At 34.1% G+C, this 55,210-nt stretch carries 72 protein-coding genes, 2 tRNA genes and 1 other annotated feature (2 of these 75 only partly in view); of the genes, 5 read left to right on the top strand and 69 right to left on the bottom strand.

The features are described from left to right. A protein-coding gene (gene dnaX, locus PLR68_03415) for a DNA polymerase III subunit gamma/tau (GenBank protein ID HOW60768.1) crosses the window boundary here: on the top strand, positions 1–1,282 show its 3' portion. 335 nt of this gene lie to the left of the window's left edge; the window shows 1,282 of its 1,617 coding nt (coding positions 336–1,617); the start codon falls outside the window, past its left edge; its stop codon occupies positions 1,280–1,282. Positions 1,283–1,361: 79 nt separating this feature from the next. After that, a tRNA-Gln gene (locus PLR68_03410) sits at positions 1,362–1,433 on the top strand. Between the two features lie 85 nt (positions 1,434–1,518). Here PLR68_03410 and PLR68_03405 read toward each other — a convergent pair. The 18 genes from PLR68_03405 to ruvX all read right to left on the bottom strand — a co-directional run bounded on the left by PLR68_03405 (position 1,519) and on the right by ruvX (position 19,556). Beyond that, complete coding sequence (locus PLR68_03405; protein HOW60767.1) at positions 1,519–2,805, bottom strand: trypsin-like peptidase domain-containing protein; 1,287 nt, start codon at positions 2,803–2,805, stop codon at positions 1,519–1,521. Positions 2,806–3,027: 222 nt separating this feature from the next. Next, positions 3,028–3,435, bottom strand: coding sequence for an Hsp20/alpha crystallin family protein (locus tag PLR68_03400; GenBank protein HOW60766.1), 408 nt, complete (start codon positions 3,433–3,435; stop codon positions 3,028–3,030). A 296-nt stretch (positions 3,436–3,731) separates the two neighbouring features. After that, positions 3,732–4,139: a 50S ribosomal protein L7/L12 gene (gene rplL, locus PLR68_03395; protein HOW60765.1), complete on the bottom strand. Its 408-nt coding sequence runs from the start codon at positions 4,137–4,139 to the stop codon at positions 3,732–3,734. Between the two features lie 36 nt (positions 4,140–4,175). Continuing rightward, a complete protein-coding gene (rplJ, locus tag PLR68_03390) occupies positions 4,176–4,697 on the bottom strand; it encodes a 50S ribosomal protein L10 (GenBank protein HOW60764.1) in 522 nt (173 codons plus the stop codon). 7 nt (positions 4,698–4,704) lie between these two features. Beyond that, positions 4,705–4,839, bottom strand: a sequence feature (ribosomal protein L10 leader region). A 10-nt stretch (positions 4,840–4,849) separates the two neighbouring features. After that, on the bottom strand, positions 4,850–5,329 hold the full coding sequence (gene rpsP / locus PLR68_03385) for a 30S ribosomal protein S16 (GenBank protein HOW60763.1): 480 nt from the start codon (positions 5,327–5,329) through the stop codon (positions 4,850–4,852). A 185-nt stretch (positions 5,330–5,514) separates the two neighbouring features. After that, positions 5,515–6,069 (bottom strand): hypothetical protein, encoded by a 555-nt coding sequence (locus tag PLR68_03380; protein HOW60762.1) that lies wholly within the window; start codon positions 6,067–6,069, stop codon positions 5,515–5,517. A gap of 72 nt (positions 6,070–6,141) precedes the next feature. Next, positions 6,142–8,520, bottom strand: a complete 2,379-nt coding sequence (locus PLR68_03375) for a hypothetical protein (protein HOW60761.1) — start codon at positions 8,518–8,520, stop codon at positions 6,142–6,144. Between the two features lie 150 nt (positions 8,521–8,670). After that, a complete protein-coding gene (locus tag PLR68_03370) occupies positions 8,671–8,952 on the bottom strand; it encodes an HU family DNA-binding protein (protein ID HOW60760.1) in 282 nt (93 codons plus the stop codon). A gap of 150 nt (positions 8,953–9,102) precedes the next feature. Further along, positions 9,103–11,418: an AAA family ATPase gene (locus PLR68_03365; GenBank protein HOW60759.1), complete on the bottom strand. Its 2,316-nt coding sequence runs from the start codon at positions 11,416–11,418 to the stop codon at positions 9,103–9,105. A gap of 431 nt (positions 11,419–11,849) precedes the next feature. Next, positions 11,850–12,842 carry a type I glyceraldehyde-3-phosphate dehydrogenase gene (gene gap, locus PLR68_03360; protein ID HOW60758.1) on the bottom strand — a complete coding sequence of 331 codons (993 nt, stop codon included), beginning with the start codon at positions 12,840–12,842 and terminating at the stop codon, positions 11,850–11,852. Between the two features lie 56 nt (positions 12,843–12,898). Further along, positions 12,899–14,161 carry a nickel-dependent hydrogenase large subunit gene (locus tag PLR68_03355; protein ID HOW60757.1) on the bottom strand — a complete coding sequence of 421 codons (1,263 nt, stop codon included), beginning with the start codon at positions 14,159–14,161 and terminating at the stop codon, positions 12,899–12,901. Between the two features lie 4 nt (positions 14,162–14,165). Next, positions 14,166–14,933 (bottom strand): hypothetical protein, encoded by a 768-nt coding sequence (locus PLR68_03350; GenBank protein HOW60756.1) that lies wholly within the window; start codon positions 14,931–14,933, stop codon positions 14,166–14,168. A 44-nt stretch (positions 14,934–14,977) separates the two neighbouring features. After that, a complete protein-coding gene (locus tag PLR68_03345; GenBank protein HOW60755.1) occupies positions 14,978–15,883 on the bottom strand; it encodes a class II fructose-bisphosphate aldolase in 906 nt (301 codons plus the stop codon). Positions 15,884–15,898: 15 nt separating this feature from the next. Continuing rightward, a complete protein-coding gene (gene tpiA, locus PLR68_03340; protein HOW60754.1) occupies positions 15,899–16,672 on the bottom strand; it encodes a triose-phosphate isomerase in 774 nt (257 codons plus the stop codon). 15 nt (positions 16,673–16,687) lie between these two features. Then, positions 16,688–17,167, bottom strand: coding sequence for a small multi-drug export protein (locus PLR68_03335; GenBank protein ID HOW60753.1), 480 nt, complete (start codon positions 17,165–17,167; stop codon positions 16,688–16,690). Positions 17,168–17,177: 10 nt separating this feature from the next. Then, positions 17,178–18,200: a DUF4921 family protein gene (locus PLR68_03330; GenBank protein ID HOW60752.1), complete on the bottom strand. Its 1,023-nt coding sequence runs from the start codon at positions 18,198–18,200 to the stop codon at positions 17,178–17,180. Positions 18,201–18,249: 49 nt separating this feature from the next. Further along, the gene (locus PLR68_03325) at positions 18,250–19,020 is read right to left on the bottom strand and encodes a glycosyltransferase family 2 protein (GenBank protein HOW60751.1); all 771 of its coding nucleotides are present in this window, start codon (positions 19,018–19,020) and stop codon (positions 18,250–18,252) included. 104 nt (positions 19,021–19,124) lie between these two features. Next, positions 19,125–19,556 carry a Holliday junction resolvase RuvX gene (ruvX, locus tag PLR68_03320; protein ID HOW60750.1) on the bottom strand — a complete coding sequence of 144 codons (432 nt, stop codon included), beginning with the start codon at positions 19,554–19,556 and terminating at the stop codon, positions 19,125–19,127. 66 nt (positions 19,557–19,622) lie between these two features. Between ruvX and PLR68_03315 the strand changes: the two genes are divergently transcribed. Further along, the gene (locus tag PLR68_03315) at positions 19,623–19,880 is read left to right on the top strand and encodes a hypothetical protein (protein ID HOW60749.1); all 258 of its coding nucleotides are present in this window, start codon (positions 19,623–19,625) and stop codon (positions 19,878–19,880) included. Positions 19,881–19,977: 97 nt separating this feature from the next. Here PLR68_03315 and map read toward each other — a convergent pair whose 3' ends face one another. From map to tuf, 24 genes are all read right to left on the bottom strand, one after another. Beyond that, positions 19,978–20,742 carry a type I methionyl aminopeptidase gene (gene map, locus PLR68_03310; GenBank protein HOW60748.1) on the bottom strand — a complete coding sequence of 255 codons (765 nt, stop codon included), beginning with the start codon at positions 20,740–20,742 and terminating at the stop codon, positions 19,978–19,980. A 2-nt stretch (positions 20,743–20,744) separates the two neighbouring features. After that, complete coding sequence (locus PLR68_03305) at positions 20,745–21,383, bottom strand: nucleoside monophosphate kinase (GenBank protein HOW60747.1); 639 nt, start codon at positions 21,381–21,383, stop codon at positions 20,745–20,747. A 21-nt stretch (positions 21,384–21,404) separates the two neighbouring features. After that, positions 21,405–22,676, bottom strand: coding sequence for a preprotein translocase subunit SecY (gene secY, locus PLR68_03300; GenBank protein HOW60746.1), 1,272 nt, complete (start codon positions 22,674–22,676; stop codon positions 21,405–21,407). Between the two features lie 66 nt (positions 22,677–22,742). After that, the gene (gene rplO / locus PLR68_03295; protein ID HOW60745.1) at positions 22,743–23,189 is read right to left on the bottom strand and encodes a 50S ribosomal protein L15; all 447 of its coding nucleotides are present in this window, start codon (positions 23,187–23,189) and stop codon (positions 22,743–22,745) included. Between the two features lie 21 nt (positions 23,190–23,210). Continuing rightward, entirely contained in the window at positions 23,211–23,711 is a 501-nt protein-coding gene (gene rpsE, locus PLR68_03290; GenBank protein ID HOW60744.1) for a 30S ribosomal protein S5, read from the bottom strand. Positions 23,712–23,743: 32 nt separating this feature from the next. Further along, on the bottom strand, positions 23,744–24,094 hold the full coding sequence (rplR, locus tag PLR68_03285; GenBank protein ID HOW60743.1) for a 50S ribosomal protein L18: 351 nt from the start codon (positions 24,092–24,094) through the stop codon (positions 23,744–23,746). 22 nt (positions 24,095–24,116) lie between these two features. After that, positions 24,117–24,653 (bottom strand): 50S ribosomal protein L6, encoded by a 537-nt coding sequence (rplF, locus tag PLR68_03280; GenBank protein ID HOW60742.1) that lies wholly within the window; start codon positions 24,651–24,653, stop codon positions 24,117–24,119. Positions 24,654–24,675: 22 nt separating this feature from the next. Beyond that, a complete protein-coding gene (gene rpsH / locus PLR68_03275) occupies positions 24,676–25,080 on the bottom strand; it encodes a 30S ribosomal protein S8 (GenBank protein ID HOW60741.1) in 405 nt (134 codons plus the stop codon). 67 nt (positions 25,081–25,147) lie between these two features. Beyond that, positions 25,148–25,333, bottom strand: a complete 186-nt coding sequence (locus tag PLR68_03270) for a type Z 30S ribosomal protein S14 (GenBank protein ID HOW60740.1) — start codon at positions 25,331–25,333, stop codon at positions 25,148–25,150. A 14-nt stretch (positions 25,334–25,347) separates the two neighbouring features. Continuing rightward, the gene (gene rplE, locus PLR68_03265; protein ID HOW60739.1) at positions 25,348–25,899 is read right to left on the bottom strand and encodes a 50S ribosomal protein L5; all 552 of its coding nucleotides are present in this window, start codon (positions 25,897–25,899) and stop codon (positions 25,348–25,350) included. Positions 25,900–25,914: 15 nt separating this feature from the next. Then, a complete protein-coding gene (gene rplX / locus PLR68_03260) occupies positions 25,915–26,220 on the bottom strand; it encodes a 50S ribosomal protein L24 (GenBank protein ID HOW60738.1) in 306 nt (101 codons plus the stop codon). 28 nt (positions 26,221–26,248) lie between these two features. Continuing rightward, positions 26,249–26,614 (bottom strand): 50S ribosomal protein L14, encoded by a 366-nt coding sequence (rplN, locus tag PLR68_03255; protein HOW60737.1) that lies wholly within the window; start codon positions 26,612–26,614, stop codon positions 26,249–26,251. A 42-nt stretch (positions 26,615–26,656) separates the two neighbouring features. After that, complete coding sequence (gene rpsQ, locus PLR68_03250) at positions 26,657–26,887, bottom strand: 30S ribosomal protein S17 (GenBank protein ID HOW60736.1); 231 nt, start codon at positions 26,885–26,887, stop codon at positions 26,657–26,659. 16 nt (positions 26,888–26,903) lie between these two features. Then, on the bottom strand, positions 26,904–27,092 hold the full coding sequence (gene rpmC / locus PLR68_03245; protein HOW60735.1) for a 50S ribosomal protein L29: 189 nt from the start codon (positions 27,090–27,092) through the stop codon (positions 26,904–26,906). 1 nt (position 27,093) lies between these two features. Continuing rightward, positions 27,094–27,507 (bottom strand): 50S ribosomal protein L16, encoded by a 414-nt coding sequence (gene rplP / locus PLR68_03240; protein ID HOW60734.1) that lies wholly within the window; start codon positions 27,505–27,507, stop codon positions 27,094–27,096. A gap of 64 nt (positions 27,508–27,571) precedes the next feature. After that, positions 27,572–28,219, bottom strand: coding sequence for a 30S ribosomal protein S3 (rpsC, locus tag PLR68_03235; GenBank protein HOW60733.1), 648 nt, complete (start codon positions 28,217–28,219; stop codon positions 27,572–27,574). A gap of 101 nt (positions 28,220–28,320) precedes the next feature. Then, positions 28,321–28,899, bottom strand: coding sequence for a 50S ribosomal protein L22 (gene rplV, locus PLR68_03230; GenBank protein ID HOW60732.1), 579 nt, complete (start codon positions 28,897–28,899; stop codon positions 28,321–28,323). A 27-nt stretch (positions 28,900–28,926) separates the two neighbouring features. Continuing rightward, positions 28,927–29,277, bottom strand: coding sequence for a 30S ribosomal protein S19 (gene rpsS, locus PLR68_03225; protein ID HOW60731.1), 351 nt, complete (start codon positions 29,275–29,277; stop codon positions 28,927–28,929). 21 nt (positions 29,278–29,298) lie between these two features. Next, positions 29,299–30,129: a 50S ribosomal protein L2 gene (gene rplB, locus PLR68_03220; protein HOW60730.1), complete on the bottom strand. Its 831-nt coding sequence runs from the start codon at positions 30,127–30,129 to the stop codon at positions 29,299–29,301. Between the two features lie 7 nt (positions 30,130–30,136). Further along, positions 30,137–30,499, bottom strand: coding sequence for a 50S ribosomal protein L23 (gene rplW, locus PLR68_03215; protein ID HOW60729.1), 363 nt, complete (start codon positions 30,497–30,499; stop codon positions 30,137–30,139). Between the two features lie 12 nt (positions 30,500–30,511). Further along, the gene (gene rplD, locus PLR68_03210; protein ID HOW60728.1) at positions 30,512–31,141 is read right to left on the bottom strand and encodes a 50S ribosomal protein L4; all 630 of its coding nucleotides are present in this window, start codon (positions 31,139–31,141) and stop codon (positions 30,512–30,514) included. Positions 31,142–31,161: 20 nt separating this feature from the next. Beyond that, positions 31,162–31,725, bottom strand: a complete 564-nt coding sequence (gene rplC / locus PLR68_03205; protein HOW60727.1) for a 50S ribosomal protein L3 — start codon at positions 31,723–31,725, stop codon at positions 31,162–31,164. A gap of 172 nt (positions 31,726–31,897) precedes the next feature. Beyond that, complete coding sequence (rpsJ, locus tag PLR68_03200; GenBank protein ID HOW60726.1) at positions 31,898–32,233, bottom strand: 30S ribosomal protein S10; 336 nt, start codon at positions 32,231–32,233, stop codon at positions 31,898–31,900. 149 nt (positions 32,234–32,382) lie between these two features. Continuing rightward, the gene (gene tuf, locus PLR68_03195) at positions 32,383–33,576 is read right to left on the bottom strand and encodes an elongation factor Tu (GenBank protein ID HOW60725.1); all 1,194 of its coding nucleotides are present in this window, start codon (positions 33,574–33,576) and stop codon (positions 32,383–32,385) included. Between the two features lie 379 nt (positions 33,577–33,955). Between tuf and PLR68_03190 the strand changes: the two genes are divergently transcribed. Then, entirely contained in the window at positions 33,956–34,423 is a 468-nt protein-coding gene (locus PLR68_03190) for a histidine phosphatase family protein (protein HOW60724.1), read from the top strand. Between the two features lie 149 nt (positions 34,424–34,572). Here PLR68_03190 and fusA read toward each other — a convergent pair whose 3' ends face one another. The 5 genes from fusA to PLR68_03165 form a co-directional block, all read right to left on the bottom strand. After that, positions 34,573–36,648 (bottom strand): elongation factor G, encoded by a 2,076-nt coding sequence (fusA, locus tag PLR68_03185; GenBank protein ID HOW60723.1) that lies wholly within the window; start codon positions 36,646–36,648, stop codon positions 34,573–34,575. A gap of 47 nt (positions 36,649–36,695) precedes the next feature. Beyond that, entirely contained in the window at positions 36,696–37,163 is a 468-nt protein-coding gene (rpsG, locus tag PLR68_03180) for a 30S ribosomal protein S7 (protein ID HOW60722.1), read from the bottom strand. 20 nt (positions 37,164–37,183) lie between these two features. After that, entirely contained in the window at positions 37,184–37,606 is a 423-nt protein-coding gene (gene rpsL, locus PLR68_03175) for a 30S ribosomal protein S12 (protein ID HOW60721.1), read from the bottom strand. Between the two features lie 183 nt (positions 37,607–37,789). Next, positions 37,790–38,284 (bottom strand): hypothetical protein, encoded by a 495-nt coding sequence (locus PLR68_03170; GenBank protein HOW60720.1) that lies wholly within the window; start codon positions 38,282–38,284, stop codon positions 37,790–37,792. Between the two features lie 37 nt (positions 38,285–38,321). Beyond that, a complete protein-coding gene (locus PLR68_03165) occupies positions 38,322–39,020 on the bottom strand; it encodes a site-2 protease family protein (GenBank protein HOW60719.1) in 699 nt (232 codons plus the stop codon). A gap of 96 nt (positions 39,021–39,116) precedes the next feature. Between PLR68_03165 and rpmB the strand changes: the two genes are divergently transcribed. Beyond that, positions 39,117–39,290 (top strand): 50S ribosomal protein L28, encoded by a 174-nt coding sequence (rpmB, locus tag PLR68_03160; protein HOW60718.1) that lies wholly within the window; start codon positions 39,117–39,119, stop codon positions 39,288–39,290. 75 nt (positions 39,291–39,365) lie between these two features. Here the strand turns inward: rpmB and PLR68_03155 are convergent, their stop codons facing one another. The 22 genes from PLR68_03155 to PLR68_03050 all read right to left on the bottom strand — a co-directional run. Further along, a complete protein-coding gene (locus PLR68_03155; GenBank protein ID HOW60717.1) occupies positions 39,366–39,578 on the bottom strand; it encodes a DUF378 domain-containing protein in 213 nt (70 codons plus the stop codon). Positions 39,579–39,651: 73 nt separating this feature from the next. Continuing rightward, a complete protein-coding gene (locus PLR68_03150; GenBank protein HOW60716.1) occupies positions 39,652–40,314 on the bottom strand; it encodes a ribonuclease H-like domain-containing protein in 663 nt (220 codons plus the stop codon). Between the two features lie 58 nt (positions 40,315–40,372). Then, a complete protein-coding gene (locus PLR68_03145; protein ID HOW60715.1) occupies positions 40,373–40,978 on the bottom strand; it encodes a M48 family metallopeptidase in 606 nt (201 codons plus the stop codon). Beyond that, a complete protein-coding gene (locus PLR68_03140) occupies positions 40,975–41,367 on the bottom strand; it encodes an NUDIX domain-containing protein (GenBank protein ID HOW60714.1) in 393 nt (130 codons plus the stop codon). Before PLR68_03140 ends, PLR68_03145 begins: the two co-directional genes overlap by 4 nt. Before the next feature lie 16 nt (positions 41,368–41,383). Continuing rightward, a tRNA-Pro gene (locus PLR68_03135) sits at positions 41,384–41,454 on the bottom strand. A gap of 142 nt (positions 41,455–41,596) precedes the next feature. Continuing rightward, positions 41,597–42,202, bottom strand: coding sequence for a nucleoside-diphosphate kinase (locus PLR68_03130; GenBank protein HOW60713.1), 606 nt, complete (start codon positions 42,200–42,202; stop codon positions 41,597–41,599). 48 nt (positions 42,203–42,250) lie between these two features. Continuing rightward, on the bottom strand, positions 42,251–43,120 hold the full coding sequence (locus tag PLR68_03125) for a ComEC/Rec2 family competence protein (GenBank protein HOW60712.1): 870 nt from the start codon (positions 43,118–43,120) through the stop codon (positions 42,251–42,253). Continuing rightward, a complete protein-coding gene (locus PLR68_03120; GenBank protein ID HOW60711.1) occupies positions 43,099–44,562 on the bottom strand; it encodes a ComEC/Rec2 family competence protein in 1,464 nt (487 codons plus the stop codon). Before PLR68_03120 ends, PLR68_03125 begins: the two co-directional genes overlap by 22 nt. Next, positions 44,559–44,783: a DUF167 domain-containing protein gene (locus PLR68_03115; GenBank protein ID HOW60710.1), complete on the bottom strand. Its 225-nt coding sequence runs from the start codon at positions 44,781–44,783 to the stop codon at positions 44,559–44,561. The genes PLR68_03120 and PLR68_03115 overlap by 4 nt, the downstream gene beginning before the upstream one ends. 48 nt (positions 44,784–44,831) lie before the next feature. Continuing rightward, entirely contained in the window at positions 44,832–45,536 is a 705-nt protein-coding gene (locus tag PLR68_03110; GenBank protein ID HOW60709.1) for an anaerobic ribonucleoside-triphosphate reductase activating protein, read from the bottom strand. Between the two features lie 72 nt (positions 45,537–45,608). Further along, a complete protein-coding gene (gene nrdD / locus PLR68_03105) occupies positions 45,609–45,869 on the bottom strand; it encodes an anaerobic ribonucleoside-triphosphate reductase (protein HOW60708.1) in 261 nt (86 codons plus the stop codon). A 34-nt stretch (positions 45,870–45,903) separates the two neighbouring features. Continuing rightward, on the bottom strand, positions 45,904–48,093 hold the full coding sequence (locus PLR68_03100) for a ribonucleoside triphosphate reductase (protein HOW60707.1): 2,190 nt from the start codon (positions 48,091–48,093) through the stop codon (positions 45,904–45,906). A 73-nt stretch (positions 48,094–48,166) separates the two neighbouring features. Beyond that, positions 48,167–48,616, bottom strand: coding sequence for a transcriptional regulator NrdR (gene nrdR / locus PLR68_03095; GenBank protein HOW60706.1), 450 nt, complete (start codon positions 48,614–48,616; stop codon positions 48,167–48,169). A 230-nt stretch (positions 48,617–48,846) separates the two neighbouring features. Beyond that, positions 48,847–50,058, bottom strand: a complete 1,212-nt coding sequence (gene ftsZ / locus PLR68_03090) for a cell division protein FtsZ (GenBank protein ID HOW60705.1) — start codon at positions 50,056–50,058, stop codon at positions 48,847–48,849. Positions 50,059–50,284: 226 nt separating this feature from the next. Beyond that, entirely contained in the window at positions 50,285–51,553 is a 1,269-nt protein-coding gene (gene ftsA, locus PLR68_03085; GenBank protein HOW60704.1) for a cell division protein FtsA, read from the bottom strand. 129 nt (positions 51,554–51,682) lie between these two features. Beyond that, positions 51,683–52,054: a diacylglycerol kinase gene (locus PLR68_03080; protein ID HOW60703.1), complete on the bottom strand. Its 372-nt coding sequence runs from the start codon at positions 52,052–52,054 to the stop codon at positions 51,683–51,685. A gap of 18 nt (positions 52,055–52,072) precedes the next feature. Continuing rightward, positions 52,073–52,531, bottom strand: a complete 459-nt coding sequence (gene ybeY, locus PLR68_03075) for an rRNA maturation RNase YbeY (GenBank protein ID HOW60702.1) — start codon at positions 52,529–52,531, stop codon at positions 52,073–52,075. Between the two features lie 20 nt (positions 52,532–52,551). Next, entirely contained in the window at positions 52,552–53,016 is a 465-nt protein-coding gene (locus PLR68_03070; GenBank protein HOW60701.1) for a flavodoxin, read from the bottom strand. Positions 53,017–53,032: 16 nt separating this feature from the next. Next, positions 53,033–53,611 carry a hypothetical protein gene (locus PLR68_03065; protein HOW60700.1) on the bottom strand — a complete coding sequence of 193 codons (579 nt, stop codon included), beginning with the start codon at positions 53,609–53,611 and terminating at the stop codon, positions 53,033–53,035. Positions 53,612–53,732: 121 nt separating this feature from the next. Further along, the gene (locus PLR68_03060; protein HOW60699.1) at positions 53,733–54,020 is read right to left on the bottom strand and encodes a hypothetical protein; all 288 of its coding nucleotides are present in this window, start codon (positions 54,018–54,020) and stop codon (positions 53,733–53,735) included. 228 nt (positions 54,021–54,248) lie between these two features. Then, entirely contained in the window at positions 54,249–54,623 is a 375-nt protein-coding gene (locus PLR68_03055) for a hypothetical protein (protein ID HOW60698.1), read from the bottom strand. A gap of 165 nt (positions 54,624–54,788) precedes the next feature. Further along, positions 54,789–55,210, bottom strand: the 3' portion of a protein-coding gene (locus tag PLR68_03050; GenBank protein HOW60697.1) for a GatB/YqeY domain-containing protein. Its footprint extends 31 nt past the window's final position; 422 of the gene's 453 nt are visible here — the last part of the coding sequence; its start codon lies beyond the right edge, outside the window; its stop codon occupies positions 54,789–54,791.

Raw genomic sequence — 55,210 nt, 5'->3', positions numbered from 1 at the left:
ATTTCCTCCTTCCCAAGCAAAATATAAAGTTTACATAATTGATGAAGTCCATATGCTTTCAACTGGGGCTTTTAATGCCCTGCTCAAAACACTGGAAGAGCCGCCTGCTCATGTAATTTTTATTTTAGCCACCACCGAAATTCATAAAGTGCCTGAAACAATAATTTCCCGTTGCCAGCGTTATGATTTTGCGCGTTTGCCGGTTGATAATATCATAAAAAAACTTTCACTCATTGCAAAAAGTGAAAAAATTGAAATAGAAAAAGAAGCCTTAGAAATGATTGCTATTTCTGCTGAAGGCGGAATGCGTGATGCAGAATCACTCTTGTCGCAAGTTATGTCACTGGAAAATAAAAAAATAACCGCCAAGGAAGTTGAGGAAATTTTAGGAACTTCTCAACGCCAATCGTTAGAAAAGTTGGTCGGATATATTTTGGACAAGAATTCAACTGAATCTATTGGACTGATAAATAGTCTTTCACAGGAAGGTTATGATCTTGATGTATTTAATAAATCACTTCTAAATTATTTGCGTCAACTGATGCTGGTTATTGTCGATGAAAAACTTTCTAAACTTTTTTCATTCGAGCTTACAAAAGAACAAGTTGCTCATTTAATAAAACAGAGTGAAGATCAAGATCCTGAAAAATTGCTTTTTATAATACAGTGTTTTATGGAAATACAGGGAAAAATAAAATCTTCCTTTATTCCACAACTTCCTTTAGAAATGGCTATTGTTAAAGCTATTGGATTTGGATATAAAAATGAAAATGTTCACGATAAAGATCAAATAAAAAATATTCCGTCAATAAGAAAAATTGCTTCGAGGGATTCAGAATCTGATAATGCCCAAAGTGATATTAACACATCAGCCTCGTCATTAAAAAATGATAAAAATTATATCATATCAAAAAATTCTGATTTAACTATCGAAGATATAAACAAATATTGGAAACAGTTTGTAGAAGAAATAAAACCAATTAATCACAGCCTTTCGGCCATTTTGCAAAGCTGCCATCCCTTTAAAGCTGAGAAAGGAACTGTAAGTATTGCAGCTAGATTTCCCTTTCATAAAGACAAACTAAATGATAATGACAATAGATTGACAATGGAATCTGTTTTTGCTAAAATCTTAGGGTTCCATTTATGCATCAAGGCTTTTACAACTCAAGAAGCAGGGATAAAAAATAAGGAAGTTGCAAAAGAAGAAAAAAAACCAAGAAAAACCAGTTCTCTTTTAACTCAAGCTTTGGATATGATGGGTGGTACGGTAATTGAATAGCTTTGTTATTTTAATTATCTTTTTAGCTTTTTGTTAATGGGGTGAATTATTTTCATTAGCTAGCTAAAAGCTTATTTATTGGGGAGTAGCCAAGCGGTAAGGCACCAGGTTTTGGTCCTGGCATGCGGGGGTCCGAATCCCTCCTCCCCAACTTTGTATACAATAAAAAAAATCGCCCAGATTTTAAGGGCGATTTTTAAATTTTAACCATGCCTTCATTGATCGACGAAATTTTTTTAATTTTTTCCTAAGACTATTTTCAAATCCTCTTCTTCGCCTTTATGATAAATTTTCAAATTTATCTCTTCGTTGGGTTTTTTTGTGGCAATTAAATCAGAAAGTTGATTTCTTTTTGTTATTTTTTGACCATTAACCTCCAAAATAATGTCATTTTCCATTATGCCTGCTTTATCAGCTGGCGAACCCGGAATAACGGCTAAATCAGTTCTGGCTTCTCCGCGTGCCACTAATGCGCCATATTCGTATGGCAGATTATTATCAGCTTTTAACTTTTCATCAATTAACACATACCTGACACCCAAAAATGCAGTTTCTTTTTTACTTATTGAGCCCGTGTTTTTTACTTCTTCAAAAACGGCTTTAGCTTCATTTCCAGAAATAGCAAAGCCAATATTCTCGGCATTAGCCATAGCCACATTAATGCCAATCACATTTCCTTCAATATCTAGCATGGGACCTCCTGAGTTTCCAGGATTAATAGCTGCATCACTTTGAATCAAATTTTTTAGTTCTTCGGTTTTTGTGAATCCGCCTCCAGCCGTTATAGACCTTGATAAGCCAGAAATGACTCCTTTACTGACAGTGTTGTCGAATTCTCCTAAGGCATAACCGATAGTAATTACTGTTTGTCCAACTTGCAAATGGCTAGAATCACTAAAGGTTAAAAATGGCAAATCTCTTTTGTCAATTTTTAAAACTGCCAAATCATTTTTTGGATCGCGTGCCACTACTTTAGCTTTTATTTTCTCGCCACGATTTTTTTCATCATTAAGATAAACGGTATAATCAGCATCTTCTTCATTAACCACATGCTTATTGGTTATGATATATCCATCGGAAGAAACTACAAATCCGGTTCCAGCGCCGATCTTTTTTTCTTCAGTGCCATTTTGACGTTGCTGTGGAATGCGAAAATTAAAAAAAGATGAAAAATCATCACCGAAAAAAGGATCCTCAAAATAAGTTTCAAATTTTGGCACTTGCGCTGAAGCTACTATACTCACAACTGCCGGAGAGGCCTTTTTGACAACTTCGATTACTTGTGACTGTTCATCAATTATTTTAACAGACTGCATGTTTTTTGGTTCTTTTGTTTTAAAATTATCTCTTAATTTTTCAAAAAATCCGACTTGTTTTTCATTTTTCCATTCTTGATATTTTTTAGTTCCCTTTGAAATATTGTCAAAAGTTAAATAAATAATTCCTCCACCAATTAAGGCTGAAATAATTAATAAGGCAAACATTTTTTTCGCAGAAAGATTGAAATTATTTTTTATTTGCATATTTTTTATATTAAAATTTATTATATAAAAGAACCAGTATTTTGAATATGCGATTCTTCAACTACTATTTTATAAAAAATTTTTTAACTGTCAATACAAAGTTAAAATTATTTTTTTGTTATTATCATTAATCAATTTTTGGACAAATTTTTCTCAATTAAATGCTAAAAAATATACTTTTTTCATGTGGTTGCTTGATGAATCAAGCAACCTGTGAAAAAACTATTTGGCTTTAATGGAAATCTTTTTCGGCTTGGCTTCATCAGCTTTAGGCAAAGAAACCATAAGGATACCTTTTTCATAGCTCGCTTCCGCCTGATCAGCTTTAACTCCCATTGGCAGAATTATGGAGCGAGAAAAAGATCCTTCTCTTATTTCTTTGCGGTAATAGTTTTCTCTCTTAGTCTCCTTTTTTTCTTCAGTATGTCCTGAAATAGTGAGAACATCATTCTCTACTGAGATATCAACTTTATCAGGATCGATACCAGGAAGAGATGTTTCTATAATAACATTATCCTTGTCTTGGCTAACATCAATAGCTGGAGAAAAATCATTCCCTTCCCATAAACCATCATCGAAAATTTTTTCCATGTCCCACATAGGAGACCATCGCATTAATCCTCTTGTCATAATGATTCTCACCTCCTTTCTAAATTTTTATTCCTTATATCAATTATTACAATAAATTATCTTGATTATTTTTAATTCTATATTTTTATACTTATTTTAAACTAAAAATATTCAGAAGAAATTGTAAATTTAATAATTAGCACTCACAGTCATAGACTGCTAATTATTATTTTATAAGAAATTTTTTTATTGTCAAGACAGACTTTGCATATTTGCAAATTATCCGCCTATTAATTTTATAATAATATCAAAAACCCCGATTAATCGGGGTTTAATTTTTGAATTGAAATGCAGAATTATTTTAATGTTACTGTGGCACCAGCTTCTTCCAATTTTTTCTTAATTTCTTCAGCTTGTGCTTTAGCAACTTTTTCTTTCACCATCTTTGGAGCTGCATCAACCAAGTCTTTTGCTTCCTTAAGGCCTTGCCCAGTAATTTCACGAACAGCCTTAATCACGTTGATTTTCTGAGCTCCGGCTGAAGTTAATTCGACATCGAATTCAGACTTTTCTTCAGCTGTTTCAGCAGCACCTCCGGCTGCTGGCATGGCTCCCATCATCATTGGAGCAGCCGCACTTACACCAAACTTATCTTCCAGAATATTCACTAATTCCGAAAGATCAAGCACGCTCATTTTTTCAATTTCTGCAACAATTTTTTCAAATTTTGCAGGAACTTTTACTTCTTTTTTTTCTTCAGTCATATTGTTTAGTATTTTAAATTATTTTAATTAATCAACTTACGCTTTTTGTTCTTTTATCGCATTAAGAACCTGAACCAAACCTCGCAAATTTCCTGCCAAAACATTCACGAACCCACTAACAGGTGCATTGAGTGTTCCAACAAGTTTTGCTAAAAGCTCTTCTCTAGATGGAATTTTTGCCAAAGCTTTGACTTCAGCGGCATCCATAATCTGTTCGCCAAGAAATCCTCCCAACATTTTAATATTTTCATTTGTCTTGGCAAATTTATCGATTATTTTAGCTCCAGCCACTTCATCAATATTAGAAAGAGACAAAGCTACCTGTCCTTCCATTGTTTTTGTGCTTATTCCTTTAATTCCAGCGTTTTTAAGCGCTATATCAAGAAGCGTTTTGCGAACTACCACATAATCTACTCCTTCAGCTCTTAAAGCTTTTTTAAGATCAGTTGAATCTTTTACTTTAAGTCCTTTAAAATCGACAAAAACAGCTGTTTTTGCAACTTTAATCTTTTCGGTCAAATTTTTTACGAGTTCAATTTTTTGTTGTTTTGTTAACATGATATTATTTGCAATTAAAAAATCTGCGTTTCCACAGATCGACCTTTGTTACCAAAAACATTAAAATGTTTCTGATATTCCTCGATGGGTATTACGCTTTTTTACAGCCTCCCATTGTCTGCGGACTTACTATATTAAATTTTCCAAATATCTTATTTAACAGCTTCCTCAATCTTAGGTTCTTCAGGTTTTACTTCTTCTTTAATTTCAGCAATTATTTCTTTAACAGTTTCAACTTTAGGCTCTTCAGTCTTTATTTCTTCTTTAATTTCAGCAACAGGATTCTCGGATTTGGTTTCCTCAACTTTAGGCTCTTCTGTCTTTGCTTCTTCTTCAACTGGCTCAGCTGGGATTTCCTTAGTTTTTGGTTTTTCCATTTTTATTGACCGCTTCTTTCCTTCAATAACACCTTCTCTAATAAAAAGATTATAAACACTATCAGAAACCTGGGCTCCTTTTGCTATCCATTCCTTTATTTTTTCTGCCTTAAAAACAGCTTTTTTCTGATGTGGATCATAATTTCCAAGCACAGCAACATGACGCCCTCCCGGAGCGACAGTGTGTTCCTGTAGCACAATTCTGAATTGAGCTTTATTTTTTCTTCCAACTCTTTCAAATCTAATTGCTAACATATTTTATATTTTTGCTGTAAACAAATTATTGAGTATCATCAATACTCCCTTCTTTGCCCTTATTTAGGCCGATTTTTAGTACTTATCCAGTATATCCGAATTATAAATTTTGTCAAGAATTTAATGCAAAAACCCCTATTTTAGGGGTTTTTATTTTATTAAGAATAAGCTTCTTATTTTCAATATTATTGAACGATTATATTTTTAAGCATTTCCCAGATGTTATCCGTGTTGAAATGATGCTCTGGTTCCCAACTCCCTTTTAGATTTTCAGGAGCAGGTTGATCGGTTTCCACTGCCCAAACAAGGTAGTAAATATTACCATCAGAAATAATTCCATTACAAGCAATTCCAGAACAAGCATTTTTGAATATTTCATTTTTTTCATCTTTCATGTTATCGAATCCGATATTTTTTCCATTTTTGTAATCATCGAGCATAGCCGGAGGATTCTTTTCAAATTTAACAGTAAGGAGCGTGTTATATTCTGTTTCCAATTTATTATCTTTTATATAAATTTTATCTGATTCTTTTTTCTCTATTTTCCAATCAGGAGGCAGCTTTATTTTTATTTCATCAACAACCAGATAGCCTTCTGCTTCAGATGCCTGATTAACTTTTGATTTTTCAGAAATTATTTTTGTTGCCTGATTATTTTGGCTTGTTTGATACTGAGAACAGCCTGATAAAACAACCATTCCTCCCGTTAATAAAAAAATTGAGATAATAATTTTTTTCATTTTTTTATTTTTAATAATTATTTTTAACTAGATAATAAAATATTGACTTTCTAAATTAAAAACTGCTAGTAATTAATATATCTCCGTCCAAATGCCTGGGCCTACTGGGCCGGAACATTTCTTGGTTCCATAGGCGTTAGAAATACATCCATTATCGCAAGTTTTGCCTTTGCAGGTGTTTTTTTCACAACCATTTGAGACACAGCAGGCACCGTCAGTTTTGACGCCATCCATAAGCTTGCAGCCATTATTGCATTGCTTGCCTTGGCAGGTTCTTTGCTCGCAGTTATCTGCCTGACAGCAGCTCTGGTTGGTATAGGAACCATTTAAGCTTCCATCCGTGCATTGTCTAGTTTCTTTGACACACTCTGATCCATAAGGTGCATAGCTGTCTTTATAGGCGTCGACTGAACTGCCGCTAGCTACAGTTGTGCCCCAAGGCGTGGTGCAGGGACAAGGTGCTACGCTGCAGTTTTGGTTGGTGGCTGTTCCGCTCAAGACTCCATTGGTGCAGGTTCTATTTTGTTTGACACTATCACAGGATGATCCGCAGGCTACTGAACTTGAGGAGTAGGCAGTGATAGAACTGCCATGAGCCACGGTTGTACCCCAAGGTGAAGTACAAGGACAAGGTGCTACGCTGCAAGTTCTGTTGGAATATGAACCAGTTAGTGTTCCATTAGTGCAGGTTCTGGTCTGGCTGGTGCAGGATGATCCACAAGGAACTGAATTTGATTGATAGGCAGTAAAAGAAGAACCGCTAGCTACTGTTCCGCCCCAAGGTATAGCGCATGAGCGTAAACAGCTTTGATACGTATATGAACCGCTAAGTGTTCCATTATTGCATGTTCTTGTTTGACTGGTGCAGGTTACAGCTGAACTGGACAAATAAGCAGTTACTGAGCTTCCGTGAGCTAGGGTTCCTCCCCAAGGCAAGGTGCAAGGGCAGGGTGTTACACTACAACTTGAATTAGTATATGAACCACTAAGTGTTCCATTGCTGCAGGTTCTAGTCTGGCTGGTGCAGGATGATCCACAAGGAACTGAACCTGAAGCGTAGGCAGTCACTGAACCGCCATGAGCCACGGTTCCGCCCCAAGGGAGACTGCATGAAGCTGGGGCTGCTACATTGCAAGTTTGATTAGAGTATGAACCACTTAATGTTCCATCAGTACAGGTTCTGGTCTGGCTGACACAGGATGACCCATAAGGCACTGAACTTGATTGATAGGCAGTAAAAGAAGAACCGCTAGCCACTGTTCCGCCCCAGGGCAAAGTACAAGAACGTGTACAAGTTTGGTATATATATGAACCACTTAATGTTCCATTGTTGCATGTCCTTGTCTGACTAGTACATGTTGCAGCTGAATTGGAAAGATAAGCAGTAATAGAACTGCCATGAACTACAGTTGTGCCCCAGGGTGAAGTACAGGAAGCACAGGCTGCTACACTACAACTTGAATTAGTATATGAACCACTAAGTGTTCCATTGCTGCAGGTTCTAGTCTGGCTGGTGCAGGATGATCCACAAGGAACTGAACCTGAAGCGTAGGCAGTCACTGAACCGCCATGAGTTAATGTGCCTCCCCAGGGTAGATTGCAGGCACAAGCTGCTACACTACAACTTGAATTAGTATATGAACCACTAAGTGTTCCATTGCTGCAGGTTCTAGTCTGGCTGGTGCAGGATGATCCACAAGGAACTGAACCTGAAGCGTAGGCAGTCACTGAACCGCCATGAGCCACGGTTCCGCCCCAAGGGAGACTGCATGAAGCACAAGCCTGTGTATAGCAACTTTGATAAGTATTTGAATTACTCAAAACTCCATTATTGCAAGTTCGTGTCTGACGGTAATTAGCACAATCTAAGCCACAGGCAACTGAAGGATAATAATAAGCATAAACTGAGGCGCCGTTTGATATTGTTCCTCCCCAAGGCAAAGTGCAGTAGGCAGGAGCAGTAACTGTAAAAGTACCAGCACTGCAGGAAGAACAGGAACATAAATTTCTTCCATCCCAGCTACTTGTTAATTGTAATGTATAAGTTCCCGGAGTAGAGGGAGCAGGAAAAGTTTGAGTACTTTCAAAATAAGGAAGATAGCCACTGCCAGGTACTGCTTGGTTTGATCCAGTAAAAGATCTCTGAACTCCACCTATAGTGCCATATACTGGTTTATGCCATTCCTGCGAGCCTGTACCCGTATAGGATATATCTTTCAAATAAACTGTTACGGTTCCTCCTGGACTAACAGAACTGGTTATTGTTCCTGTAATTTTATTATTCCAAAGCGTTATATAGCCGAAGCCAGAACCAGTAGGAGCAGTTTGATAATCAGAACAAGAAAAAGAACCAACCGCGGCATTTACTGTTTTTATGGGAAGAAAAATTCCACAAACAAGAACAAGTGATAAGACTGAAAATAAAGTTACAAAACTGATTTTTGTATTCATTTTTTTAATACAATGCAAAATTATTAAAACAAATTTACATTGAAATTATTAAAAAATAATATTTTCTAGCTTAAATTATATCATAAAAACAATAAAAAACAAAAGCCCTTATGAAAATAAGGGCTTTGTATATATCAAAAAGCTCAAGACCTAAAGAACTGCTTCTTTTGCAGCTTTTGCCAAGCGGAACTTAACCACAGTTTTTGCGGCAATTTGGATCTTTTCTCCAGTTGCAGGATTAACTCCTACTCTAGCTTTGCGTTTTGCTTTTACCATTTTTCCAAAACCTGGGAGAACAAATTCTCCATTCTTTTTTACTTCTCCGTAAGCAAGTGCTGAGAGATTGTCAAGAAATCCAGCAACCTCTTTTTTTGCCAAGCCTGTTTTTTCAGACAAAGCTGTCACAACCTGTGACTTCGTCATTTTTGCCATAACTTTTTATTATTTAATTAATTATTATTAATTTTGCATGTGACTCATGCATACTTTGATTATACAGCTTTTTTTAAATATTTGGAATAGCTTATTTGCCTTTTTGTCAATAGTCAGGAAATTTTAACCCATACAGGATAAAAGGATTATCTATTTTTTTGGAATAATTTCTCCACTCTGATCAACCTGGTCAATCTTTACTGAAAGCAGTTTTGAAATTCCATCCTCTCCCATTGTCACACCATATAATAGAGCTGACTGACGCATAGTTTCGCGGTTATGAGTAATAGCTATAAACTGGGTCGAATCAGAAAGATCCTGCAAAATTTTTCCAAACCTTCTGGAGTTAGCTTCATCAAGTGCAGCTTCAACTTCATCCAGGATGGCGAATGGCGGTGGATTATATGAGATAACGGCAAATAATAATGCTAGAGCCGTCAAAGACCTTTCTCCACCAGAAAGCATGGGCAGATTGGCAATTTTCTTGCCCGGAGGGCAGGCATAAATGTCAATGCCAATTTCATATCTTTTTTCTTCTTTTTTTTCTTCCTCATTTTCAACTTCTTCAATATTTTCTTGATTTTCGTTATTTTTTTCTTCATAAACGCCACGCGGAGGAATTTTAATTTTAGTCAGATAAGCATTGCCACCTCCAAAAATAGTCCGGAAATATTTTGTGAATTCCTTGTTGATCTGTTCAAAAGCTTTTTCAAACTCGGAATTTATACGCTGATCCATCTCTTTTATAACAGCTTCTAATGATATTAAAGCATCAGCCAAATCTTTGAGCTCCTGGGTAAGAAAATCGAAACGGGCACTTGTTTCGTTATATTCCTGAACAATCATCGGATCAATTCCTCCGATTTGTTCCATTTGCATCTTCAAGCGCTCTATTTCATGTTCCAATATTTCTTTTTCTACAGATTGGCCGTCATATTTGAGTTCGCCTGGATCCTGTTTGAGAGAATTCTTTATTTCATTGGTTAAATCCTCCTCACGAACCTCTATCTTAGCTAATTTTATTTTTGCTTCATTAAATTGGTCTTTTAGGCCAGAAAGTTGCTCCTGTTTGTTTCTGGATTCACGTTCTAATTGGAAAAATCTTTCTCTCAACTCCTTTGCTTTCTGCATTTCTTGGTTTATTTCCTTTTCTGTTTTTTCAAGTTCGGTTTTTAATTTATTTTCTGAGCTAAGTAGATCTTTTTTCTTATTTTCCAACTCGTTGATTTTATTTTGAATTTCCTGCGTTTCTTTTGAATTATCCTTTTTTACTGAAACTTCTCCTTTTCCTGATTCTTCATATAAATCATGCAACTGCTGTTGGATAGCCCGTGCATGCTCTTTAATATCTTGCAATTCTTCTAGGCTTTCTGCTCCTTCAACTTCTTTTATCAATCTTTCCTGTGCTTCACGGATATGTTTAATTTTTTCCTGAACATATTTGAGATCAACCGGAATAATTTCTATTATTTTTTGGCTGGCCATTTTTTCTTTTTCAACTACAATGCGCCCCTCTGAAATAATAAGCTCTCGTTCGATTTCATTTATTTTTTGCCTTATTTCCGACTGTTTTTTCTCTAACTCATTTTGTTTTTTTGATTCCTGTGCATCAGCCGATTCCTTACTTAGTTCATCATTTATCTTATCTACTTCCCTCTGCGTATTCATCATTAAAGCTCCAAGGCTATCTTTTTCCCGTGAAAATTGTTCCTGTTCTAACTGAAATTGGTGCCACAAAAAAGAAAATAGTTTATTTTGTCTTTCTTTGAGTTTCTCTGCAATTTCTTTTCCTTGCTGGGCTTTTTGCGCCTGGCGCTTAAGCATCTTTAGATGAGGTTCTATTTCGCGTATAAGCCCACTTACCCTTTCCATGTTTTCTCTGGTCCAATCAATTTTCTTAGCTGCTCGCTGTTTTTTAATCTGATATTGCTTCACTCCGGCTGCATCTTCCAGAACACTGCGCCTATCTATGGAAGATGCATTTAGAAAAGCATCTGACATGCCTTGATTGATAACACAGTAACTTTCTTTTCCTATGCCGGCTTTGGCTAATAAATCGACAACATCAATAAGTCGAGTCTTACTGCCATTAATAAGATATTCTGATTCTCCACTACGGTAAATCTTCCTAGATATTTCGACTTCAGAAAATTCCAAAGGAATACGCTTATCTTTATTGTCAAAATAAAGAGAAACATGCGCACTAGACAGTCTGGCTTTTGTTCCCGAACCAGCAAAAATAACATCTTCTGATTTTTTGCCACGAAGCGTTTTCATGGACTGTTCCCCCATGGCCCATTTTATTGCATCTGCCACATTAGACTTTCCTGATCCATTAGGTCCGACAATAGAAGTTATGCCTTTGTTTTTGGAGTCACTATTAAAATTTCCCGCTGGCAAAAATTCCAGTGTGACTTTGTTGGCAAAAGATTTAAATCCTGATATTTCAACTTTTTTTAAATACATAAAAAAATTAAAGCACAAAACCAAAGAGCCATTTTTATAGCATCTTTCTAAAACAGTTAATTATAATTTATTATATTGTACCATGTTTTTTAATTTACAAAAAGGAGGTCAAAATATAAAAAGCGCCTACATTGAAGCACTTGATTATTGGAGTAAATCGGGAGGGAAATATAATCATATTAATGATTAACTTATCCCTCCTTAAAATTTTTAAAAAGCGGGCTGGAAACACTTCTTAGCTTCTCCGTTACTGAATCGCAGCTCTTCCTGTCAAAAGAGCTTTTAATTGATTTAGAACATTTTTTGCTGCTTTTGTTTTTTCAATTATTCCCACCCCGCTTATTTTTAAGTACTTTATTCTAACTAAAAAATAGCAAAAACAAATAGATTGTCAAATCATTATTCTATAAAAAGGCTTATATAGGGAAAAATTATTTAGAAATATATTCAGCCGTTTCTACTAGCCTATTGGAATATCCCCATTCATTATCATACCACCCGACTATTTTAACCATTTTTCCCTGAGACATAGTCAGCGGCAAATCTACAATAGCGCTATGTGGATTCATTTTATAATCTATAGAAACTAATTCTTCTTTTGTGACATCCAAAATACCTTTTAACTCTCCCTTGGAAGCATTAGCAAAAGCTTCATTAATTTCTTCTATATTTTTCGGATTTTTGACTGTACAAATAAAATCAACAATCGAAACAACAGGAGTTGGGACTCTTAAAGCAATGCCGTCCAGCTTTCCTTTGAGGTGAGTCAGAACCTTGCCGACCGTTTTAGCAGCTCCAGTGGTTGTCGGGATAATACTCATAGCTGCAGCTCTGGCGCGTCTCAAATCTCTATGGGGCAGATCCAATAAGTTCTGGTCATTAGTATAGGAATGGGTAGTTGTCATAAAACCTTGTTCAACTTCGCATAAATCATCAAGAACTTTTATCATTGGCGCCAAGCAATTGGTAGTACAAGATCCGTTAGAAATAATTGATTCATTTTTATACTCCTTCTCGTTTACACCCAATAGGTACACTGGCGTTTCGTCTTTTGGCGGAGCTGACATAACAACTTTTTTAGCACCAGCATCAATGTGCTTTTGCGCTGAGATTTGATCAAGAAAAACTCCCGTGCATTCAAGCACCACATCAACTTCCAATTTATCCCACGGGAGATTGGTTGGATCCTTTTCAGAAAAATACTTAATGGGTTTGCCATCTATTATTATTTCATTATTTTCTCTGTCTGCAGAAACTCTCCTAACATATATTCCGTAAGAAGAATCATACTTAAGCAGATGAGCACTTGTTTCTATATCAGTAAGATCATTAATTGCGACTACTTCCATATCTTCTTTTTCAAAGGCAATCTTGAATGAAGGACGGCCTATTCGTCCAAAACCATTTATTGCTATTTTTAACATATTTTTCAGTTATTTTTTAAAATATTAAATTTTAAGCTTATTTTAATCTTATATATCTAACGCGTTATGCAACCCATGCAAGGATCATATGCCCGAATAAATGCGCGAATCTTTTTTTCTTTTTCTTTTTCACTAACATTTTTTATCCCAGGAATAAAAACCGAAATATCATCTTCAAGATTAGACAAGAACTGCGCCGTTGGCGTAATAATATTAATATTTTTTATATAACCCTTAGCATCTATATCAACCCAATAATACAATGTTCCTCGCGGATCTTCAATAGCTGCCGCTGCTCTACCTTCTTGGACAGTGTATTCTTTAGTTAGTGCACCTGTAAAGTCTACATTAGCAATTTCTCTTAATAATTTTGTTGATTCCTCAATGCAATGTATGATTTCAGCTGCTTTGTATAAAATATTATGAAATGGATTATAGTCCATTTTGTTAAAATTCAATGATTCTAAATATCTTTTTGCATTATTTGAAAGCTTATCATAATTATTATTGACCCTGGCAATAGCCCCGACCATATAACTCGTTTTGCTGTCCGGATTGATTCTTTTAATAATTTCCTTTGGACGGTGAAAAGCATAAAAATTGTTTTCAATATCATTTTTGCTTACATATAATCCCTTATTAGAAACAACGTCTCCATCATACATAGCGTATTCTCCATTACTTTTAAGACAAATGTATTCTGTTGGCCGACTAAAATTAGGCAATTTTATATTTTTAAAAAAATCAGCTATTTCTATCATTGCCGGCAGTATTTCTTCTCCTTTTGATATAAGATTTTTTATTTCATTTTTTGTTGGAACTTTTTTAAACCCCCCAACTTCATTTGTCAGTGGGTGTATTGTTCTTCCACCTATTAAATTTATGATCTCAATTCCATATTCTCTTATTTTTTGAATTTTTTTTGTTTCTTCACTGTATTCATCAGCTGATTGTAATTCATTTTCAATATTCATAGAATGAACTACCGACAGAATAAAAAGATTGAAAGAATGAGAATAAATAAATTGGGCACATTCTATAATTTTTCTAAACTTTATTGTTTCTTCACTAACCTCAATTTTCATGGCTTTTTCAATAGCCTTAATGGATGCCATATTATGAGAAACTGAGCAATTTCCGCAAATTCTTTGGACAATAGTAGGCATTTCTTTGTAGTACCGGCCTATTATGACATTTTCGATAATACGAGAATCCCTCAATAATCGCAATTTATGGCTCCTCAGATTACCTTTAATAATTTCCGATATAATATCGGTTTGACTTTCGATATTCGCGATGTAATTTATGTTTAGAGACATATTTTTATTTTTTTTCCTTTGCTTCTATATCATCCCTTAAACCATATATCTCAGATATATTTTCGAATTCTTCATCATTTATTATGTTTCTTAAAGATTCACGCACCTCTTTTATGTTAGTTGAAGGACGCAATCCCCGACAACCTTGGCATGGCATATTATAGCTAGGACACACAGCATCACAACCGCCCAAAATCATTGAACCAAAACACGGTTTTTTATCTAAAAGCAAACACCTGTTTCCTTTTGCTCTGCATTGTATGCAAACCGATTTATCCGGAATTTTTGGAAAATCTTTGCTAGAAATTGCACTTTCTAAAATAATTGGAAAATATTCTAGAAATTCTTCTCCGCTAATCGGACAACCAGGGAAAGTAAAATCAACTTTTACAAAATTATCAATTTCTTTAATTGGCTCATCTTTTATGCCGTGTATATATCTATAAAAGTGTTTGGCTGATTGTTTTTGTTCACGATAATTTTTTATTTCTGGAATTCCTCCCATTGCTCCGCAATTTCCTAAAACAACTAATTTTTTGCTTTTTTCCCTGAGAGATATTAGTGTTTTTTTATCTTCTTCCGTTATTGGGTTACCTTCAACAAAACCTATATCCAATATTAATTCTGAGTTACTATTAATTTTAAACAAATCAAAATCAACAATTTCAACATTCTTCATGATATCAATAAATTTTTTTCCCAAATTAAGCAAAGCAAATTGACATCCCTTACAAGATGACAGGCTCACAATGGCTACTTTTTGTTTTTTCATATTTTTCAGGTATTGCTGTATGCATTATTTTTCCGGACTTATTTTTATGAATGATCAACACATTCAATTTTTTCTTTTCCCGGAGCTTTTCCTTCACTGCCATAATAGCGGATCCTTTCTTTGACTGCATTTTTTACAGCTTCTTGAGCATCACCCAAAACTTTCCTTATATCAAAAGATATATCATTCTGCTGGCGCGCCATTTTAACAATACTATTTATAAAAGACAACCTTATGGCTGTATCTACGTTGAAACAACATACACCGCGTGCAATTACTTCCTTTACTTTACCGTTTTCCCAATCGGACGCCCCATGTAAAATAAGCGGTATGGGAATTTTTTTATGAATAGCTTCAAGTCGTTCATAATCCGGTTCCTTGCGTTCTTTAAAGAATCCGTGCGCATTACCGATAGCCACAGCTAAAGCGTCTATGCCTGTACGGCAATAATAGTCTGCAGCCTGATCGGGATCAGTCATATATTTATCCCAATCAATTTCACCAGCCATTGAAGTTTCACCAATATAAGGAACACTCCCTAATTCTCCTTGAACACATACATTTTTTTTATGATACAATTCAACAACTTTTCTTGTTGCAAGCACATTATCTTCATAGGCTTTCCTCGAACCATCATACATTACCGAATTAAAGCCTATCACATCAACACAACGTTCAATTATTTCTAAATTTCTACCATGATCGAGATGGATACCAATTGGAATATCAGGGGCATAAAATTCTGCACAATTTTTTATTAACTGAAATATGGCACGACCACCTGCATATTCCAATGTTTTCTCAGTCACTTGAATAATAACCGGACTATTCATTTCTTTGGCAGCATCAATAATAGCTCTTGTAGTTTCCAGGTTTGTCGTATTAAATGCTCCGACTGCATATCCGCCTTTTTGAGCTTTGTTTAAAATTTCTTTAACAGATGTAATCATATGTTTTTGTATTATTTATTTATCAATTGTTTCAGCCATTTTAATGAAATTCAAAGGATTAAGGCTTTCTTTTCCGACTAAAACTCCGTCCATGCCCGGCTCTATGCATGTTTCTTTTATATTTTCAGGAAAAACCGAACCGCCATAAATAATTTTTACTTTTTCGGCAACTTTTAATTTATATTTTCTAATTAAAAATTTTTTTATCAATATTTTTGCACTCATTATTTCATCAATTACTGGCAAACGATTGGGATTATTTGAACTTATGGCCCAGACCGGTTCATAGCAAATTATGACATCAGCTATTTTTTTAGTATTTATGTTGTTTAAGCAATTTTTTAATTGTTCAAAAATTACCGCCTCTCCACTTCCATTTTTCTTTTCCTCGGCATTTTCACCAACACAAAGAATAACTTTCAATCCATTCTTCAGAACAGCATGAATTTTTAAATTTATCTTATCATCATTTTCAAAAAAATATTTTCTCCGATCACTATGCCCAAGAATTACATATTCCCCTCCCATATTCTTTATCATCGGCACAGAAATTTCTCCCGTATATGGACCTTTCTCTTCCCAAAAAATATTTTGAGATCCGATTGAAATATTTTTTGCTTTCAACTCTTTAACAAAAGATTCGACATGGACATATGGGGGGCATAAAACAAACTCGGCATTTGTTATTTTCCTTTTTTTTAATTCTTTTTTAAACAATTCAAAATATTTTTTGCGTTCAGCAGAGCTCAGTAGGTTCATTTTCAGGTTTCCAACTATTATCTTTTTCATAAATTTTTATTTTTATTAAAAATACACAGTCAAGCCTAGAACTATTATCCCCGAAACCATTGTTCCGAAAAGCATAAGAGGCAGTGATTTTTTAAGCACAATGCCAAACACAAAAGAAGCCAGGGCTGCTGTCATTCCGCCCAGAAACGGAATCGGTGTCGCTGCCAAAATAAAAATTGCCCATTCTCCGTATTTTTCCATTTTGCTGCCCGTTCTTTTGCGCGTGTGTTCAAAAAGCCATTTGAAAAATTTGGCAAAAAAGGATATATATCTGGAAAGCAACTTAGATATTGGATCCAACAATAAAACTATGATCACCATGGCAAAATATGTTCCAGCTACGGAATAGAACCAGGCAGCTGCCGGCGTTAGGTTATAAATTTTCACTGCCAATGGGATTGAGGCACGCAGTTCAGTTATAGGAATAAGGGCAATTATAAAAGTTGCGAGTTCTTTGGGAAAATTGGAAAAAAAATTTATTATAAAATCATGCATGAAATATATTTTAAAGTTGTTTTCTGAGAAATTCCGCCGCTATTTCCGGTTGAATCGTAGAAACTTCAATGCCGGTTTCCAATTCAAATCCCGCCCAAGTTGCGGTATGCGGCAAAATTTCAATATGCCAGTGAAAATGAGCATAGTCTCTTCCGTCGCATGGCGAAGTATGGATATAAAAATTATATGGTGGATCATTAAGAGCTTTATAAATTGATCCCAATCCTTTTTGAAAAACCTCCGCTAATTTTATTTTCTGATCATCGGTAATCCTTTCAAAATATGGGCTGTGTTTTTTCGGCATAACCCAAACTTCAAATGCGGCTCTTGAGGCAAAAGGACAAAATGCAATGAATTCTTCGTTTTCAAAAACTACCCGTTTTTTTTCAATACTTTCATATTCCGCCATTATGCAATATACGCAATGTTTATTGCTCCTGTAGTATTGCTCGGCTCCATCTAATTCCAACTTTATATAAGGTGCCACTACCGGAATGGCCATAAGCTGTGAGTGCGGATGAGATATTGATGCGCCAGCCTCTTTTCCATGATTATGGAAAATTGCAATATAATTTACATTCCTTTTATTCATCAGATCTATAAATCTTTCTTGATAAGCATCGAATACTTCTGCAACTTCAATGGTATTCATAAGAGCCAGCTGTCTGTAATGGTCTCTAGTAACTATTATTTCGTGATAGCCAGCTCCCGGCATAGCAAAATATGGACCTTCTGCCAATGATTTTACTAAACTAACACTGCAAAAAGATGGATATTTGTTGGGAAAAACTCTGAGTGTCCATTCGTCATCAGACTTTTTATATATAAGCACATCTTTTTCTTGCCCAGAGGCTACTGGATCTTCAAAGAGACATTTTTCTATACCTTTATCATCTTGAATCCTTTGAAAAATAGCAAAATCGTCCGGACGTTTAGCCCGTCCTGTCGCAATAACAACCCAATCGCCAGAAACCAGATCCTGTCTGAGTTCAGATGCCGCAATATTTTTCTTTTTTATCTTTGTTTTAGGCACTTTTTGTTTTTTATCCTTATTAAATCAGATCAATATTAAAAAATCTGAATTATTTATTTGATGGTTTAATTTTCTTAATTTTATAGTTTCCAGCAATTAATCTTCCTTTTGTCTTAAATAAATCAATTAATACTTGTATAAAACCATTTGGTCCGGTTAGGCTTACTGTTGAACCTTCTTCATTCAGCCAACGTACCGGCATTTGCTTTATTTTAAATCCAAGTTTTTTGGCTAATATTATTAATTCAAAATCAAATCCAAACCTATCAACAACCATACGCTTAGAAACTTCATGTGCTGCCTTATTGGTTAACATTTTAAACCCACACTGTGTGTCTGGAAAACTCCAAAGTCCAAGGACTATGCGTATAAGCCAATTACCTCCTTCTCCCATAATTTCCCTATACTTGGGCTGGTGAACCTGTATAAAGGAACCTTTTATTTTCCGGGATCCAATAACAACATCTGCTCCTTTTTCTAGTTCGGGCAAAAATTTTTCTACATGAGTTATTGATGTCGATCCATCTGCATCGAGAAAAACCACATATTTACCTTTCGATTCAAGAAGACCCTGCCTAACCACATAGCCTTTGCCATGATTTTCTTTATTATTGATCAGCCGGATGTTTTTTATCTGATTAGAATAATTTCTGACTATTTCAGCGGTATTATCAGGAGATCCATCCACAACTACAATAATTTCATAACTGTAGTTGTTGACTGATAGAAACTTTTCTATTTCCAGAAGATTTTGACCGATGCGCTCCCCCTCTTTGTAGGCCGGTATAACTATTGATAAATAGGGTTGGTTTTCGTTCATTATTTTTTTAGTTATTTTGTTATTTAATACACTAAACTTATCTTTATTATAGCATAAAATCCCAAAACTTTAAACTTTCAATGAAAGTTTTAAATTTTGAGATTCTAGAGATTCTGGTCCAGCCATTCCTGTAAAATAATTCTAGCCGCTTCTTTATCGTCTGACTGGCTTATATTCTTTTTTCCGTGTTTTTTTATGTTATCCTGAGCTATTTTAGTTGTAAACATTTCCTCCTGAAACATTACCGGCAGCCCAGTTTTTTCTTTAATCATTTCAGCAAAATCAGATTTTTCTTCTGCACTCTTAATGTCTTTATTATGAGTTGTTATGCCTATGATTATAGTTTTTACATTTTCTTTTTTTACAATTTCATCCAGTTTTTCGAAAAAATTTTTGTTATTTAGAAATGTGTCCAAAGCAAAAGCCATCCGCGTTTCTTCATCGGCTATAGCCAATCCTATTTTTGATTTACCGAAATCTATGCCCAAAATGTGCCCTATCAGAGCCTCATTTTGACCAGCTATTGACATTTTCATAAATTTATGCTAGTATTGAAGGCTAGTAAAAAATAAAATAATTGTTATTTAAAAATGGAGGAAATTATGAATAAAAAAGACTTTAGAGATTTTAAATGGGCATTCTCAGTAGCCTTTGGATTATTTTCTTTGTATCTTATGTACTTTGGATTTAAAGCCATATGCTACACTTACATGGAAGAAAAGTGGCAGGGTTACCTATTAAGCAGCCCTCCATATGTGGCCTGGCTAATGTTCTTTATTTTTGCTCTCTTGGCTATATTACTGTGGCCAAGACAGGGAAATTATAAGCTAAAAAAATCTAAGGAAGTGGCAAAAAAATAAACCCTCTGTGCCCTTCCGCCCATGCCCCCTTGGTAGTCATAGACTATTGAGGGGGTTTTTATTTAAAAAAACTTTATCGCCTTTTATTTCTTGTGCTCTATTTTGTTAACACTTCCACTCCATTTTCCGTAATCAAAATCGTGTTTTCATAATGCGCGCTAAGTTTTCCATCAGCTGTAGAAAAAACCCAGTCATCTTTTCCTAAAACCGTTTTATAATCGCCTTGATTAACCATTGGTTCCAATGCCAATGTCATTCCCTTTTTTAAAACAACATCTCTGTATCCATTTTCAAAATAATTCAAAACCTGGGGTTCTTCATGAAGTTTTTTTCCGATTCCGTGCCCGACCAAGTTCTTGACCACTGAAAAACCTGCCGCTTCAACAATTTTCTGCACAGTCTTAGAATATTCGCTGAGATTGGCACCGTCTTTTAATTTAGCTACGCCTTTCCAAAAAGATTTTTCCGTAATTTCCATAAGCATTTTAGCTTCGTCACTGATTTTACCAACTGCAAAAGTGCGCGCCATATCAGAAAAATATCCATCTATTTCAATACCGATATCAATTTTAAGAAGATCACCTTCATTTAATGTCCTACTTGGATTTGGAATGCCGTGCACAACCTCATCATTCAGAGAAGCACATATCGTAGCTGGGAATAAATTTATGCCCTCTCCATAGCCTTTAAAAGCCGGCTTGGCACCACGCGCAAAAACAAGCTCTTCAGAGAGCTTGTCCAGTTGCAAAGTGTCTATGCCAGGCTTGATTTCTTTTTCCAACTCTTTCATGATTTCCGCCAGCATATGACCAGCTTTTCGCATAATTGCAATTTCTTGTTCGGTTTTAACTGAAATGCCCATATTTATAAATTTTCTATAATATCCTTAAAAACTTTTTCTACGCTTTGCCTGCCATCCACCTCAACAAGCATATCTTTTTTCCGGTAATATTCAATGACAGGAACAGTGACTTTTTGAAATGTATCAAGACGTTTTTTAACACCTTCCGGAGTATCATCAAAACGCTGCCTGATCTGATCGCCACACTTTGGACAAGGCATGTTTTTATTTTCTATATCTTCACCTAAAATAAATTGCTTATTACACGAAGGACAGATGTAACGTTTGCTTATTCTTTTTATAGATTCCTCACGCGACAGAGTTATGGATATAGCCCTATCTATAGACCTGTTAATATTTTTCAGCATATTTTCTATGAGCGTAATCTGACTTGTAAGTCTTGGCGCGCTGTCCAATATTATACCTTTTTCGGCTGGAACTTTTTTAAGCTCGTTGCCAAGAACTTCAACCATTATTTCATCAGGAATCATTTCCTTTTTTTCATTTAAAATGCTGATTTTTTTGCCTAAGGATGTATTCTCTCTACCAATTTTACGAAAAATGTTTCCCGTTTCAATATGCACAAGGTTATATTTTTCGGAAATTTTTTCTGCTTGTGTCCCCTTACCACATCCCTGCGGACCAAATATTATAAGATTCATTTTCGTCTCAAATTTTATTTTTTAAAATCCTTCGTAATCTCTCATTACTAACTGACTTTCTATTTGCTTTATTGTCTCTATAACAACTGCTACTACTATAAGTATGCTTGTACCTCCTATCCTGATAAATTGTATATTTGTCAGACCTTGAATAACAAAAGGAAGGACTGCAATTGCTCCTAAAAAAATTGAACCCGTCAGAGTAATACGGTTCATGATTTTATAAAGAAAATCTGCCGTTGTTTTTCCAGGACGTATACCAGGAACGTATCCGCCTTGTTTTTGAAGATTCTCAGAAATCTTAACCGGATCAAACACTACGGCTGTATAAAAATATGTAAACATGACAACTAGCAAAAAATAAAGTCCACCATAAAACCATTGGTTCTGAAAAAGATTATATATGAATTCGGCACTATTAGCGACGAATTGATTATTAACCTTCATCAAAAAAGAGGCTATCATTCCGGGAAAGAGCATTATGGACATAGCGAATATTATTGGAATTACGCCTGCTTGATTTACACGAAGTGGAAGATGCGATTGCACACCTCCATAGGTCTTATCTCCCCTAATTCGTTTTGCATAGGAAACTGGAATATTGCGTTGCCCTTCCGTAACCATAACTATCCCAGCTATAGTTATAAGAGTTGCTATTAAAAGAGCAGCATATATAAAAATTTGAGTTGAATCAAAAGTCAGTAATACTTGTGAAAAACCAGATGGTAATGAGCTTACGATTCCGGCAAATATTATGAGCGACACTCCATTGCCTATTCCTTTTTCGGTTATAAGTTCACCGAGCCACATAAGTAAAATTGTACCAGCTGTAGCTACTATAACAATAGTTGCAACATCATAAACAGATGTCACCTGAAGGACATTTTGTGAACGCAGAAGCGTAATCATGCTGAATGTCTGCAATGCTGCCAATGGAACAGTAAACCATCTCGTCCACATATTAAACTTTTGCCTTCCTGCCTCGCCTTCTTCTTTATACATTTGTTCAATGCGAGGAACTACCATAGTTAAAAGCTGCATAATGATTGAAGCTGTAATATATGGACCAACTCCAAGCATAACAATAGATATATTCGAAAGACCTCCTCCTGAAAATATATTCAGCATTCCGAGAAGCTGATTGCTTTCGAAAAGACTGCGCAATTGATCAACATTAACTCCTGGTAGAGGAATGTTTGCTGCAATTCTAAAAATAACAAGAATAACCAATATAAAAAATATCTTATTTCTAAGTTCTCGTACTTTGAAAATTTGCGTTATTTTTTCTAACATAAGAAAGATTTTAAATCCCCTTTATGAATTAGTTTTTTCTCTTAAAGTTGTCAATTAGCTAAAAAATTATTTTTCTGAATTTTGTATTTTCCCGCCTGCTTTAATAATAGCATCTTTAGCGGTTTGTGAAAGAAAAATTCCACTTGAAATTGTAAGTTTCTTTTTAATTATTCCTGTAGCCAGAATTTTGACACTATTTTTTTTATCAGATTTTTTTATAAGTTTTGATGATATCAGGCTTTCCATAGAAACTATATCCCCATCCTTAAATGATTTCTCAAGAGCATCGAGTTTCACTACATTTTTTTTAAGACTAACAGATTTAAATCCTCTAACTTTTTTCAAACGCATGATTAAAGAAGATCTTCCTCCTTCAAAAAGTGGATCAATTGGTGCTCCTGACCTTGCTTTTTGACCTTTATTTCCACGACCTGAATATGTTCCTCTTTTACCGCCACGGCCGACCGTTTTTTTAGTCTTGCGTTTTTTAATTTTAAGTTGGTGAATTTGCATAATATTATCCTGAAAAATATTTTATTTATTTTCTTCTTTACTTTCTTTGATTTTTGGTTTTTTTAAACTTTTTAAAGCTGCAACCGTAGCTCTAGCTACATTAAGCTTATTTGAGGTACCAAGAGATTTTGAAACAATGTCTCTTACTCCGGCTAAATCAACTACTGCGCGTACAGCTCCTCCTGCTATTACACCACGTCCCTCTGATACTGGCTTAAGCATAACTTTAGCGCTTCCTAATTTCATTTTAACATCATGAGAAATAGTGTTTCCTGAGAGCTTTACTGTAATAAGTGATTTTTTTGCGTCATTATAAGCTTTTTGAATAGCATCAGAAACATCAGCTCCTTTTGCAACACCAACGCCAACCTTCCCCTTTCTATCACCTATAACTAAGGTTGCACGAAAACGGAATCTGCGTCCTCCTTTTACCACGCGGGTAACGCGAGCCAAATCAAGAAGTTTCTGTTCGAATTCTGGCTTTTCTCGGCGTATATTTTTTTTATTATTTTTCTTATTCATAATATGAACAATTCAATCTTGTTATTTATTGATTAAAATTTTAACCCACCCTCTCTTGCACCTTCTGCTAAAAATCTTATCTTACCATGATATTTATAGCCTGCACGATCATATACCACTGATGTTATCTTAATCTCTATGCATTTTTTTGCTATAAGTTTTCCAACTTCCTTTGCACCATCCATAGTATTTTTAATTTTCTTTATTTCCGAAAGACTTGCACTAGCAAGGGTTTTACCTTTAGCATCATCAATAACTTGCGCATATATCCCGTGCAGACTTTTAAACACAGCTAAACGGGGACGTTCAGCGGTTCCAAAGACTTTTGCCCGAACTCTTTTTTTCCTCTGCAAACGGCTTGATTTTTTTTCTGTCTTTATCATAACTTTCTATACTTTATATTTTTTATTTGGCTGACTTTTTACCTTCTTTTCTGCGTACATATTCTCCAACATATTTAAAACCTTTTCCTTTATAAGGTTCTACTGGTTTAAATGCCCTGATATTTGCCGAGAATTGGCCAACTTTATGCTTGTCTATACCTGATATAGTCATAGTGTTGCCTTCTATCGAAACATCTATGCCTTCAGGCACATCAACTACAACTGGGTGTGAAAATCCTAAGGCTAGATTAATTTTTTTGCCAGCAACTGACATGCGAAAACCAACACCATTTAATTCAAGTTGTTTCTTGAATCCCTTCGACACTCCTTCAATCATATTTTCAATAATTCTAGCTGTTGTTCCCCAAATTGCAGGAGTATCTTTGCTTTTCCCTTCTTTCTCGATAATAACATTATTTTCTACAACTTTAACTGAAACATTGAAATTATGTTCGAATTCAAGAGCACCTTTAGAACCTTTAACAGTAACTAGATTTTTATCTATCGTTACTATTACATCCTGGGGAATAATTAATGGTTTTTTTCCTATTCTACTCATAATTATTATAAATTATATAATCTTACCAAACTTCACAAATTATCTCTCCTCCCAATCCTATTTTTTTGGCATTTTCTCCGGTCATAATCCCTTTTGATGTTGATATCACTGAAATACCATATCCATTTTTAACTCTTTTTATGCCATCTTTTTTAACATAAATCCTTTGGCCCTGGCGGCTAATTCTTTTTATCTCCCTAATGGCAGGGTTTTTTTCAGTGTTAGAAAGCACGTCATATTTTAGAATAATTTTCAACATTGAAAAATTACCTTCAGTCTTTTTTTCAACTGATTCTATAAAATTGCGTTGCTTTAAAATTTCAGCAATAGACATTTTCAACGCTGAAAAAGGAACTAAAACTTCATTATGTTTCGCTCTTTGTGCGTTTCTAATTCTTGTAAGCATGTCTGCTATTGGATCTAACATATTCTTTATTTAATTCAAAATTTAAAACTCAAAAATCTATTATTTATAATATTAATTGCACTTTTTTTTACCAGCTGCTTTTTTTAACTCCCGGCAGTTCTCCTTTACTGGCTAATTCTCTAAAACAAATTCTGCATATATCATAAGCACGAATATATCCATGCTTCCGCCCGCACCGCCAACAACGGCGCACTATGCGTGTTGAAAACTTTGGTTTTTTTTCTGCTCGAGCGTATGTGGATGTCTTAGCCATTTTATTATCCTTTATTAATTATCATTTTTTATGGGAAAACCCAATAATTTAAACAATTCCAGCCCCTCTTTTTGTGAATTTGCATCTGTTGAAATAGTTGTCTGTAATCCAAAAGTATATTTTACTTTTTCAGGAGAAATTTCTGGAAAAATCATATGCTCTTTTATGCCTATATTGAGATTACCACCATTATCAACTGATTTTATATTAATTCCCTGAAAATCTCTTGTTCTCGGAAGAGTTGCACTAACTAATCGATCAATAAATTGCCACATTCTTTTTCCACGTAAAGTCACTTTTACTCCGACTTCCATGCCTTCTCTTACTTTAAAACCAGAAATAGCTTTTTTTGCTTTTACTTTAACAGGCTTCTGTCCTGTAATCGCAGTAATTGAATTTACGACTTCTTCAATTTTATCGTTTTCTTTGGCTATTTTTCCAATTCCAACATTAACAATAACCTTTTTAATCCTAGGCACTGCCATAACATTCTTATATCCGAAATTTTTCTTCATTTCAGATATAGCTTTATTAAAATATTTATCTCTTATTGGAATTATGTTCATATTTTAGAAATAGTATTAAAATTCTTTACTACATTTTTTACAGATACGCAATTTTTTATCATTAACAAACTTATATGAAACTCTGGTTGTTTTCCCACATGCAGGACAAACAAGAATTGCATTCGAAACATCAAAAGGCGCCGGTATTTCCACGCGTTGACCTTTTTCTCCCTGCCTGCGAGGTTTTTGATGCTTTTTTATTATATTCATCTTTTCAACGACAATTTTATTTTCAACAGGAATGGTACGGATAACTTTTCCTTCTTTTCCTTTATCTTTACCTGTTATTTTCTTTACTATATCGCCTTTTTTAATTCTCATATAATTTATATTTTCTTCAATATTATTTTTATAGTACTTCCGGTGCTAATGAAATTATTTTTGTATATCCTTTTTCTCTCAATTCCCTTGTAACTGGTCCGAAGATTCTAGTTCCTTTAGGTTCTTTTCCTTCTAAAATTACGGCAGCATTTTCATCAAAACGTATGTAAGACCCATCTTTTCTGCGTAGTGCCTTTTTCTGACGTACAATAACTGCACGTACTTTTTCTCCTTTTTTAATCATACCCCTTGGTTCTGCTGATTTAACACTGCAAACAATTATATCTCCGATAGAAGCATATCGTCTGCGTGTACCGCCAAGAACCTTAAAGCATTCTATTATTTTAGCTCCAGTGTTGTCAGCTGCTTTTAATCTTGTTTCTGCCTGAATCATATAATTTTATCGAATTTATAATATATTTTTCTTATACAAATGTTATGCTACTATATGACTTTTATCTTTACTTATGGGTTTACATTGGACAAACTCAACTGTATCACCTTTTTTAAATTTATTCTCAGGATCATGAACTTTATATTTTTTCTTTGCTAAATATTTCTTTAAATATTTCGGATGCGTTTTCATGGTACGGACAGCAACAATGATTGTTTTATCCATTTTATCACTAATAACTATTCCTTTTTTCTTGGCTATTTTTTTATCCATATTTGTGATTTCCTTGTTATTTTTCAACTTCTTTTATTATCGTTAATATTTGAGATATATCTTTTCTGATAGTTCTGTATTGCCTATGATTTTTCAATTGTTTGGCGGAAATATCAAACTTAAGCTTAACTACCTGTGATCTTTTTTCCTCAACAAGTTTTTTTAGCTGTTCAATATTCATATTTCTAATTTCTTTGATGTCCATATTATTTATCTTTAACCAAAAATTTCGTTTTTACATTTAGTTTGTGAGATGCTAGACGCATTGCTTCTCTAGCTAAATCTTCTGAAACTCCATCCATTTCAAATAAAACTCTGCCTTGTTTTGTTTTAGCTACAAAATGATCAACACTACCCTTACCTTTACCCATAGGAGTTTCGTCACCCTTTTTTGTCATAGGCTTGTCAGGAAAAATTCTAATCCAAATTTTTCCTCCACGCTTTATGTATCTTGTCATAGCACGACGAGCTGCTTCTATTTGACGGGCGGAAATTAAACCTGAGGTCATTGCTTTAAGCCCAAAACTTCCAAAACTTATCGTATTTCCTTTGGTTGCAACCCCGCGGATGGCTCCGCCTCGGTGTATTTTTCTGTGTTTTACTTTTTTCGGCATTAACATATATTTGCAAACTTATCTAATTTTTAATTGAATTCATCCTAATATATTTATCATTGATTCATAATTACTCACGTTCAAAAATCTCTCCTTTATAAATCCAAACTTTTACTCCAATTGCTCCATATGTTGTAAAAGCAGTCGCTCTAGCAAAATCAATATCAGCCCTAAGTGTGTGTAGCGGCACAGTTCCCCTTGAGAGCCATTCTCTTCTGGACATTTCAGCCCCACCTAAGCGCCCAGATACTTCAATTTTAACTCCTTTAATGTTCTTATTTTTTTCAACCTGATCTAGTGACGATTTTAAAATCCTTCTAAATGGAATTCTTTTTTCTAATTGTTCTGACACATTTTGAGCAACTAAAGAAGCATTTTCTTCAAATTGCCTAACTTCTTGAGCTTCGATTTTTAAATCTATCTTTTTACCGGCAAAAAATTTATCTTTTACGATTTTGATCATATCTCCAATTCCGGTCCCCCCCCTACCTATCAAAACTCCCGGGCGAGATGTTTTGATTATCAAATTTAGAGTATTAGCATTGCGTTCAATTTCAACATCAGCTATTGCAGCTGTTTTCCATTTCTTCATGACAAAACTACGGATCTGAACATCCTCTTTGAGTTTTTTCTTATAATCTTTTCCTGCAAACCATCGTGATTTCCATGTTGTGGTAATCCCGAGGCGCAGACCTGTTGGATTAACTTTATGTCCCATGATTGATTTTCTATACTAATTAATAATTCACACTACTTTAATATTTTCCATATAAAACCTACAACCATACTATTTATTCGTATTTGATTTTTAATCTTTAACTATACTGATTTCCGTTGAAAAACTTTTTTTAAGAAACCTTTTTCCTGTCCTTTTTTTACTGTCTCGCTTTTCGGTAACATCTTTTCTGCAGAAGATTTTTCTGTAGATTTTATTTCTTCATTTTGCCTTTCTTTTTCTTCTTTTTCAAGCCTCTTTTCATTTTCTTCTAGAATTTTCTTTTTTTCTGCCTCACGTTTTGCACGTTCTTTTTCCAATTGTTGCTTAGATTTCCTATTTTTACCCTCTACTCTTTCCTCAATCTCCATTTTAATATGACAAGTGCGCTTTAAAATAAGAGTAGCTCTTCCTTGCGCCCTAGGTAGCCATCTCTTCAGTCTGGAACCTTCTTCTACAGTTATGTTACTTACAAACATATTATCTCTGTCTAAACCAAAATTGTTTTCTGCATTTGCTAATGCGCTAATCAGAAGTTTTTCCAATATTCCGCTTGTTTTTTTAACTACATGCTTAAGTTGAACTAAGGCTGAATTTGAGTCCATACCTATAATACTGCCTGTGACTAGACGTACTTTTCTCGGAGAAATTCTTAAATTTTTTAGCGTTGCCTTAACTTTCATAATATTTTAAAAATTCTAACATCATAATTATTTTTTCCCTTTCCCATTACTTACTGCTTCCTCTTTAGCTGCTTTAGCTGCTTCCTGCACCTTTTGTTTTGCAGCCAGTTCCAATTCTTTCTGCATTTTTCCTCCATGTCTTGTAAACTTACGTGTTGGGGAAAATTCTCCTAGCCTGTGGCCTACCATTTCTTCAGTCACATATACAGATATAAATTCCTTTCCATTATGTACACCAAAGGTATGCCCTATCATTTCAGGTGCAATAACACATGCTCTTGACCATGTCTTAATTATTCCAGCTCCTGGTTTTGCATCAGTAACTTTTTTGAGCAACCTTGGATCTACATATGGACCCTTTTTTAGACTTCGCGACATAATTTATTCAAAAATGAATTCTTATTTTTTAGATCTTCTTTTAACTATAAACTTATTACTATATCTTTTTTTCTTCCTTGTCTTTTTTCCTAATGCTGGTTTTCCCCATGGTGTCTTGGGATATTTAAGTCCTACTCCCTGGCGACCCTCTCCTCCTCCATGCGGATGATCTATGGGATTCATCGCACTTCCTCTGACCGCTGGTCTTTTCCCTTTCCACCTATTTCTTCCGGCTTTTCCAATCCTTTCCGCACTATGTTCAAAATTACTTACTCTTCCGATTGTAGCATAACAATTCTCACTAATTAAACGCACTTCACCTGAAGACATTTTAATTTGAGCCATTTTTCCATCAATAGCCATTAGCATAGCTCCGCTTCCAGCGCTTCTTATAATTTGACCGCCTTTACCTGGCATCAACTCAACGTTTGAAATAATTGTTCCATAGGGTATATTTTTCAATAATGTCCTATTACCCTTTTTTATAGGAGCATTGGCTGATGTTAAAATTTGATCTCCTGCCGATATTTCTTCTGTTGCTAAAATATATCTTTTATCTCCATCTTTATATGAAACTAATGCTATAAGGGAACTTCTATTAGGATCTTTCTCAATAGCCACTATTCTTCCAGAAATATCGAATTTTTGCTGTTTGAAATCAACTAATCTATATCGCCTCTTGTGACCTCCCCCTTGATGTCGGGTGGATATTTTACCATTAGATCTGCCTGATTTTTTAATTATCGGTGAAAGTAAATATTTTTCCGGTTTTTTATCGGTCAAATTATCCGGTTTCACAATCGACATATTTCTCCTTCCGGCTGTATTTTTCTTATATATTTTTATCGCCATATTTTTATTATACTCCTCTAAATAATTCTATTTTAGCTCCTTTTTCTAAAGTTACTATCGCCTTTCTGACAGCAGATTTACTACCTCCATATCTTCCATATGATCTCCATTTAGGCTTTAGATTAACTACGCTAATTTTTTCAACTTTAACTTTATAAAATCCTTCAATTGCATTTTTCACTTGTTTTTTTGTTGCATCTTTAGAAATCCTAAAGGTGTATTTGTTGTCAATAATTCCATTATGAGATTTTTCTGTAATCCAAGGTTCAACAAGAACATTGCGGGCTACTTCTGAATTATCACTAATATAAATATTATTGTTTTTTGCAATAACCTCTTTTGGTTGTTTTTTTTCCTTTTTTTCTGCCATAAAATTTTCTACCTATTTTTTATATTTATCCTCTATATACTTTATTGAATCTTTGCTGACCAGCAAATACTTATTATTCAACAACTCCATAACATTTAAATCCTTAGTCATTATATTTTTGATATTTCTAATATTCCTACTGGCTAATATTAAATCCTTTTCCTTATCTAAAAAACTAACCAATATTTTTCCTTTAATATCTAAATTTTTCAGAGCTTCAGCAAATATTTTTGTTTTATTTTTTTCAATTTTAAAACTGTCAACTGCTATCAAATTGCCATTATTAAGTTTATCACTTATTGAAACACACAGAGCTTTGCTTTTCATTTTTTTGTTCAAAGCTCTCTTAAAATTTCTATCTTTAGTTGGCCCAAAAGAAACGCCTCCACCCTTCATTACAGGATTTCTTTTTTGACCTTGTCTTGCATTTCCAGTACCTTTTTGTCTAAATGGTTTTTTCCCACTTCCAGCCACTTCTCCTTTGCCTTTTGTGTGAGCTATAGAGTTTCTTTGGTTACCTGAAATAATCATAAAAACCTGATGAAGCAATTCATTGTTTAATTTCAAACCAAACACAGCGTCTGAAACTTCCAGATCCTCTATTTTTTTACCTTCTAAATTGTATACTGCAACCTTTGCCATAATTATTGGATATAATACATTTACCCTCTTATTTCAACTATTCTCCCAGAAACACCTGGGATTCCCCCTTTTATTGCCAAAATATTTTTCTCGACATCTATATGCACAATTTTCATATTTTTAACTGTTGCTCTTTTACCTCCAGTTCTTCCCGCCATTCTTTTTCCTTTAATAACATGCTGCGGCTGCTGTGCACCGATTGATCCTGGTGCTCTAAGATCATGCTTGTGACCATGGCTTTTTGGAGCACCTTTGAAACCGTGTCTTTTTACAACACCTTGAAAACCCTTAGCTTTTGAGATTCCGCTGACTTTCACTATGTCACCCACCTGAAAATTTTCTACAGTGATTTTACTACCAACCTCATTCTTAGGATCTTCTTCCAAACGAAATTCCTTGCGATAAACCTTATTTTTGGTTTTTAAAATTTCTAATTGCACTCCATTATAACCATTTTTTTCCTTGTTTTTTAGGACGGAAACTGTATTTGGTTGACACTCAACAAGAGTCACATTTAAAGCTCCTTGATTTTTATCATACAATGTGGTCATTCCTATTTTTTTTCCGAGTATATATTTTGCCATAATTTTCTTTGAATTTTTTTCTAATAAAAAACTAGCTTTTCAGCCAGCATTTGTCGGAATACTTCCGACTTAGCTAGTTGAGTATCCGCCCTAAACGGACTTTAACTAGTTTACAAATAATCGCGAGATTTTAAACAAAATTAAACTGCTTATGCACCCGCAATTACTTGTGTCACATTTTTATTTCAATATCAACTCCCGCAGGCAGATCCAAACTTGTCAGGTTTTCCACAGTTTTCTGGTTAGGATTCCATATATCAATGAGTCTTTTGTGTATTCTCATTTCATATTGATCTCTTGCATCCTTATAAACGAATGTTGATTTATTAACAGTCATTTTATGGATCTCTGTAGGAAGCGGAACAGGACCCGTAATACGAGATCCTGATCTTTCTGCTGTCTCAACAATCTTCCGCGCTGATTGATCAATAACCTTATTATCATACGCTTTGATTTTGATTCTGATCCGATTTGATAATTGTTCTGAATCTGTTTTTTTCCCTACCATCTAATTCTAATAAAATAACAAATTACTTTTTAAAATTATTTCATTTACCCTTTTAAAAAAATATAAAACAATTTTTTCGATAAAAATACTCGCCCGGGGTAAACATTCGCAGACACAATTTTAATTATGTCTGCTTGGTTTATCCAAAACTATTTGATAATTTTTGTCGTTGCACCAGCTCCAACTGTTTTTCCTCCCTCACGAATCGCGAAGCGCATTCCTTCTTCCATAGCCACAGGAGAAATCAATTTTATAGTTAAATGAATAGTGTCTCCAGGCATAACCATCTCAGTTCCTTCTGGCAAAATGACCTCCCCAGTCACATCAGTCGTTCTAACATAAAATTGAGGTTTATAGCCCTTGAAAAATGGAGTATGCCTTCCGCCTTCTTCTTTTGTAAGAATATATACTTCTCCTTCAAACTCAGAATGAGGAGTAATCGAACCTGGTTTTGCAAGAACTTGTCCACGCTCAATATCTTCTTTTTTGATCCCCCTTAGTAAAAGTCCGGCGTTGTCTCCAGCCTGTCCTTTATCAAGTGATTTATTAAACATTTCTATTCCAGTCACAACTGTTTTAGCGCTTGGTTTAAGACCAACGATTTCAACTTCTTCATTTATATTTATTGTACCACGTTCAATTCTTCCTGTTACTACTGTTCCGCGACCTTCAATTGAGAAAATATCTTCAATGGGCATCAAAAATGGTTTCTCAGTATCGCGAACAGGATCTGGTATTTGCGCATCTAAAGCATCAATTAGGTCAAATATTGGCTTAGCATCAGCGTCATCAACTGATTTAGTTTCAAGAGCTTTAATAGCTGAACCACGTATAATAGCAGCATTTTCCCCGTCAAATTCCTGTTTAGTTAGAAGTTCACGAATTTCTGCTTCAACTAAATCAACTAACTCAGGATCATCTACCATATCAACTTTATTTATAAAAACAACAATTGCAGGCACACCTACTTGGCGAGCAAGTAAAATATGCTCTCTCGTCTGAGGCATAGGTCCATCAGTTGCGCTAACTACGAGAATAGCACCATCCATTTGAGCTGCTCCGGTAATCATATTTTTAATATAGTCTGCATGCCCAGGACAGTCTACATGAGCATAATGACGTTTATCAGATTCGTATTCGCAGTGGGATGTAGCAATAGTAATTCCACGTTCCCTTTCTTCAGGAGCGTTATCAATTTCATTAACATTTTTTTCCTTGGCAAAACCTTTTAAACTCAGACAATGAAGAATGGCCGCGGTAAGAGTAGTCTTTCCGTGGTCAACATGTCCGATTGTCCCCACATTTACATGAGGTTTTGAGCGATCAAATTTTTCTGCTGCCATAATATTTTTTTCGCTAACGCTTAGGGTTTTAATAGCCCTCACGTTGCGTAATTAATTAAGATAATTTATTTTAAATTTTATTTATTTACTATATAATAAATTTCTTTTTTAAGCAAACACAAAAATTCCTTTTAAGGAAAATTCGATACATGATTCATTCTACACTACTATAAAATCTTGTCAAGAGAAAAAGCTGCATTTAAAGCCCTGCTTTTCATAATATTTGTTTTTGCCTTAAAAAAGCCTTTTTTATGTTTACATTGGTACGTGCTATTTTTAGAACAATTGCTTTAGTAATATCTTTACACATACCTATTTGACATTAACAAAATATTTTATTTTACTTATTATAGTACCAAAAAAAATAAAGGAGGGTTTTATGGAAAAAAGCGATACTGTTTTTATAGCAATACGACATGGGAGTTATGATGACAGTAGAAATTTAAGTGAAAGGGGTCGGGAACAGATGATAAAAGTTGCTCAGCAAATAAAAGAAATGAATGTTAATAATTTTCCTGTGACCCTTATTTGTTCAACGGCGCCAAGAGCCCAACAGGGAGGGCAACTTATTGCAGAAGAACTGGGTATTCCTGCTGCAATGGTAATTTTTAAAGAGTGCCTCTGGGAAGACAATGGCCATTTCCCAAATATTGATGAGGTCAAAAAACTTCTGGACGAAAATCTTCGTGAAAATACTATTCTTCTCGGAATATCACATCTTGACCTCGTTCCGGCACTAGCTTCTCATGTAGCAAAAAAATTTGGTCATAAAGGTTATTTAAGTGAAACAAGCTATGGTCAGGGATGGCTTGTAAGCAAAGCGATTTATCACCCATTTCCCAAGTGATAAAAAAGGCTTTATTGTTAAATACTTATAAAGAACAAAATTAAAAAGGAGCACAAATAATTGTGTTCCTTTTTCTATATTCAAAAAGTCATGATTTTTTACTTTAAAAAACAACCTCATGTGAAGTTGCTTTTATGAAATATTTAAGTTTATTTCTTCGTGATTATCCCCTCAGCTACATTTTTTGGGACTTCACTGTAGCGTGAAAATTCCATGTAGTAACTGGCTCGTCCCTGAGTCATGCTTCTCATTTGTGTTGCATATCCAAACATATTTGCCAATGGAACCTCTGATTCAATTTCTTTAACTCTCGCATTACCTTCTCCACGATCATTGATCTCTTTTATCATTCCCCTTCGTGAGTTTATGTCTCCTACTACATCTCCCATGAATTGTTCTGGCGTTGTAACTACAACTTTCATAATTGGCTCTAAGATAACTGGATTAGCTCTTTTTACAGCTTCTTGCACAGCCATAGACCCAGCAATTTTAAAAGCTGCTTCAGAAGAATCGACTTCATGGAAAGATCCGTCATATAATGTAACTTTAACATCTACCATTGGATAACCAGCTAAGACTCCATTTTCTAAAGCTTCTTTAACTCCAGCATTAACTGGCTTAATATATTCTTGGGGAATAACTCCACCTTTGATTTCATCAACAAATTCATAACCCTTACCTGGTTCTTGCGGTTCAACTTTTAGCCAGCAATGACCATATTGTCCACGTCCTCCAGATTGACGAATATATTTTCCTTCCGCCTGCGCTTCTGTTTTAATCGTTTCCCTATAAGCAACTTGCGGCTGACCGATATTGGCTTCAACATTAAATTCCCGTTTCATGCGATCAATAATGATATCTAGGTGAAGTTCTCCCATTCCAGAGATAATTGTCTGTCCGCTTTCTTCATCAGTTCTAAGACGTAGGGTTGGATCTTCACCGGCCAATTTTCTGAGAGCCATTCCCATTTTCTCCTGATCAGCTTTAGTTTTTGGTTCAACAGCAATATCAATAACTGGTTCTGGAAAAGTAATATTTTCCAATATAATCTGGTTTTGTTCATCGCAAAGAGTATCTCCGGTTGTCGTATTTTTGAGTCCAACAAGCGCGCCGATTCCACCCGCAGAAATTTCCTGAATTTCTTCGCGGTGATTAGCATGCATCTGCAGTATGCGTCCGATCCTTTCTTTTTCTCCTTTGGTTGAATTTATAACATATGACCCAGCCTTTAATGTTCCTGAATAAACACGGAAGAAAGTCAGCTGACCCACGAAAGGATCTGTAGCAATTTTAAAAGCTAAAGCTGAAAATGGTTCACTGTTATCGGCTTTTCTTTCAATTTCTATTCCATCTTTCGGACTATTCCCCTTAACTGGAGGAATATCAATAGGTGATGGCAAATATTCTACAACTGCATCTAGAACTAACTGAACCCCCTTGTTACGAAGAGCTGTTCCTGTAAGCACAGGTACAATTTTTACGTCAATAACCGCTTTGCGAAGCGCCGTCTTGAGTTCTTCAATAGAAATTTCTTCTCCATTCAGATATTTTTCAGTTAGCGCATCATCTGTTTCTGAAATTTTTTCAATCATCTTTTCTCGCATTTCTTTGGCTTTTTCCAAAAGCTCTGCTGGAACTTCATTCTCTACAACTTTTTCTCCCATATTACCTTCGAATGTGTAGGATTTCATTTTGATAAGATCAACAACACCACTAAATTCACTTCTTTCTCCGATCGGAATTTGAATGGCTACTGCATTCGGAGTCAAACGATTCCAGATTGATTTCATGACAAAATTAAAATCAGCCCCTTCCTTATCAATCTTATTTACGAAACACATGCGCGGGACATGATATTTGTCAGCTTGGCGCCAAACAGTTTCAGATTGTGGTTCTACTCCTTCTTTTCCGTCAAAAATAACCACTGCGCCATCAAGCACCCGCAGCGATCTTTCTACTTCAACTGTAAAATCCACATGTCCGGGAGTATCAATTATATTAATTTGATGCTCTTTCCAGAAACAAGTCGTAGCCGCACTGGTAATTGTAATTCCACGTTCGCGTTCCTGTTCCATCCAGTCCATTGTTGCTTCACCCTCATGTACTTCTCCGATTTTATGAGTAATTCCAGTATAAAATAAAATACGCTCTGTGGTTGTTGTTTTCCCGCCGTCTATGTGAGCTATAATACCTATATTTCTCAGTTTAGAAATGTCCTTGGCCATACTTAATTAACTTTTACTTTTATATTAAAAAAGTTCTTGTATAAAAATTATGCAAAATGAGCAAAAGCTTTGTTGGCTTCAGCCATTCTGTGCGTATCGTCACGCTTTTTTATTGCACTTCCAACTTTATTTGATGCATCAATAAGTTCATCAGCCAATTTTTCTGCCATTTTTTTACCTTTACGTGAACGTACAGCAGTCAATATCCAGCGAATTGCAAGAGTTTGCCTTCTTTCTCCGCTAACCTGTATTGGCACTTGATAATTTGCTCCTCCTATTCTTTTTGATTTAAGCTCTAAAAGTGGCGAAACGTTTTTAATTGCCTGTTCAAAAATATTAAGTCCGCCCTTTTTAGTTCGATCATGAATAATATCAAAGCAATCGTAAATAATTTTTTCAGCAATATTACGCTTTCCATTTTTCACTAAATTGCCTATAAAACGACCCACTAAAATATTTCCATATCTTGAGTCCGCTTTCCACTTTTTCTGAAATGTTCTTTTTCTTCTTGCCATTTTCTTCTTAAATTAAAATATTATTCAGCTTTTATTTTTGGTTTTTTAGTTCCATATTTACTACGGCTTCTGTTTCTTTTATCTGTTCCGGCACTATCAAGTACTCCGCGAACAATATGATAACGCACTCCAGAAAGATCTTTAACGCGTCCTCCTCGAATCATAACAATTGAATGCTCTTGGAGATTATGTCCAATTCCTGGAATGTATGCTGTTACTTCCATGCCATTTGTAAGTTTTACGCGAGCTATTTTTCGAAGCGCTGAATTTGGCTTTTTAGGTGTTGTAGTACCAACCTTAATGCAAACTCCGCGCTTAAAAGGATTGACTGTTTTTTTTGGTTTATTTTTAAGCGTGTTAAAAGTCATCATTATAGCAGGTGATTTTGTTTTTTTGGATGTAGATTTCCTTTTTTTCTTCATTAACTGATTTATTGTTGGCATATTCTAAAAAATCAAAAACTTAAAGTTTAAAAATTAAAACCTAGGTGCTACAAGTAGCATCTTCGTCTTATATAAAAACGGCTTTTTGAATAGCAAAATTATAATAAACGATATTTTAAAACGTGTCAATATTAAAATAAAACGGGATGCCCACTTAAAAGACATCCCTATTAATTATTTAAATTAACGAAGAAAGCGAGGACTGGCGAATTTAACTTTAATATCGAGAAAATTAAGATTTTCATCCCGAAATATTGTTCCGGTCAAATATTCTCCAGCAAGAATCCCAGGAACCCAAAACTCATCCCCTTTGATCATTTTATGAATAGGAAGATTCCTAAAGGAAAACCATTTTGGGTGCATTTCTTCAGTGCACTTACCTCCTCCTGAAAATTTATCAATGGTATAGACATGAAGTGTTTTTGGTTCTTTTCCTTTTATATCAATAAAAAATTTAGCTTTCTTTATAAGATCCGTTTCTTTAGCTATTATTACTGCTTCCTGTTCAAGTTCAAGAATCTGTCTTTGGCAAGGATTCTCATCACCTTCTTCCATATTTCCTCCGAAACCGGAAAATAGATTTTTCCATGGATCTTTTTGTCTTTCTCCGAGCAACACAAATTTTTCGGATACAAAATCAATTATAGGAAAAACAACAACCATTTCTTTGTTTCGCATCACTCCTTCCCTCCTTTTTAATGTACTATTTTTATATTTATATTGCTATACCGAAAAATATATTCAACATAGTATTAATAAAATAACCTAAAGGCGCTGAAAAAATTATAACGCACAAAATTAACAACATAAAACCGTATTGCTCCATCATCATTATAGTTTCTGTCTTAAATGAAAAAATAGTAAAAAGCAGTTTAGAACCATCCAGTGGCGGAAAGGGGATGAGATTAAAAAAGGCTAGAAGCACATTCCAAAAAATTACAATCATTAAAAAAGCGAAAAATATTGAACCAAATGATCCTGAAACTATAGCAGATATTTGTTCCCATGAGGCAGTTTTTACTCCGTTAATTATGGCTGTTTTTACTGCCATGGGAATAAAAATAATCTTAGCTGCAATAGCAGCAACAAGAGCAATAAATATATTTGATCCTGGACCACCCAAGGCTACTGCCAGTGGCCCCCATTTATGATCTTTAAGGTTATATGGATTATAAGGAACAGGCTTTGCCCATCCGAATGCAAAACCTGACATAACAAACATCGCTACAGGAACAATAATTGATCCCCATATATCTACATGCTTAACCGGATTTAAATTTAATCGGCCTGCATATTTTGCAGTAGGATCTCCAAGCCAAAGCGCTACAAAGCCATGAGAAACTTCGTGTATTATTATTGAATACACTAATATTGCAATGTAAAAACCTATAAATATTATAGAATTTAAATCCATATTCTTTCAAATTATACAAATCCACTCTTGCCAAAACCCTTTGTGCATGATACAATGAAATGCGTAACAAATCAAATTATTATTATAAAAAAACATATGAGTCGAGCATGTAATATATGCGGCCGCGGAACAACTTTTGGAAATTCACGAAGCCATTCAAATATAGCTACCCGAAGAAAATTTGCAATCAATATTCAAACTAAAAAAATTGACGGCAAAAAAGTAAAAATTTGTACAAAATGTATAAAAACCAAAAGTAAAAGCAAATAAATATTTCTATTATTTTAAGAAAAATTCCTTCGCTCAGAAGCTTAGGAATTTTTCTTTTTTGGATCCAAAAAACATTTAGTCAGATTTTTTGCCCAACATATTCACTATAAAAATAAAGTATACTCCTGAAAGTCCAACCAGACCATATACAATTCTAGACAATAATGACATACTGCCAAAAATGGCGGCCACTAAGTCAAAACCAAATAAACCTAACAAACCCCAGTTCACAGCCCCTACAATTACAAGCACGAGAGCAACCCAATCCAACACATTTAATTTTTTCATAAATATCACCTCCTCTAGTTTTAATACTTGCAGACAATAATACAAAATATCTATGATTTTATAACAAATTTTCTCAAAATAATGTTTTTGACGTCTTTTCAAAAGTCATTTTTTTGTATATTTCCCGAGCAGTTTCAACATCTCTTTTACAATATTCAAGAATATCATTTATTTTTCCTTGTTTGTAGAATTCAGCAACTTGTGATCCATCAATTCCATCTTTCGGTGAGGGTACGCCAAGTGCTAAAGCCAAATATTCCAAACCAACACCATTATTGCTCCATTTAACCCACTCTTTCATAGTATCGAAAATCGGATAATTTCTGTATCGCGCAAAATTTATTTCATAAGCCGGCTTTACTCCGAGAACTATGGAACGCTGATAAATAAATCTTAGATCGAAATCCATGACGTTATGACCGACAAAAATAAGTCCGTAATCTGGATACTGTACGTTGCGCGGAGCTATACTGAGCGCATTCACTAAATCCCAGAATTCCTGCAATGTCTTTTTTTCATTATTTTCATTGTAAAAATTCTTAGGCTTTTCATCATCCACTGCATAGCCAATGCAAAGTATGCGACCATAAGCGCCGTCAAAACTGGTCTTGACCAGAAAGTCATCGAATTTTTCCTGGCTAAATTCATCATGCTTTTTGTCAAAAAGAATTTTTAAAGTTTCTTTTTTTTCTTCATCTGCTGGTAAGGTTTCAATATCTAAGAATAATTTATGCATATTTTTTATAAATATATTATATTAAAAAATGAATAACTTAAGCGAATTATCAATAACTTTAGAAAGCTTTCTGCAGAGCTTTTATTTGCTTTTTTATTTTTTTGTATTCTGGAATATTATGCATTACTAAATTCCAAAATTTTTCAGAATGATTAAATTCCCGAAGATGGCAAAGTTCGTGAACAATAATATAATTTACACATTCTTCCGGCAAAAATATTATTTTGTAATTGAAATTCAAATTTCCCTTGGAACTACAGCTCCCCCATCTTGTTTTTTGATTTCTGATAATTATTTTTTTATATTCAAATTTATAAACTTCATTAAGTTTCTCGATTTTTTTTATGACAAAATCTCTAGCATATTCTTTAAGTTTAAGATATTCTTTCCTATTTTGCTGAAAAAGCAGGTTATTGTTGCTGATTTTTTTTATTTTTTCTGTTTTCTCTAAAATCCATTTGGAATTTTGCCGGATAAAATCGTCTGCATTCCATAAGCCTAAGCGCCAGGGCAAGGTTACTGTACAATTTCCATCACAAGATATGGCTATTTTTAATCTTATTGCTTTTCTATGCCTGCGAATTGTATACTTAATTTTTTCATTATTAAGAATAATATTTTTAGTAACAATTGTATATTTATTTTTAGGTTTTAAAAAAGTCATATAAATTTTTCGATAATTTTTTGCTTTACTTCAACTGGTAAAAGATTGGCTTCAGAAAGTTTGGATAATTCTACCCATTTCAATTCATAATGATTTTCTTCGCTATTTCTTTCAAGTTCTTCTCCGCCAAAAGTAGCCTCGCCTTTTATGTTTTTTGCCATGAAAAAATAATTATGCCATCCATTGCCTTCATTTTCCAAAAAAAGATAGTCAATTTCAGCATTCAAATTTGTTTCTTCTCTCAATTCACGGATAGCAGCAATTTCCGGAGATTCTCCATTTTCAATATGTCCGCCCAGCACTGCAAAATATTCAGAGTTGTTTCTTCTTCGATATATGAGAAGTATTTTATTGTTTTTTATCACAATAACTGCTGCGCGCTGAATCATAGTTTTATTTTTAATGTCGGGATGCCGGGAATTGAACCCGGTCTACATCCACCCCATGGACGCGTACTACCGGTATACTACACCCCGCCTTATCCAAGCTTTAGCTAGGATTCGGCGTGTCAATGCCCACGAGAATAAAAGCAAAGCTGGCTTATGCCTAAAGCATATCAGAATTGGAGCAATAAAAAAAGCTCCTATAAATTGGAGCTTTTTTATATTAAAAGCAAAGTTATTCAATTATACCGTCCAGATTTACATCATATAAAATTTGATCCTGTACTAATCTGTATTTTAATATTTCATTTTCATTAAACCAAAGAGCGATTTCTCTTTCTGCTTCTTCTGGACTTTCTGAACAATGAACTAAGTTTCTTACAGCCCTTCCGTCAATTCCAGACAAGGCATAAGAATCTATTGTTAAATCTCCACGAATAGTTCCAATATCTGAAGACAATGGTTCTGTTCCACCAACAATCTTTCTGACAATTCCAACCGCTTGATTGCCTTCAACAATCATTACTATGACAGGACCTGAAGTCATAAAAGCTACTAAATGACGCAGAATGTCCTTGCCATATTCAATGGCTGGTTTTTCCACTGGTAGCCTTTTGGCTTCAATTTCTTTAGCTATATTTCCTCCCTTTTTTTCAAACCATTCATCATTCTTATTGTAATGTTTCCATAATTTATCTTCATCTAATACAACAAGCTTCATAGCTGTGAACTTTAAACCCGTTCTTTCGATTCTTCTTATAATTTCTCCTATTAATGATCTTTGTATGCCATCAGGTTTTATGATGACAAATGTCCTTTCTTTTATGGCTGGATTTTTCATATTTAAAAAAATTAATCTTTATTAGAATTTAATTTATCACAAAAAAAATCAGTTGGCAACTTGCATGCATTGCGCTTCCGCATTTGCGCATTTATATACAATATCCCCTATTTCATCAGTCCGGAAAATTTTTATTTTATGCTGCAATAAACGGTTTAAAACTTCCTGATTCGGATGACCATATTGATTATTTTTACCAACAGAAATAATAGCGTCAGCTGGATTTACAACACCCAAAAAATTATTTTCAGTTGCATATTTTGAACCATGATGTGAAACTTTTAAAACTTGAGCATTTAAATCTTGACCTGAATTTATAATTTTTGTTTCCTGAGTATTTGGAAGATCGCCAGTAAAAAGAAATTTGTTTATGCCGTAAGTTAATTTAACTACAACGCTGTTGTCATTGCTGGCTCCATCAATCGTATCAGTAAGCGAATCAATTGGAAAAAGTACGTCGGCAGTAACACTGTCAGACAATTTTATGCTTATACCTTTTTTGGCCTCAATTTTTTGCGATTTTTCTTTTGCAATTTCTTCTTCAAGTTTTTTATATGTCTCTGATTCGCTTTCTGCATTTGTCTTAAAAATCAAATCTACATGATATGAATTCAAAATTTCAATAAGCCCTCCTATATGGTCCTGGTCTGGATGAGTTGCAACTATCATTTCGACATTCCGATCCCAAAATGGAATATATTTTCCAAGCTTTTCCAAAAGCAATTTTCCATCTTTACCACCGTCAATAAGAATTTGATTTTTTCCTTGTGAAATCAGAATGGCATCACCTTGGCCAATATTTAGAAAAACTACCTGCAAATTATTTTTTTGCACTGAAAAAATAATTCCAGTTAAAATTAAAAATAATACAAGCAACCCAATTATAATTCCATAAATTATTTTTCTGTTATTTTGCATGTGCGTTTTTTTAAATAATATATCCCTCCTAATAAGGAACAATAATATATTATAAACCACCAAATATTAATTTTTTCTATTTTTATGCTTGCCCATGGCAGTCCGGCTAATATCTGCACAATTTTTATTTCATACAACAGAGGAACGAAAGCCAGCCAAGCGAAAACCAAGGATACTCCATAGAAAATAAATCCGCAGATAGATGCAAGAAAAACCAGCAACATGGAAAGTGGAATTATGGGCAAAATCAAAACATTTGCTAAAAGCGAAATTAGGGACGTTATATGAAAATTATACGCGATAATTGGCAAAACAAAAATCTGAGCACTGAGCGACATTGCGATTATTTCCGAAATTCCCAAGGCTTTATGTTTTTTGATGAAACTTTTTTCCCAAAAAGTGGATGTTTCTACAATTCCTAAAGTTGCTAAAAAAGAAAGCTGAAAGCCAATATCCCATCTCAGAAGCAATGGATTAATCAACAGCATTACTGTTGCCGCAAAAACAATGGCGTTTTGGGAGTTAGCTAATCGTCCGTTTTTCATAGCCCAAAGCAATATGCCTCCCATAACTCCAGCCCTGACTGCTGAAGAAGGAAAACCGATCATAATTACGAAAACAATTATTCCAATAATTGCAAGCCAAACAGCGTTTTTTCTCCACATTCCCAGCCAAAGACCAAGAAAGATTAAGTACTCTGCGATAATTGTAACGTTATATCCAGAAACAGCCACGATATGCGTCATACCGGTTCGAGAAAAATCATTTTGTATTTCCTTAGACAATTCACTGCTACCACCGAATAAAAGTCCGCTTGCTAAAGATCCTTCAGGCTGCGGGATAACAGCACGGATATTATTTTCAAAAAGGATTTTTATTTTTAGAATATTGCCCAAAAGAATATTTCCTTTATTTTCACCTATTTTTTTTATTTTTGTTTTTTCACAAGAATAAAAAACGTCTTCTTTGGCCATGTACATTCTGTAGTCAAATTCTTTATTTCTATTTTCTATTTTATTGACAATGCAATAAATTTCCATTTCATCGCCATAGAAATATTCGGGATATTTTGGAATCTGGATTAGTAAAGAAATTCCTGCTTTATCAGAAAGCGAATCTTCTACTTTTACTATTAAATTATGACCAAAAGTATTCGGAGAAACTTTTTCAACAATTCCTTTCCCATAAAATTCAACATTGTCAAGCAGCAAATAATTTATTTTTTTAAGCTTATTATCCGTGTACCAGGCTCCAAACGTAAAAAATAATAAAACAAAGGGAACTACGATTATTATTTTATTTTTATAAAAGACCCCCAAGAATATTATAGAGAAAATCAGCAGTAAGAAATATACACTTTGATTTAATTCAAAAAAAGAGCGGATAAAAATTCCTACTAAGAAAGAAATTAGGACAATAAAAAAGACGCGTGATTTGGTCATGCGTCAATTATATCAATTATTTTTATTTTTGCACTTTTCCCTCCGACAATTTTAATTATTTTTTTCGGAATTTTAAAATATTTAGCCAAAACTTCTATTAGCATTAGGTTAGCCCGTCCATTAATCGGCGCAGCTTTCAATTTTACTTTATATTCCCCTTCGGAAATTTGTACAACCTCATTCTTGGAGGATCGTGGGGAAGCTTTTATGTATATACGCATTGATATATAGCTAATCTTAAAGCATAAAATATTTTATGCTTTATGCATTTAATTATTCTCTCTTATCCCTATTTTCTTGAAATTCTTCTCAATTGATTTTTTTATTTTTTTCAAATCCAGCGTTTTACCTTTAGTTTTATTTTTCAATTTCGGATCTAAAATAATTTTTTCCCTGTATTCCTGCAAATAATAAGCCTCTGCCCCCTTGATCCATTTGGCAATTTCCAGAAAATCTTCTTCGTTGTGAATTCCCGGCACAGCTGTAGTTCGAAATTCATATGGAACCCTGCTATTCAATATCAGATTAACGCTTAGTTTTATTCTTTTTTTATCAACCTTCATTCCTACTGTTTTATCATATTTTTTAAGCTGATTTTTAATATCCATAGCCACAAAATCCAAAAGCTTCAAGTCTAAAAGTTTTTTTAGGATATCCGGCCGAGTCCCATTAGTATCAAATTTAACTAAGAATCCAAATTCTTTTATTTTTTTTATGAAATCAATAATATCCGGCTGGATTGTTGGTTCTCCTCCGGTAATGCATACTCCTTCAATTTTTCCTTTTCTTTTTTTCAAAAATTCAAAAAATTCCTTTTCTTTTTTCTCTGTACCTGAAACAAAATTTGATCTAAGCACTAATTCAGGATTATGACAGAAAGGACAGCGAAAGCTACAGCCTACAGTAAAGAGGGTGGTTGCAATAATCCCCGGATAATCAATAAGCGTTAATTTTTGATAGCCTCCGATTTTCATAAATAAAATTTAAAGTCAATTCAGGGCAATACCCCCTAAGATATTGCCCCGCTATCTTTTTTCTTTTTATTTCTAACAACAGGCCACATTGTCAACAGCATATTCTTTCCTGTCTTTAAATTCGGCTTGTTTACCCTTATTCCACTGCTGCACTGGGCGGATATAACCCACTACCCTAGAGTAAATTTCTGTTTTCCTAAAATTGTGCAAAGCTGGATCTTTTTGGTGGCAATTCTTGCATTTATTGTATACTTCATTATTAATTTTATAAGGCATATACTCTTCATTGTTTTCTATTATGCGACCGCAGTCATGGCATATATATTTTTTCATATTTTTTTTATTATTATTTTTTATTAATATCCCCTTAGCTTATTTCTGTAACTATAAATTCTTTCCTATCCTTAAATTCGGCTTGTTTACCCTTATTCCACTGCTGCACTGGGCGGATATAACCCACTACCCTAGAGTAAATTTCTGTTTTCTGTTCAACCACGCATTTAGGACAAATTGGCTGTTCTCCTGGAAGGTAACCGTGTACCGGACAGATGCTGAAAGTAGGCGATAAAGTAAAGTAAGGAAGTGCATAGTTTTCTGCAATTTTCCTTACAAGTTTTTTTACCATTCCTATGTCCCAAATACGTTCTCCTAAAAACCCATGCAAAACTGTTCCTCCTGTATATTTTGTCTGCAAATTTTCCTGCAGATCAAGAGCTTCGAAAATATCTTTTGTAAATTGAACAGGCAGCTGTGATGAATTTGTATAATAAGGTTCCAACCCATTGTTTTTAACAGCATCATTATTAGCGAAAATAACTTTCGGATATTTTTCTCTGTCTATACGTGCTAAACGATATGCTGTTCCTTCAGCTGGAGTTGCTTCTAAATTATATAAATTACCTGTTTCTTCCTGGTAGCTAACAATCCTTTCGCGCATATGCACAAGTATTTCTTCAGCTAATTTCTGGCCATCTTTAGTTGTTACATCTTTCCCAATCAAATTCATTAGGGCTTCGTTCATGCCTACCAAACCAATAGTAGAAAAGTGATTAGCCCAATATTGGCCACGACGCATTTTTATTGCATCAAGATAAAACTTGGTATATGGATATAAACCTCTTTCTGTCAGGCCCTCGACTAACTTTCTTTTAGTTTCCAGACTGTTTTTTGCTAAATCCATAAGATCATCAAGTCTTTTGAAAAATTCTTTTTTGTTTTTAGAAAGATATCCTAAGCGCGGCATATTAATAGTAACCACACCTACTGAACCTGTCAGAGGATTAGCACCGAATAATCCACCTCCGCGCTTATGAAGCTCTCTGTTATCTAATCTTAATCGACAGCACATTGAACGCGCATCATCAGGATCCATGTCTGAATTTACGAAATTCGCAAAATACGGGATTCCATATTTGGCTGTCATTTCCCAAATAGCATCAAATCTATTATCATTCCAATCAAAATTTTTGCCTATGTTATATGTCGGGATGGGAAAAGTAAAAATTCTGCCACTGGCATCGCCTTCTGTCATAACTTCCGCAAAAGCACGATTAATCATATTCATCTCTTCCTGAAAATCAGCATAAGTTTCTTTTTGTGCTACTCCTCCTATAATTACAGCTTCTTTAGCTAATGTTTTTGGAGGCGTAATATCCATAGTTATATTTGAAAAAGGAGTTTGAAAACCAACGCGTGTAGAAACATTCATATTGAACACAAAAGACTGTATTTGTTGCTTGACTTCTGTATAAGTCAATTTATCATAACGTACAAAAGGAGCTAGCAAAGTGTCAAAATTAGAAAATGCCTGAGCTCCAGCAACCTCTCCTTGAAGAGTATAAATAAAATTAACCATCTGTCCCAAGAGACTACCAAAATGTTTAGCTGGTTTACAGGCTACTTTACCTGGAACACCCGTAAAACCACGACGGATTAGATCTTGAAGGTCCCAGCCACAGCAATAAGCCGCGATTAGTTGCAGATCATGAATATGGAAATCTCCCCCTTCATGTGCTTCTCTTATTTCTTTTGTATATACACGATTCATCCAATACTTACTGCTAACTATGGATGCTATGTAATTATTAAGACCTTGGAGAGAGTAAGCCATGTTAGCATTTTCTTTGACTTTCCAGTCTATTTCTTGAATATATTTATCTACCAAACTTACGGCTTCATCTAGAGATTCTTCTGTTTCACGGATTTTTCTGTGCTGTTCGCGGTAAAGGATATAAGCTTTTGCAGTTTCCTCAAAATCAAGAACCATTAAAACCCTTTCTATAACATCCTGCACTTGTTCCACGCTGGGAATGTAACCTTTTTTGTAATTCTTATTTAAAAGCCGTAAAACTTTTTCTGTTACTTTTTTTGCATCTTTAGCGCTTCCTTCTCCAGTTGCGACAAAAGCTTTACTTATAGCAATTATGATTTTTTTCTTATCAAAAGAAACTACGGTTCCACTGCGCTTTACAATTTTCTTGATCTGATTCTTCACTCTTGTTTTTTTCACCTTTATTTCAGCTTCTTTTGTTTTTTTTACTTTTTTTTGTTTTTTCATATCATTTTTCTCCCCTAAGAATTATGTAGGTTACAAATAATTTTTTTGTTTTTTATATTATAAAGATAAAAATTTAAGTCTCCAGCTTTTCCGCTTCTTTTCGGAAGCTATCTGCACTTTTGAAATCTTTATATACACTGGCGAAACGCATATAAGCCACATCATCTATTTCCTTAAGTTTTTCTAGAACTATCTTACCTATTTCTTTACTAGTGATTTCACTTGATTCTTTAGCTTGAATCTCGTATTCTATGTCACCAACCAATTTCTCGATTTTATCTTCACTGACTGGTCTTTTTTCGATAGATTTACGAATACCGATTTCAATCTTACTACGATCATATTCTTGTTTACTTCCGTCGCGCTTAATGACAGTCAATTTCATAATCTCCATTTCTTCATAGGTACTGAAACGAGTTTCACATTTTTCGCATTCTCTGCGCCGACGAATGGCTTTTCCGTCATTAGTGTCGCGGGAATCAACGACTTTAGTCTCGCTATGTCCGCAAAATGGACAAATCATATGTTTATTTAGTTATTTTAATGATTTAATAGTTTTTACACTATATATTGTGTACTATTAATTCATTATACCACAAGTCAAAAATCCATGCAAGACCCAACCTTTATGTAAATTAATAATGTCTAAACATATTACTTTTTATTTTTATTGTAAAAATCACAACGGCATGAATTTAACATAAATAAAAAACAGGAGTTTATTGCTCCTGTTTATATATTTATTGTATATAGTTACTTTTCCATTTTTCTTCTTATAAAAGCCGGGATTTCCAATTCATCCTCATTATTATTTTCTTTAGATTCAGCGGGAGAATTGCTTGAACGTGGCTGTATTTTCTCTTCAATTATCATTTTTGATTCAAATATATTTTTTGAGGGAAAAGTTACGGTTTCTTTAAATTCACCTGTTTCTTCTTTTTTATTATTCGTTTCTATGTTTGTTCGATTTGGTAATGTCTTCTGAAACAAAGATTTACTGCTAGCCTGTTCGGCATCAAAACCTGTGGCGACAACAGTCACATTGATTTCTCCTTTTTTAACTTGATCATCAATAACTGCTCCAAAGATAACTTTTGCATTAGGATCTATGCTTTCTGTTATTATATTTGCAGCCTCATTTATTTCAAGCATTCCTAAATCGCTTGAACCAGAAATATTAAATAAAACTCCTTTTGCTCCATCAATAGACAATTCTAAAAGAGGACTATTAATTGCCATCCTAGCTGCTTCAGCCGCTCTGTTTTCTCCACTGGCCGTTCCAATTCCCATCAAGGCACTTCCTGAATCTTGCATAATTGCGCGAACGTCAGCGAAATCTACATTAACAATTCCTGGCTTAGTTATAAGATCTGAAATACCCTGTACACCTTGTCTTAATACATCATCCACTATTCTAAAAGCATTAATCAGGGTAGTTTTACGATCAATAATAGAAAGTAGTTTATCATTTGGAATTGTTATAAGAGTATCTACCCTATCTTTTAAATTTTGCAGTCCTTCTTCTCCAATAACTCTCCTCTGTGCTCCCTCAAAAGCAAAAGGTTTTGTTACAACTGCTACAGTAAGTGCGCCGAGCTCTTTAGCTGTTTCTGCAACAACAGGCGCTGCACCAGTACCTGTTCCTCCACCTAAGCCACAAGTCACAAAAACCATGTCAGCTCCTTTAAGAACATCTTGTATTTCATCTCTATTTTCTTCTGCTGCTTGACGCCCAATCTCAGGATTCATTCCTGCACCCAAACCTTTGGTTAGATTTTTCCCAATATGAACTTTCTCTGAAGCTTTTGAATGATGTAAAGCCTGCGCATCAGTATTAATTGCAACAAATTCAACGCCCTTTATCTTAGAATCAATCATTCTACTGATAGCGTTATTTCCTGATCCTCCAACTCCTACAACTTTTATCCTAGCAAATGTTTCAATATCTGGTTTTATTTCCGCCATATTTTTTTAGTGATCAGTGGCTTATAGCCAATAATCAAAATAAATTTAAAGTTATTTTTAACCGAAAATGCAACCTTTTATTTTTATTTACCCATTAAAATAGCTAATTTAACAAAAAACCCACAAAACACTAACGAATGGGAATATTTTTATATTTGTTTTAGTAATTTAATTTATCACAATTACCTATTTTATGTCAAGAGTCAATTTTAAATACTTCTTGCCTCTAGGGCAGAAATTTTTCAAATAAATTTTTTATTCTTTCAAAAGTTTCTCCACCTTTACTGGAAAAAGGATCGAGCTTTTTTAATTTATTAGATAATCCACCTTCTTTATATTCTCTCTGCTCTTGATTCCACAAAACAAGACCTAACACCGTAGAAAAAGAAGGGTCATCTACTTTGTCCAATATTCCTCCAAATCCTGATGGAAATCCTACCTGGACTGGAAGTCCTAATTTTTCTTTTGCTAAATCTATGACATGTACCATCTTAGCACCTCCGCCGACCAAAACTGCACCTGATGGAAGAAGTTCTGATCTGCCTATTAAAATTAATTCTTTTTTTATTAACAAAAATATTTCTTCAAGTCTAGCTTCGATAATTTCTGCAACATGATAACGCGATATTATACCTTCTTCATTGGAGCCTATTTGTGCAAGATCTATTCCTTCTTTTTTGCTAATATCTCGAGTAACAGCGCTGCCATATTCAAGCTTTATTTTCTCTGCCATATCTATTGGAATTCTTAGTCCAATTGCTATATCGTTAGTTATATGTCCTGCTCCTATAGGTAAAATTGCAGTATGGATAAGATCTCCTTCTTCATATACAGCCATAGATGTTGTACCTCCTCCCATATTGATAAGCACTACGCCAAGTTCCTTTTGTTTCTTGCTAAGTACAGATTTTGCTGCAGATAAAGGTTCTAAAATAACATCCTCTATTTCAATATTTGTCTGATATAAACATTTACTTATATTCTTTATATTAGTAGTGCTATTTTCAATAACTAGAGCATCAACCTCTAAACGAACTCCTTTCATGCCTAATGGATTTTTTATATTATCCTGATCATCAAGCCTATATTTTCGGGGAATTATATGAACTATTTCCTTGTTTATTGGCAATGAAATATTTTGGGCTTCAGAAATAACTCTATTGATGTCATCTTCTACTACTTCGCCATCAGCCCTACCTATAGCAATAACCCCCTTAGAATCTTGAAATTCAATGTCACAGCCTCCGATGTTTACAATAGCTTTTCTAATTTTAATTCCTGCCATATTTTGGGCCATTTCTACTGACTCATTTATTGATTTCGCAACATCATCTGGATCAATAATGACTCCTTTCCTCATACCCAGAGAAGGGATTGAACCAACACCAATAATACGAAGCTGATCCTCTCCTTTTAATTGCTGGGATATAATAGTTCGAATATTAGATGAACCTATATCAATGCCTACAATAATAGAATTTCTATCTCTGGACATAATTTTTAAGCTAAATAGTAATTTTACAGCTTAAGCGACAATATTCTTTTATTAATATTAATATTGCCCTGCGATTCATTATATATAAATATTACCTTTATTGCAAAGCAAATAATAGCTTGGCCATGTTTATGAAAAAAATAAATTGCTAAAATAAGGATAAAAAATTATTACACCAATGACTACTGAAACTATGGAAGATATAAGCACCACCGCTGCCATGAGATCTTTTATAAGACGCGCATACGGATGGATTCTTGGTTTTAAGATGTCGACTACGCGCTCAAAAACCGTATTTACTAATTCCAAAACAAGAACCCACATAATCATTAAAATTAGCACTATAATTTCCCAGCTCTTTAAATTGAGAGCAAACATGAGGATCATTACAAAAACTGCTACCATAATTTCTATACGGAAATTTTTTTCTTTTTTAGCAGCGTAAAATAATCCATCTAAGGCATGCTTCATGCTTTTTTTGAACCTATTCCACTCTTCCATAATATTTTTTATTTTTTATTATTTAAAATTATCTTTAATTTTATTTTGTATAGTAAACATTTTTATTCCATGTCTAAAGCCTAAAATATGCAATATCCCATGCGATAAAACATCGGATAATTCCATATTTAAATTTAGATTATTCATACGAACATATTTCCTTATATAATCATAGCACAAAATTAATTCACCTAAAAATAGCTCTGCGTCTGATTTTTCCTTTATGGTTCTTTTTATTTTTTCTATGTTTTTATATTCAGAAAAAGACAAAATATCAGTCACTTCATCCCGTTTCCTATACTTCTTATTTAATTTTCTTATTTCTTTAGGCGTAACTATGGCTATACTTATTATAATATTTTTGTTTTTTAGGAAACCATAATTCAAGCTACTAAAAGTTTTTTTCACTACAGATTTTATAAAACTTATCTGAACAAAATTGCTCGTAATATTATTCACCTCTATATTGGTTTTCATATCTTAATTCAATACTTTTCTTAAATTTTAGCAATAAATTTTTCTAATTTTTCAATAAATTTGTCCCTCGCAACATCTTTAGTTAATAATGCTAAGGTAGCAATTGGTTTTAAGCCAATAATTTCTGCAATCTCTGAAAAAACCTTAACATCTCCCGATCCTCCCATCGTACAAAATATAGCTATTTTTTTAAAACTATTTTTTTTCTCTGTTATATAGGTTCTCACTGGAGCCGAAATACTCCAGGCCCAAATTGGTGTTCCTATGATAACAAGATCAAATTCGGCCGGATTTTTTAAAGATTGCTTTAAAATAGTAAGCTTTTTTTGCATAGCATCACGTCCAGAAATAAGATACCCTTTAATTCCATCCCTATTTATTGTATCTTTTATTTCTTCAACCTCTGCGCCTATTCTTTTAGCTACCGCCAAAGCTATCTTTTTTGTTGTTCCTGTTCGAGAATAATAAATAATTAATATTTTCATGATTTTAAAATTATATTTATTTTTTATTGTCTGATGGTGGATTAATTAAATCAAAAGGGAAAAATATTTTTTTATTTTTACTATAATTTTTTACACCTCCCGCTTTCACACAAGCATCGATTTGAAGCTTTTGAATAGAAGCAGCTAATGGAAATTTAATGACATTAGAATTCTTATTTACCTCATAAACACATTCGTTATAAATATTTTTCTCATTTCTTGGTTTTACATAAAAATAATAAGCAGATAAAATAATAATGATAAAAATGGTAGCAGATATTAATATGATTAACTTATTTTTACTACTAATTTTTTTCCATATGTTATAATTTTTAATTCGAATATCTTGATTTGATATATTCATAGCTACATTATATTCACCCCTCAATCGCTCTGACCTTTTTTTTGCTTCAGATACAAAATTCATCCACATAATTATTAAGATGAAAAATAAAACCGCCATAATAAAAGCAGCCAAAAACATTCCTGAAAATCCAATTAGTTTTTCTCCTAATATGTGGATAAATGGGTCGATTATTATTAAAACAAAAAATCCAACCATAAATTGCCATATTTTTGTTAACTTGAGTTTCATTCTTTTTGCTTCTAATTATATTTTTATTAATACTTAGTATAATTCTATGTCAAAGAATTGTTTTTATCAAATATTCTGTCAAATTAGAAAGGCTGATTAGTTCACCAGCCTTTTAATAGAATTATTTAGTAATAAATATTTTTTTTGACTCAAGAATTTTTCTGATATTTACTCCTAGTTTTGTCTTTTTATTAGATACCCTGTATTCAATAATATGGATTCTTCCATCTTTAATATACACAGTAGCTGCTTCATCTTTGAAGCCAAAGGTGCAATGGCTGCCCCTAAACATACTGCTCTTTGTCCCCCAACATCTCCCAGAAAAGCCTAAATTTTTTATCTCTTTTAAAAATTCCTTAAGGGCAATACCCATAAATGCTTCTTTTTCCTTCATTTCCTTTGATGTCATTTTATCCTCCTATACATTATTTTTGTTAAAAAACAAATAAAAAACCCCTCGGGGGGGTATTTTCTAATATTAAAATTAGTTTCAGTTTTTTATTCATTTTTTTGTCTGCTTATCCAGTTCCTGGTCCATTATAATCTTATAAAAATATCCGTCAAGACAAGTTTAGATATGAAAAAAGGGGCGACACTATTTAGTGTTGCCCCTCAAGAAAATATTTTGCTGAAAGTTTTAATATGGCGCTCTTTGCACTTCGCTTTTTTCTCTCTTTTTTTTCTCACATTCCTTGGCAAGTTTCATCTGTTTTGCTTTTTTCCGCACAATCGGATCTAAGAATTTAAAAATTTGAAGCGTGTAATTGATTTCCTCATAAGCAACAAACAGGAGATTGAAATTATGTTGCTTTTTATACAACATTTTTACGAAGGATGAGGTTACTTTCCACACATTAATAGGTGTGCCTTTGTATTCTTTGCGTTCATGTTCTGTGGATAAATTTGCATCCACAAGAGCTTTATACAAAATTTCATTAGTGTTAGCATCTCCTCCCCCTTTAATTCCAATGTAAATCCCACCAAACACAGTTTTTCGCGACCTTCTTTGCATAAAAATTACCCCCTTTAATATAGCTTTATTTATCAATTTATGTTAAGGTTCTTTTTTAACCAATGCCGTCAGATCGTTATACTACCAGCTAAGATTAAAAAATGCAAACATAAAAACACCCCAATGAATTGTCGAGGTGCTTTTATAAAATTGAATATTTATAACCTATTGTAATTCCTCACTGACAATCCTCTTTACAATATTTCCATCAGCCTTACCTTTAAGTTTTGCCATAGCTTGTCCCATCACCTTTCCAATTTCAGATGCGCCAACTGCACCCATAATAGAAATAATTTCCTTAACAGCTTTCCTAATTTCATCTTCACTTATCTGTTCCGGCATATAAGTTTTTAGTATTTCCAGTTCCATTTTTTCTTTCTCGGCCAATTCCGGACGTTCACCATTTATGTATTGCTGAATACTGTCTTTTCTTTGTTTTACTGAACGACTAATAACTTCCAAAATTTCTTCATCACTTAGTCCAGAGTCTTTTTTCTTTTTTTCAATCTCAAAGTTCTTTATAGCACTATCCAAAAAACGCAACGTGTCTCTGCGAACCGTGTCACCAGAAAGCATTGCATTCTTAA

The sequence above is a fragment of the Candidatus Moraniibacteriota bacterium genome (genome assembly GCA_035390125.1).
Classification (GTDB): Bacteria; Patescibacteriota; Minisyncoccia; order Moranbacterales; family GWC2-37-73; genus DAOOTD01.
This window is presented reverse-complemented; position numbering and strand designations above follow the sequence as displayed.

What these genes read in the sequence shown, in the direction of transcription:
- PLR68_03405 (HOW60767.1), bottom strand. Translation starts at nt 2,805, where the DNA reads ATGCAAATAAAAAATAATTTCAATCTTTCTGCGAAAAAAATGTTTGCC.
- PLR68_03400 (HOW60766.1), bottom strand. Translation starts at nt 3,435, where the DNA reads ATGACAAGAGGATTAATGCGATGGTCTCCTATGTGGGACATGGAAAAA.
- rplL (HOW60765.1), bottom strand. Translation starts at nt 4,139, where the DNA reads ATGACTGAAGAAAAAAAAGAAGTAAAAGTTCCTGCAAAATTTGAAAAA.
- rplJ (HOW60764.1), bottom strand. Translation starts at nt 4,697, where the DNA reads ATGTTAACAAAACAACAAAAAATTGAACTCGTAAAAAATTTGACCGAA.
- rpsP (HOW60763.1), bottom strand. Translation starts at nt 5,329, where the DNA reads ATGTTAGCAATTAGATTTGAAAGAGTTGGAAGAAAAAATAAAGCTCAA.
- PLR68_03380 (HOW60762.1), bottom strand. Translation starts at nt 6,069, where the DNA reads ATGAAAAAAATTATTATCTCAATTTTTTTATTAACGGGAGGAATGGTT.
- PLR68_03375 (HOW60761.1), bottom strand. Translation starts at nt 8,520, where the DNA reads ATGAATACAAAAATCAGTTTTGTAACTTTATTTTCAGTCTTATCACTT.
- PLR68_03370 (HOW60760.1), bottom strand. Translation starts at nt 8,952, where the DNA reads ATGGCAAAAATGACGAAGTCACAGGTTGTGACAGCTTTGTCTGAAAAA.
- PLR68_03365 (HOW60759.1), bottom strand. Translation starts at nt 11,418, where the DNA reads ATGTATTTAAAAAAAGTTGAAATATCAGGATTTAAATCTTTTGCCAAC.
- gap (HOW60758.1), bottom strand. Translation starts at nt 12,842, where the DNA reads ATGTTAAAAATAGCAATAAATGGTTTTGGACGAATAGGCCGTCCTTCA.
- PLR68_03355 (HOW60757.1), bottom strand. Translation starts at nt 14,161, where the DNA reads ATGTCTCTAAACATAAATTACATCGCGAATATCGAAAGTCAAACCGAT.
- PLR68_03350 (HOW60756.1), bottom strand. Translation starts at nt 14,933, where the DNA reads ATGAAAAAACAAAAAGTAGCCATTGTGAGCCTGTCATCTTGTAAGGGA.
- PLR68_03345 (HOW60755.1), bottom strand. Translation starts at nt 15,883, where the DNA reads ATGATTACATCTGTTAAAGAAATTTTAAACAAAGCTCAAAAAGGCGGA.
- tpiA (HOW60754.1), bottom strand. Translation starts at nt 16,672, where the DNA reads ATGAAAAAGATAATAGTTGGAAACCTGAAAATGAACCTACTGAGCTCT.
- PLR68_03335 (HOW60753.1), bottom strand. Translation starts at nt 17,167, where the DNA reads ATGCATGATTTTATAATAAATTTTTTTTCCAATTTTCCCAAAGAACTC.
- PLR68_03325 (HOW60751.1), bottom strand. Translation starts at nt 19,020, where the DNA reads ATGAACGAAAACCAACCCTATTTATCAATAGTTATACCGGCCTACAAA.
- ruvX (HOW60750.1), bottom strand. Translation starts at nt 19,556, where the DNA reads ATGAAAATGTCAATAGCTGGTCAAAATGAGGCTCTGATAGGGCACATT.
- PLR68_03315 (HOW60749.1), top strand. Translation starts at nt 19,623, where the DNA reads ATGAATAAAAAAGACTTTAGAGATTTTAAATGGGCATTCTCAGTAGCC.
- map (HOW60748.1), bottom strand. Translation starts at nt 20,742, where the DNA reads ATGGGCATTTCAGTTAAAACCGAACAAGAAATTGCAATTATGCGAAAA.
- PLR68_03305 (HOW60747.1), bottom strand. Translation starts at nt 21,383, where the DNA reads ATGAATCTTATAATATTTGGTCCGCAGGGATGTGGTAAGGGGACACAA.
- secY (HOW60746.1), bottom strand. Translation starts at nt 22,676, where the DNA reads ATGTTAGAAAAAATAACGCAAATTTTCAAAGTACGAGAACTTAGAAAT.
- rplO (HOW60745.1), bottom strand. Translation starts at nt 23,189, where the DNA reads ATGCAAATTCACCAACTTAAAATTAAAAAACGCAAGACTAAAAAAACG.
- rpsE (HOW60744.1), bottom strand. Translation starts at nt 23,711, where the DNA reads ATGAATAAGAAAAATAATAAAAAAAATATACGCCGAGAAAAGCCAGAA.
- rplR (HOW60743.1), bottom strand. Translation starts at nt 24,094, where the DNA reads ATGATAAAGACAGAAAAAAAATCAAGCCGTTTGCAGAGGAAAAAAAGA.
- rplF (HOW60742.1), bottom strand. Translation starts at nt 24,653, where the DNA reads ATGAGTAGAATAGGAAAAAAACCATTAATTATTCCCCAGGATGTAATA.
- rpsH (HOW60741.1), bottom strand. Translation starts at nt 25,080, where the DNA reads ATGTTAGATCCAATAGCAGACATGCTTACAAGAATTAGAAACGCACAA.
- PLR68_03270 (HOW60740.1), bottom strand. Translation starts at nt 25,333, where the DNA reads ATGGCTAAGACATCCACATACGCTCGAGCAGAAAAAAAACCAAAGTTT.
- rplE (HOW60739.1), bottom strand. Translation starts at nt 25,899, where the DNA reads ATGAACATAATTCCAATAAGAGATAAATATTTTAATAAAGCTATATCT.
- rplX (HOW60738.1), bottom strand. Translation starts at nt 26,220, where the DNA reads ATGAGAATTAAAAAAGGCGATATAGTAAAGAAAATAACAGGTAAAGAT.
- rplN (HOW60737.1), bottom strand. Translation starts at nt 26,614, where the DNA reads ATGATTCAGGCAGAAACAAGATTAAAAGCAGCTGACAACACTGGAGCT.
- rpsQ (HOW60736.1), bottom strand. Translation starts at nt 26,887, where the DNA reads ATGGATAAAAAAATAGCCAAGAAAAAAGGAATAGTTATTAGTGATAAA.
- rpmC (HOW60735.1), bottom strand. Translation starts at nt 27,092, where the DNA reads ATGGACATCAAAGAAATTAGAAATATGAATATTGAACAGCTAAAAAAA.
- rplP (HOW60734.1), bottom strand. Translation starts at nt 27,507, where the DNA reads ATGTTAATGCCGAAAAAAGTAAAACACAGAAAAATACACCGAGGCGGA.
- rpsC (HOW60733.1), bottom strand. Translation starts at nt 28,219, where the DNA reads ATGGGACATAAAGTTAATCCAACAGGTCTGCGCCTCGGGATTACCACA.
- rplV (HOW60732.1), bottom strand. Translation starts at nt 28,899, where the DNA reads ATGAAAGTTAAGGCAACGCTAAAAAATTTAAGAATTTCTCCGAGAAAA.
- rpsS (HOW60731.1), bottom strand. Translation starts at nt 29,277, where the DNA reads ATGTCGCGAAGTCTAAAAAAGGGTCCATATGTAGATCCAAGGTTGCTC.
- rplB (HOW60730.1), bottom strand. Translation starts at nt 30,129, where the DNA reads ATGGCGATAAAAATATATAAGAAAAATACAGCCGGAAGGAGAAATATG.
- rplW (HOW60729.1), bottom strand. Translation starts at nt 30,499, where the DNA reads ATGGCAGAAAAAAAGGAAAAAAAACAACCAAAAGAGGTTATTGCAAAA.
- rplD (HOW60728.1), bottom strand. Translation starts at nt 31,141, where the DNA reads ATGGCAAAGGTTGCAGTATACAATTTAGAAGGTAAAAAAATAGAGGAT.
- rplC (HOW60727.1), bottom strand. Translation starts at nt 31,725, where the DNA reads ATGGCAAAATATATACTCGGAAAAAAAATAGGAATGACCACATTGTAT.
- rpsJ (HOW60726.1), bottom strand. Translation starts at nt 32,233, where the DNA reads ATGGTAGGGAAAAAAACAGATTCAGAACAATTATCAAATCGGATCAGA.
- tuf (HOW60725.1), bottom strand. Translation starts at nt 33,576, where the DNA reads ATGGCAGCAGAAAAATTTGATCGCTCAAAACCTCATGTAAATGTGGGG.
- PLR68_03190 (HOW60724.1), top strand. Translation starts at nt 33,956, where the DNA reads ATGGAAAAAAGCGATACTGTTTTTATAGCAATACGACATGGGAGTTAT.
- fusA (HOW60723.1), bottom strand. Translation starts at nt 36,648, where the DNA reads ATGGCCAAGGACATTTCTAAACTGAGAAATATAGGTATTATAGCTCAC.
- rpsG (HOW60722.1), bottom strand. Translation starts at nt 37,163, where the DNA reads ATGGCAAGAAGAAAAAGAACATTTCAGAAAAAGTGGAAAGCGGACTCA.
- rpsL (HOW60721.1), bottom strand. Translation starts at nt 37,606, where the DNA reads ATGCCAACAATAAATCAGTTAATGAAGAAAAAAAGGAAATCTACATCC.
- PLR68_03170 (HOW60720.1), bottom strand. Translation starts at nt 38,284, where the DNA reads ATGCGAAACAAAGAAATGGTTGTTGTTTTTCCTATAATTGATTTTGTA.
- PLR68_03165 (HOW60719.1), bottom strand. Translation starts at nt 39,020, where the DNA reads ATGGATTTAAATTCTATAATATTTATAGGTTTTTACATTGCAATATTA.
- rpmB (HOW60718.1), top strand. Translation starts at nt 39,117, where the DNA reads ATGAGTCGAGCATGTAATATATGCGGCCGCGGAACAACTTTTGGAAAT.
- PLR68_03155 (HOW60717.1), bottom strand. Translation starts at nt 39,578, where the DNA reads ATGAAAAAATTAAATGTGTTGGATTGGGTTGCTCTCGTGCTTGTAATT.
- PLR68_03150 (HOW60716.1), bottom strand. Translation starts at nt 40,314, where the DNA reads ATGCATAAATTATTCTTAGATATTGAAACCTTACCAGCAGATGAAGAA.
- PLR68_03145 (HOW60715.1), bottom strand. Translation starts at nt 40,978, where the DNA reads ATGACTTTTTTAAAACCTAAAAATAAATATACAATTGTTACTAAAAAT.
- PLR68_03140 (HOW60714.1), bottom strand. Translation starts at nt 41,367, where the DNA reads ATGATTCAGCGCGCAGCAGTTATTGTGATAAAAAACAATAAAATACTT.
- PLR68_03130 (HOW60713.1), bottom strand. Translation starts at nt 42,202, where the DNA reads ATGAAAAATCCAGCCATAAAAGAAAGGACATTTGTCATCATAAAACCT.
- PLR68_03125 (HOW60712.1), bottom strand. Translation starts at nt 43,120, where the DNA reads ATGCAAAATAACAGAAAAATAATTTATGGAATTATAATTGGGTTGCTT.
- PLR68_03120 (HOW60711.1), bottom strand. Translation starts at nt 44,562, where the DNA reads ATGACCAAATCACGCGTCTTTTTTATTGTCCTAATTTCTTTCTTAGTA.
- PLR68_03115 (HOW60710.1), bottom strand. Translation starts at nt 44,783, where the DNA reads ATGCGTATATACATAAAAGCTTCCCCACGATCCTCCAAGAATGAGGTT.
- PLR68_03110 (HOW60709.1), bottom strand. Translation starts at nt 45,536, where the DNA reads ATGAAAATCGGAGGCTATCAAAAATTAACGCTTATTGATTATCCGGGG.
- nrdD (HOW60708.1), bottom strand. Translation starts at nt 45,869, where the DNA reads ATGAAAAAATATATATGCCATGACTGCGGTCGCATAATAGAAAACAAT.
- PLR68_03100 (HOW60707.1), bottom strand. Translation starts at nt 48,093, where the DNA reads ATGAAAAAACAAAAAAAAGTAAAAAAAACAAAAGAAGCTGAAATAAAG.
- nrdR (HOW60706.1), bottom strand. Translation starts at nt 48,616, where the DNA reads ATGATTTGTCCATTTTGCGGACATAGCGAGACTAAAGTCGTTGATTCC.
- ftsZ (HOW60705.1), bottom strand. Translation starts at nt 50,058, where the DNA reads ATGGCGGAAATAAAACCAGATATTGAAACATTTGCTAGGATAAAAGTT.
- ftsA (HOW60704.1), bottom strand. Translation starts at nt 51,553, where the DNA reads ATGTCCAGAGATAGAAATTCTATTATTGTAGGCATTGATATAGGTTCA.
- PLR68_03080 (HOW60703.1), bottom strand. Translation starts at nt 52,054, where the DNA reads ATGGAAGAGTGGAATAGGTTCAAAAAAAGCATGAAGCATGCCTTAGAT.
- ybeY (HOW60702.1), bottom strand. Translation starts at nt 52,531, where the DNA reads ATGAAAACCAATATAGAGGTGAATAATATTACGAGCAATTTTGTTCAG.
- PLR68_03070 (HOW60701.1), bottom strand. Translation starts at nt 53,016, where the DNA reads ATGAAAATATTAATTATTTATTATTCTCGAACAGGAACAACAAAAAAG.
- PLR68_03065 (HOW60700.1), bottom strand. Translation starts at nt 53,611, where the DNA reads ATGAAACTCAAGTTAACAAAAATATGGCAATTTATGGTTGGATTTTTT.
- PLR68_03060 (HOW60699.1), bottom strand. Translation starts at nt 54,020, where the DNA reads ATGACATCAAAGGAAATGAAGGAAAAAGAAGCATTTATGGGTATTGCC.
- PLR68_03055 (HOW60698.1), bottom strand. Translation starts at nt 54,623, where the DNA reads ATGCAAAGAAGGTCGCGAAAAACTGTGTTTGGTGGGATTTACATTGGA.